The 57,671-nt window shown below is 55.1% G+C and carries 48 protein-coding genes (1 of these 48 running past the window's edge); 27 read left to right on the forward strand and 21 right to left on the reverse strand.

The genetic code is table 11. The features are described 5' to 3' along the window. Positions 1 to 603: 603 nt before the first annotated feature. Complete coding sequence (locus tag ACR0JB_RS17165; protein ID WP_058283452.1) at positions 604 to 1,128, reverse strand: flavodoxin domain-containing protein; 525 nt, start codon at positions 1,126 to 1,128, stop codon at positions 604 to 606. Positions 1,129 to 1,261: 133 nt separating this feature from the next. Further along, on the reverse strand, positions 1,262 to 1,642 hold the full coding sequence (locus ACR0JB_RS17170) for a hypothetical protein (RefSeq protein WP_170397487.1): 381 nt from the start codon (positions 1,640 to 1,642) through the stop codon (positions 1,262 to 1,264). 375 nt (positions 1,643 to 2,017) lie between these two features. On the opposite strand from ACR0JB_RS17170, the gene ACR0JB_RS17175 reads away from it, so the two are divergent. The 9 genes from ACR0JB_RS17175 to ACR0JB_RS17215 all read left to right on the forward strand — a co-directional run bounded on the left by ACR0JB_RS17175 (position 2,018) and on the right by ACR0JB_RS17215 (position 12,015). After that, a complete protein-coding gene (locus tag ACR0JB_RS17175) occupies positions 2,018 to 2,464 on the forward strand; it encodes a universal stress protein (protein WP_480790109.1) in 447 nt (148 codons plus the stop codon). A gap of 349 nt (positions 2,465 to 2,813) precedes the next feature. Next, positions 2,814 to 3,599 carry a formate/nitrite transporter family protein gene (locus ACR0JB_RS17180; protein ID WP_480790110.1) on the forward strand — a complete coding sequence of 262 codons (786 nt, stop codon included), beginning with the start codon at positions 2,814 to 2,816 and terminating at the stop codon, positions 3,597 to 3,599. A 288-nt stretch (positions 3,600 to 3,887) separates the two neighbouring features. Next, a complete protein-coding gene (locus ACR0JB_RS17185) occupies positions 3,888 to 4,028 on the forward strand; it encodes a hypothetical protein (protein ID WP_170377371.1) in 141 nt (46 codons plus the stop codon). Positions 4,029 to 4,057: 29 nt separating this feature from the next. Then, a complete protein-coding gene (locus ACR0JB_RS17190) occupies positions 4,058 to 4,435 on the forward strand; it encodes a SnoaL-like domain-containing protein (RefSeq protein ID WP_425081532.1) in 378 nt (125 codons plus the stop codon). Positions 4,436 to 4,782: 347 nt separating this feature from the next. Next, positions 4,783 to 5,778, forward strand: coding sequence for an HlyD family secretion protein (locus ACR0JB_RS17195; protein ID WP_170359684.1), 996 nt, complete (start codon positions 4,783 to 4,785; stop codon positions 5,776 to 5,778). After that, positions 5,775 to 8,471, forward strand: a complete 2,697-nt coding sequence (gene rbbA, locus ACR0JB_RS17200; RefSeq protein ID WP_226688891.1) for a ribosome-associated ATPase/putative transporter RbbA — start codon at positions 5,775 to 5,777, stop codon at positions 8,469 to 8,471. Before ACR0JB_RS17195 ends, rbbA begins: the two co-directional genes overlap by 4 nt. Beyond that, a complete protein-coding gene (locus ACR0JB_RS17205; protein ID WP_480790111.1) occupies positions 8,472 to 9,590 on the forward strand; it encodes an ABC transporter permease in 1,119 nt (372 codons plus the stop codon). 196 nt (positions 9,591 to 9,786) lie between these two features. Continuing rightward, positions 9,787 to 10,290: an Hsp20/alpha crystallin family protein gene (locus tag ACR0JB_RS17210; RefSeq protein WP_170397478.1), complete on the forward strand. Its 504-nt coding sequence runs from the start codon at positions 9,787 to 9,789 to the stop codon at positions 10,288 to 10,290. 150 nt (positions 10,291 to 10,440) lie between these two features. Then, the gene (locus ACR0JB_RS17215) at positions 10,441 to 12,015 is read left to right on the forward strand and encodes a trypsin-like peptidase domain-containing protein (protein WP_170397476.1); all 1,575 of its coding nucleotides are present in this window, start codon (positions 10,441 to 10,443) and stop codon (positions 12,013 to 12,015) included. Positions 12,016 to 12,024: 9 nt separating this feature from the next. Here the strand turns inward: ACR0JB_RS17215 and ACR0JB_RS17220 are convergent, their stop codons facing one another. Together ACR0JB_RS17220 and ACR0JB_RS17225 are read right to left on the reverse strand one after the other, a co-directional pair. Further along, entirely contained in the window at positions 12,025 to 13,641 is a 1,617-nt protein-coding gene (locus ACR0JB_RS17220; protein WP_480645288.1) for an MFS transporter, read from the reverse strand. A 48-nt stretch (positions 13,642 to 13,689) separates the two neighbouring features. Next, positions 13,690 to 14,910 carry an APC family permease gene (locus tag ACR0JB_RS17225; RefSeq protein WP_170507065.1) on the reverse strand — a complete coding sequence of 407 codons (1,221 nt, stop codon included), beginning with the start codon at positions 14,908 to 14,910 and terminating at the stop codon, positions 13,690 to 13,692. A 263-nt stretch (positions 14,911 to 15,173) separates the two neighbouring features. Here ACR0JB_RS17225 and ACR0JB_RS17230 point away from each other — a divergent pair, with 263 nt between their 5' ends. The 4 genes from ACR0JB_RS17230 (at position 15,174) to ACR0JB_RS17245 (ending at position 17,793) form a co-directional block, all read left to right on the forward strand. After that, on the forward strand, positions 15,174 to 15,644 hold the full coding sequence (locus ACR0JB_RS17230; RefSeq protein WP_082643718.1) for a c-type cytochrome: 471 nt from the start codon (positions 15,174 to 15,176) through the stop codon (positions 15,642 to 15,644). A gap of 131 nt (positions 15,645 to 15,775) precedes the next feature. After that, complete coding sequence (locus tag ACR0JB_RS17235; protein WP_170507068.1) at positions 15,776 to 16,225, forward strand: phasin family protein; 450 nt, start codon at positions 15,776 to 15,778, stop codon at positions 16,223 to 16,225. A 60-nt stretch (positions 16,226 to 16,285) separates the two neighbouring features. Further along, positions 16,286 to 16,693, forward strand: coding sequence for a universal stress protein (locus ACR0JB_RS17240; protein WP_170507071.1), 408 nt, complete (start codon positions 16,286 to 16,288; stop codon positions 16,691 to 16,693). A gap of 566 nt (positions 16,694 to 17,259) precedes the next feature. Then, positions 17,260 to 17,793 carry a hypothetical protein gene (locus ACR0JB_RS17245; protein WP_217355406.1) on the forward strand — a complete coding sequence of 178 codons (534 nt, stop codon included), beginning with the start codon at positions 17,260 to 17,262 and terminating at the stop codon, positions 17,791 to 17,793. Here ACR0JB_RS17245 and ACR0JB_RS17250 read toward each other — a convergent pair. Together ACR0JB_RS17250 and ACR0JB_RS17255 are read right to left on the reverse strand one after the other, a co-directional pair. Beyond that, a complete protein-coding gene (locus ACR0JB_RS17250) occupies positions 17,777 to 18,610 on the reverse strand; it encodes a hypothetical protein (RefSeq protein WP_170397576.1) in 834 nt (277 codons plus the stop codon). The genes ACR0JB_RS17245 and ACR0JB_RS17250 overlap by 17 nt on opposite strands. Before the next feature lie 333 nt (positions 18,611 to 18,943). Then, positions 18,944 to 19,597 (reverse strand): GntR family transcriptional regulator, encoded by a 654-nt coding sequence (locus ACR0JB_RS17255; RefSeq protein WP_480790112.1) that lies wholly within the window; start codon positions 19,595 to 19,597, stop codon positions 18,944 to 18,946. 209 nt (positions 19,598 to 19,806) lie between these two features. On the opposite strand from ACR0JB_RS17255, the gene ACR0JB_RS17260 reads away from it, so the two are divergent. The 12 genes from ACR0JB_RS17260 to ACR0JB_RS17315 all read left to right on the forward strand — a co-directional run bounded on the left by ACR0JB_RS17260 (position 19,807) and on the right by ACR0JB_RS17315 (position 33,884). Continuing rightward, positions 19,807 to 20,898 carry a Gfo/Idh/MocA family protein gene (locus tag ACR0JB_RS17260; protein WP_480790113.1) on the forward strand — a complete coding sequence of 364 codons (1,092 nt, stop codon included), beginning with the start codon at positions 19,807 to 19,809 and terminating at the stop codon, positions 20,896 to 20,898. Positions 20,899 to 20,986: 88 nt separating this feature from the next. Next, positions 20,987 to 21,997 (forward strand): sialic acid TRAP transporter substrate-binding protein SiaP, encoded by a 1,011-nt coding sequence (locus ACR0JB_RS17265; RefSeq protein WP_170397570.1) that lies wholly within the window; start codon positions 20,987 to 20,989, stop codon positions 21,995 to 21,997. Between the two features lie 30 nt (positions 21,998 to 22,027). Beyond that, positions 22,028 to 22,603, forward strand: a complete 576-nt coding sequence (locus ACR0JB_RS17270) for a TRAP transporter small permease (RefSeq protein ID WP_170397567.1) — start codon at positions 22,028 to 22,030, stop codon at positions 22,601 to 22,603. Next, the gene (locus ACR0JB_RS17275; RefSeq protein WP_058282995.1) at positions 22,600 to 23,895 is read left to right on the forward strand and encodes a TRAP transporter large permease; all 1,296 of its coding nucleotides are present in this window, start codon (positions 22,600 to 22,602) and stop codon (positions 23,893 to 23,895) included. The genes ACR0JB_RS17270 and ACR0JB_RS17275 overlap by 4 nt, the downstream gene beginning before the upstream one ends. Further along, complete coding sequence (locus ACR0JB_RS17280; protein ID WP_170397565.1) at positions 23,895 to 25,787, forward strand: bifunctional sugar phosphate isomerase/epimerase/4-hydroxyphenylpyruvate dioxygenase family protein; 1,893 nt, start codon at positions 23,895 to 23,897, stop codon at positions 25,785 to 25,787. Before ACR0JB_RS17275 ends, ACR0JB_RS17280 begins: the two co-directional genes overlap by 1 nt. A gap of 17 nt (positions 25,788 to 25,804) precedes the next feature. After that, entirely contained in the window at positions 25,805 to 26,620 is an 816-nt protein-coding gene (locus ACR0JB_RS17285) for a citryl-CoA lyase (RefSeq protein WP_170397745.1), read from the forward strand. Then, entirely contained in the window at positions 26,607 to 27,797 is a 1,191-nt protein-coding gene (locus ACR0JB_RS17290; RefSeq protein WP_480790114.1) for a Gfo/Idh/MocA family protein, read from the forward strand. The genes ACR0JB_RS17285 and ACR0JB_RS17290 overlap by 14 nt, the downstream gene beginning before the upstream one ends. Then, complete coding sequence (locus ACR0JB_RS17295) at positions 27,787 to 28,461, forward strand: hypothetical protein (RefSeq protein WP_480790115.1); 675 nt, start codon at positions 27,787 to 27,789, stop codon at positions 28,459 to 28,461. Before ACR0JB_RS17290 ends, ACR0JB_RS17295 begins: the two co-directional genes overlap by 11 nt. Continuing rightward, on the forward strand, positions 28,454 to 29,644 hold the full coding sequence (locus ACR0JB_RS17300) for a Gfo/Idh/MocA family protein (RefSeq protein WP_170397554.1): 1,191 nt from the start codon (positions 28,454 to 28,456) through the stop codon (positions 29,642 to 29,644). The genes ACR0JB_RS17295 and ACR0JB_RS17300 overlap by 8 nt, the downstream gene beginning before the upstream one ends. A gap of 154 nt (positions 29,645 to 29,798) precedes the next feature. Further along, the gene (locus ACR0JB_RS17305; protein WP_170397552.1) at positions 29,799 to 30,713 is read left to right on the forward strand and encodes a sugar phosphate isomerase/epimerase family protein; all 915 of its coding nucleotides are present in this window, start codon (positions 29,799 to 29,801) and stop codon (positions 30,711 to 30,713) included. Then, complete coding sequence (locus ACR0JB_RS17310) at positions 30,694 to 32,103, forward strand: aldehyde dehydrogenase family protein (protein WP_170397550.1); 1,410 nt, start codon at positions 30,694 to 30,696, stop codon at positions 32,101 to 32,103. Before ACR0JB_RS17305 ends, ACR0JB_RS17310 begins: the two co-directional genes overlap by 20 nt. Continuing rightward, positions 32,103 to 33,884: a thiamine pyrophosphate-binding protein gene (locus ACR0JB_RS17315; protein ID WP_170397548.1), complete on the forward strand. Its 1,782-nt coding sequence runs from the start codon at positions 32,103 to 32,105 to the stop codon at positions 33,882 to 33,884. The genes ACR0JB_RS17310 and ACR0JB_RS17315 overlap by 1 nt, the downstream gene beginning before the upstream one ends. 949 nt (positions 33,885 to 34,833) lie before the next feature. On the opposite strand, the gene ACR0JB_RS17320 is transcribed toward ACR0JB_RS17315, so the two are convergent. From ACR0JB_RS17320 to ACR0JB_RS17365, 10 genes are all read right to left on the reverse strand, one after another. Continuing rightward, the gene (locus tag ACR0JB_RS17320; RefSeq protein ID WP_170397546.1) at positions 34,834 to 37,494 is read right to left on the reverse strand and encodes a nitrate reductase; all 2,661 of its coding nucleotides are present in this window, start codon (positions 37,492 to 37,494) and stop codon (positions 34,834 to 34,836) included. After that, entirely contained in the window at positions 37,494 to 37,826 is a 333-nt protein-coding gene (gene nirD, locus ACR0JB_RS17325; RefSeq protein WP_170397544.1) for a nitrite reductase small subunit NirD, read from the reverse strand. Before nirD ends, ACR0JB_RS17320 begins: the two co-directional genes overlap by 1 nt. Next, positions 37,823 to 40,258 (reverse strand): nitrite reductase large subunit NirB, encoded by a 2,436-nt coding sequence (gene nirB / locus ACR0JB_RS17330; RefSeq protein ID WP_170397542.1) that lies wholly within the window; start codon positions 40,256 to 40,258, stop codon positions 37,823 to 37,825. Before nirB ends, nirD begins: the two co-directional genes overlap by 4 nt. Before the next feature lie 4 nt (positions 40,259 to 40,262). Then, on the reverse strand, positions 40,263 to 41,942 hold the full coding sequence (locus tag ACR0JB_RS17335; RefSeq protein ID WP_170397539.1) for an ABC transporter ATP-binding protein: 1,680 nt from the start codon (positions 41,940 to 41,942) through the stop codon (positions 40,263 to 40,265). A gap of 5 nt (positions 41,943 to 41,947) precedes the next feature. Continuing rightward, positions 41,948 to 43,030: an ABC transporter permease gene (locus tag ACR0JB_RS17340; RefSeq protein WP_170397536.1), complete on the reverse strand. Its 1,083-nt coding sequence runs from the start codon at positions 43,028 to 43,030 to the stop codon at positions 41,948 to 41,950. 72 nt (positions 43,031 to 43,102) lie between these two features. After that, on the reverse strand, positions 43,103 to 44,467 hold the full coding sequence (locus ACR0JB_RS17345; protein WP_170397533.1) for a CmpA/NrtA family ABC transporter substrate-binding protein: 1,365 nt from the start codon (positions 44,465 to 44,467) through the stop codon (positions 43,103 to 43,105). A 270-nt stretch (positions 44,468 to 44,737) separates the two neighbouring features. Continuing rightward, on the reverse strand, positions 44,738 to 45,907 hold the full coding sequence (locus ACR0JB_RS17350) for an ABC transporter substrate-binding protein (RefSeq protein WP_170397530.1): 1,170 nt from the start codon (positions 45,905 to 45,907) through the stop codon (positions 44,738 to 44,740). Then, positions 45,904 to 46,488: an ANTAR domain-containing response regulator gene (locus ACR0JB_RS17355; protein WP_170397527.1), complete on the reverse strand. Its 585-nt coding sequence runs from the start codon at positions 46,486 to 46,488 to the stop codon at positions 45,904 to 45,906. The genes ACR0JB_RS17350 and ACR0JB_RS17355 overlap by 4 nt, the downstream gene beginning before the upstream one ends. A gap of 731 nt (positions 46,489 to 47,219) precedes the next feature. After that, on the reverse strand, positions 47,220 to 48,107 hold the full coding sequence (gene yghX / locus ACR0JB_RS17360; protein WP_170397524.1) for a YghX family hydrolase: 888 nt from the start codon (positions 48,105 to 48,107) through the stop codon (positions 47,220 to 47,222). Positions 48,108 to 48,201: 94 nt separating this feature from the next. Continuing rightward, entirely contained in the window at positions 48,202 to 49,365 is a 1,164-nt protein-coding gene (locus ACR0JB_RS17365) for a pyridoxal-phosphate-dependent aminotransferase family protein (RefSeq protein ID WP_170397521.1), read from the reverse strand. 191 nt (positions 49,366 to 49,556) lie between these two features. Here ACR0JB_RS17365 and ACR0JB_RS17370 point away from each other — a divergent pair, with 191 nt between their 5' ends. Both ACR0JB_RS17370 and ACR0JB_RS17375 read left to right on the forward strand, forming a co-directional pair. Further along, positions 49,557 to 52,376, forward strand: a complete 2,820-nt coding sequence (locus tag ACR0JB_RS17370) for an FAD-binding and (Fe-S)-binding domain-containing protein (RefSeq protein WP_254437431.1) — start codon at positions 49,557 to 49,559, stop codon at positions 52,374 to 52,376. A 9-nt stretch (positions 52,377 to 52,385) separates the two neighbouring features. Further along, positions 52,386 to 53,063 carry a GntR family transcriptional regulator gene (locus ACR0JB_RS17375; protein ID WP_480790116.1) on the forward strand — a complete coding sequence of 226 codons (678 nt, stop codon included), beginning with the start codon at positions 52,386 to 52,388 and terminating at the stop codon, positions 53,061 to 53,063. 42 nt (positions 53,064 to 53,105) lie between these two features. On the opposite strand, the gene ACR0JB_RS17380 is transcribed toward ACR0JB_RS17375, so the two are convergent. The 5 genes from ACR0JB_RS17380 to ACR0JB_RS17400 all read right to left on the reverse strand — a co-directional run. Then, a complete protein-coding gene (locus ACR0JB_RS17380; RefSeq protein WP_480790117.1) occupies positions 53,106 to 54,182 on the reverse strand; it encodes an Ldh family oxidoreductase in 1,077 nt (358 codons plus the stop codon). Then, positions 54,172 to 55,044 carry an ABC transporter permease gene (locus tag ACR0JB_RS17385; protein ID WP_170512646.1) on the reverse strand — a complete coding sequence of 291 codons (873 nt, stop codon included), beginning with the start codon at positions 55,042 to 55,044 and terminating at the stop codon, positions 54,172 to 54,174. Before ACR0JB_RS17385 ends, ACR0JB_RS17380 begins: the two co-directional genes overlap by 11 nt. After that, positions 55,041 to 55,850: an ABC transporter ATP-binding protein gene (locus tag ACR0JB_RS17390; RefSeq protein ID WP_058275284.1), complete on the reverse strand. Its 810-nt coding sequence runs from the start codon at positions 55,848 to 55,850 to the stop codon at positions 55,041 to 55,043. The genes ACR0JB_RS17385 and ACR0JB_RS17390 overlap by 4 nt, the downstream gene beginning before the upstream one ends. Further along, positions 55,847 to 56,806 (reverse strand): ABC transporter substrate-binding protein, encoded by a 960-nt coding sequence (locus ACR0JB_RS17395; RefSeq protein ID WP_480790118.1) that lies wholly within the window; start codon positions 56,804 to 56,806, stop codon positions 55,847 to 55,849. The genes ACR0JB_RS17390 and ACR0JB_RS17395 overlap by 4 nt, the downstream gene beginning before the upstream one ends. Before the next feature lie 125 nt (positions 56,807 to 56,931). After that, positions 56,932 to 57,671: the 3' portion of a fumarylacetoacetate hydrolase family protein gene (locus ACR0JB_RS17400; protein WP_480790119.1), read on the reverse strand. It continues 181 nt past the right edge of the window; 740 of the gene's 921 nt are visible here — the last part of the coding sequence; the start codon falls outside the window, past its right edge; the stop codon is at positions 56,932 to 56,934.

A 57,671-nucleotide genomic window follows, 5' to 3' on the forward strand; every position in this document is an offset into this window, starting at 1 on the left:
GAGGGAACTGTGTGGTCCGGATGTTTTGATAAAGTTGTACGACCTGTTTGAAGCAACTTCGCTGCGTCTGCGTCAGGTAGCTTCGTCTCGCAGAGCCGTCATTCGTTGAAAGTTACTCGATGTCTCGTATGCGGACAAACCCGCCTTTCGCAGCCGCGGCTATTGCTCGTGCAGAAGGTCTTCGCTCCTGCGGCACGCCTATCCTTGCGATGCAGCACAACTCTCCGAAACAGTCATTCACTAAGAACAATTTTGCCGAATTCCAAACTGCCTTTTTTGCTGCAACCTGAACCGACCATTGAGGAGCGGACGAGGTGAGCACGCACTGCGGTTTCTCGAAGGGCTGGTTCGAGAATAACCTCAAGACACGATAGTCGAAGAAGTTAGATCCAATGACACGCATCACTAATTTAATATTTCAGGCCCCAATCATGGCCATCTTGTTCAATGTCATATCGTGCATCCTATAGCCTGGCTGGTGGCGGCATGCGAATGGAATTCAGTGAATTCGAACGCCTGTTAAAACTGGCGTAGGTGGAATGTGGCGGCGACATTTACAGGTAAGACAACTGAAGAAAGGCAGCAGTTAAGCCACGGGATGGATCAATTGTCCAAGAATGTTACCACGGTTTCCCTTAAAGCGTCCCAATCGGTGAACTCCCGAGCACCGTCCCTTGGATCGATCTTTTGATCCTTTAAGACAACATGCTGAACGATCTCTTCTTCAAAATACCCATAGTTGTCAGGCTGCACAGCGCCCGCAACCAAAGCCGTTAGGTCAGGTTCAAAATGCGTACGCATCAGCATTTCGGTGAGATAGTCCCAGGCGTCTTCCTGGCCTCTTGCAAAAGCCGCCTTTAGGCCTACCGAAAGCACTAGCGACTTCCGGGACGCAAGCGCGTCTCTGTGCGTTTCAACAAACGCTTCGAATAGCTTAGGGTGCCGGCGTTCATGGACAGGAGCCGCAAGAATGACCCTGTCCACACCTGTCAGGGACACGTGTCGTATCTGATCTCCGGTGTTGATCAGTATTGTATCGTAGCCGGCTTTTCTTGTGACATCGTTGATAAAACGAGCAATCTTTGCAGTCTGACCTTCAACGGTGCCGTAGGCAATCAGCACTGTCATTTCGATCCTCCCGTAAATCGATCCGAAAAGCGCACCAACTATGCCGAAACCTTTCGCTTCAGCCCTTGATCTCAATCAAAAGTGACTGTCTTGCCAAGTTATTTGGACGCGGGTGCGGCGTCGTTTGGTCGGCTCATGCGGTTCTGGAAAGCGCGACAGCTATCGCCAGCCAAAATCCAGTTCGTATGATCATTGCTCCGACGGTTCGCCATTCAAACGGCGTTCCAATAAGAGCCACAACTACAAGAACAGCGAACACCAATAGTGTAGATAATCCAATCACCCAGGCAATTCGATGAGCCCAGATTAAGGATTTATAGAGCGCGAATGCGCCCAGCAGATAGACGAACCCAGCCAGAAAATTGAACCAAAGCACGAGTGGAACTGCATCTCCAACTGCTGCTTTAGCGGCGGCACCCCCAAACAGGGCCGTTCCGCCGGAGAATATTGTCAGGAGACCGAAGAATGCCGCGGCTATTGCAGCTGGGCGAATCCAAGGCGGAGAGGGCTGCATAGTCGTTATCCTCAGGAATTAAATTGAATTTCGTGTCGTAGGAAAGCTGCCAACCTCGCCAAAGGGACTGAAAAGCACGTCCATAATAGCAATTCTTCTCGCCATTACTCTTGATCTTTATCATTGGACCCAAATTGACACCCTTTGAACAAAGCAGTGCCTGCGGGAGGCTTTTTGCAGTAAAAATACGCTGTCGCCCCTTTGGCGCGACTAGCTTGCAGCTCCAACGGTCATTAAATTTGTTCGGTTACCGTGAATCTTCTGGAAATGGACGGACGGCTACGCTCGAATTTGCAGCGAAAAGTGTTGATTTGAGTCAATGCTAGTTGCTGCAAGTTCACCCATACTGCCCCCTCACAAAGGAGGGAGTGCGACATGTTCAAAATAATTGTGGTTGGCTTGGATGGATCAGAGGCGTCAGAAGCAGCTCTACGCGTTGCCTGTGATATCTCAAGCAAATATGGCTCCCAAATTCACCTTGTCCATACACCTCAGCCGCAAACCGTGGCTTTCGCAATGGGCGCTGTTGCTGGCTATCACGCCGTCACGACAATGCCTTCAGACGAAGAGGTTCAGCAAGCAACAGATAAGATCATTTCCGCGGGCAAAGAGATTGCCAAAGAATACAATCAGACGGTTTCGCAAACGCATACCCAACGCGGTGATCCGGTCGACGAGATCATTGCATGCGCCGAGCAATGCAATGCTGACTTGATTGTGACGGGCCGCCGCGGATTGGGAAGCATTGGTAGCCTGATTCAAGGGAGCACGTCTCAAGGCATCAGTCGGAATGCCACTTGTGCGGTTTTGACCGTTGCCTAAAATTCAAACTTGGTCCCAATCGGCACAAAAACGATGACGATCAATAAGCTTTGCATTGAAGTCTCGTGGCAGAATTAAGTTTCGATGGCTACCCCGTGACGCTGAACTCCCGACTGTGAAAATGGAGTCAGATATCCACTGCTTCATGACGGTGGCACGAAAACGGAGGCTGAAACAGAGGTCATGGGTGCCTGTGGCGATGACCGGAGACCAAACTGTGTTAGGCGAAACTACCCGAACTGTGGCGGAACAGATGAACTTCCCCTTCTTATTTGTGCATTGGTTCAAGGTCAGAAGATAGACTGTACAATCCCTGATACGTAAATCCGTGCTAACTTTGGAGCCCGACATGAACACTCCGCGCCTGTTCGACGCTCATAAACCCTCTGAAATTGCGACATTAGTTGAGACTGCTGGGGTCACAAAGGCAAAGTTGCCATTGGCACCCATGTTCGTTCTTGCGATGCTGGCCGGGGCATTCATAGGGTTTGGCGCAGCGGCCTATACGATGGCGGTTACTGGCGCAGACAGCGCTGCGGGGCCGATCCGCGTTCTGGGTGGCGCGGTGTTTTCCCTGGGCCTTATCCTGGTGATCGCAGGTGGTGCAGAATTATTCACCGGCAATGTTTTGATGGTGATCGCAGCGGTCGACCGCAAGATACCACTGCGACTGCTGTTTCGAAGCTGGGGCATCGTCTACGCCGGAAACTTCGTGGGCGCCCTCGGGCTTGCATTGGCCTTCTCTCTGACCGGTTTGCTCGAGGGGCCGATGGGCAATACCGCCGTGGTGATAGCCGATGCCAAAGCGGGGTTGGAACCGATGGAGGCCTTCGCCCGTGGCGCACTGTGCAACGGGTTGGTATGCCTTGCTGTATGGCTGTCCTTTGCCGCCCGCAGCGTTGCCGGCAAAGTTCTCGCTGTTTTGTGGCCCGTCACTGCTTTTGTGTTGCTGGGACTCGAGCATTCGATTGCGAACATGTTTTTCTTCCCGCAGGGTTGGGCGGCGGGGGCAACTGTGCCGGTTTTCTCAGTGGCGACCAATTTATTGTGGGTTACTCTGGGCAACATTGTCGGCGGGGCGGGAGGAGTCGCCTTGGCCTACTGGTTTGCTTACCTTGGCGCTACTAAAGGGTAAGACCCACTTCTTCGATCACTGCGCCCGCCAGAACAAAACGATCGGTTTAAGTTGGTTTTGAAGGCGTTGTCTAATTGTGCAGCCCAAAACAAGCTTTTCCTGCACTTAATAGTCTAGATGCCAGGAGCATGGTTGTCTTCGTGGTCGATATCGGTTGTCGCATGATGGTGCAACACAAGGGGAAGCGACACAGGCTTGCCTAAGTCCGCTGATCGGGATGCGAGCCAGTTGATCAGTCAGATATGAGAGTTGGATGCGGAGGTAACTCACCGACCACGAGGCAGGAAGATGGCGCGTTGGCTGATGACGGTGCCGGGAATTGGGCCGTTCTTTGCCACTGCACTAGTTGCCCTCTCGTTCCCGAACTGGATTCTTCGCCAACATCTAAATTCATTGATCCTCGTCAAGATTGGAAAAGGCAAGATGTGATACAGTTGATGCCTAAAATGAGGGCTATCATGGAAGAATTAGTCGATATTGGAAGAACATTTGTTCAGGCGATGCGTAATCGCAGGGGCCTTGCAAATGTTGATGAAATGTATGCCGAGAACGCTCAATCCATAGAAGCGGTTGTGCCTCCGGTTCGGCAGTTTCGCATCACCAAAGGCCGTGATGCTATCAAAGGGAAAAGAGAGGATTGGCTGGCAGCTCATGAAATCATCGAATTTGACGTCGATGGCCCCTATGTTCATCCCCCAAACCGCTTCAGTGTGCAATATAAGGCTGTCGTAAAGCAGAAGGAAACTGGGCAACGTATCACCTTGAGTGAGATTGCAGTTTATTCAGTAGCAGACGGAAAGATTGTACTGGAAGAGTTCTTCATGTTGCCGAAGTAGCAGCGGCAACCCGCAATACTGACGCAGTGTTGATTTCATCCGCACGCTGGAAGTGTGACTTGTAAGTGCTTTGACACGATGGATGGACAATTGGGCATTTGTTTCGACCGCGTGATGCTTGCCCATGCGCAACAATTCCGTCAGTTCGGCGCAACCGAAATCTAAAGTCACGCCGTGAAATCCGCATTGAGCCATTGATGCGGGTTAACAATCAGACTGCTGCGCCGGTTTTCTACCCGAGTTTGGCCTGAACAACCCTCTAAAGGGCTCTGTTTGATCCAAAACAAAGCGTTTTGCGGGGTTTGAGATAACGTCACCTAGTAGCTTTAACCGCGGTACGCCAGATCATGAAAAAGAATGTGCGCGCAATACTGATCGTCGTAATGCTCCTTCTCGCAGGTGCGGCGTTGTACATATTCGTTTCAGAAGACAGCAGTGAATTGCCAGTTGGATTTGTACAGGGCAATGGACGGATAGAGGCCGAACAAGTGGAAATTGCCCCCACTTTCGCAGGGCGGGTTGCACAGGTTTTGGCGGCAGAAGGCAACTTGGTTGTTGTGGGTGAACTGTTGGTCGAGATGGACACCGATGAACTGTCTGCAGCGCTTGATCGCGCCAAAGCCGAAGTAGCATTGGCGCGTCAAGCCAAGGCCGAAGCCGAGGCTGTTGTTGTCCAACGAGAAAGCCAACAGCGTCGCGCGGCGCAGGAACTGGAACGGGCAAAGGCACTGTTGGCCGGTCAAAACATTTCGATGACAGTCTTTGAAGATCGCGAAACCGCATTTCAGGTTGCCGACGCCGTTCTGGGTGCCGCCAAGGCCCGGGTTGCAACCTCGGACAGCCAGATCGCGGCTGCCGAAGCCGAAGTGCGCCGGATCGTCGCCCAGATCGAGGATGCTTCGCTTGTTGCCCCTATGCCGGGGCGCATTCTTTACAGACTGGCTGAGCCCGGTGAAGTTGTTGGCGCGGGTGAGCCGATCCTTACGCTTCTCAGCTTAGAAAACGTCTATATGGACGTGTACCTGCCCGCACGCGAAGCGGGGTTGCTGCCCATCGGGGCTGAGGCGCGCATCGTACTTGATGCCTTGCCGGATTTTGCCGTTCCTGCAACCGTCACTTTTGTATCCCCCGAAGCCCAGTTCACTCCGAAGCAGGTAGAAACATTGAGCGAGCGTGAACAGTTGGTCTTTCGCGTTCGAGTTCGCATTCCTGAGGATCTGATCACAGAACGGATCGAACATGTGAAAACCGGCCTTCGCGGTATCGCTGTGATCAGGCTTTCTTCTGACAGTGTATGGCCGGAATATCTGGAAAGGCGGATTCCACCCGAACTGTTCGAATGAGTTCCCAGGCGGGCACATCTGATTTCTGCGTCAGTGGTGTCACGCATAAGTACCGCCAGCGCATTGCACTCGATAACCTGTCGCTTGATCTGCCGGTTGGTCAGCTTATTGGGTTGATCGGGCCTGACGGGGTTGGCAAATCAACGCTTTTGGGATTGATCACCGGCGCGAAGAAGCTTCAATCCGGCACAATCAATGTTCTCGGAGGCCCAATCGACGACCGTGCCCATCGTCACAAAATCTGCCCTGCGATCGCATTTATGCCGCAGGGGTTGGGCCGGAACCTCTATGCAGAATTGTCGGTGCGCGAGAACCTTGAGTTCTTTTCGCGTTTGTTCGGACAGGGGCAGCAGGAGCGTGACATCCGGATCGCAGCATTGCTATCGGCAACCGGGCTTGCGCCATTCTCTGATCGGCTGATGGGAAAACTCTCGGGCGGCATGAAGCAAAAGCTCGGGCTGTGTTGTGCACTGATCCATGACCCTAAGCTTTTGGTTCTGGATGAGCCGACCACCGGCATCGACCCACTGTCGCGGCGTCAGTTCTGGGCGCTGATCGACGCGGTCCGAGAGGCTACACCCGACCTCTCCATACTGGTTTCGACAGCTTATATGGAAGAAGCCGAACAATTCGACTTTATCGTCGCGATGGATGCCGGGCGCGTGCTTTTCCATGGTTCTCCGGCAGAATTGAAGGGGGAAGCCAGCGATCTTGAAACGTCCTACCGGCGGTTGCAGGCGCACGGAGATCCCCTGATCGCACCAAGGAAAGCGCCCACACATCACCTTGAGGCAGACCCAGTGATCACGGCACGCGGATTGACGCGGCGCTTTGGCGATTTCACGGCAGTCAATAACGTCGAATTCTCGATCAAACGTGGTGAGATTTTCGGCTTCCTCGGGTCGAACGGCTGCGGCAAGTCGACCACCATGAAAATGCTGACAGGTCTTCTGCCCGCAAGTGACGGTGAGGCGCTACTGTTCGGAAGACCGGTTGATGCACGCGACCTGAGGATGCGACGCGAGATTGGCTATATGAGTCAGGCATTCTCGCTTTATGGCGAGTTGACCGTTCGGCAGAACCTCCAGCTACATGCCCGCATCTTTGCGATCACGGACCGCGATAGGCGTATCGATGAACTGGCGGAACGCTTTGGCCTGATTGCACATATGGACATGCTGGCCACGGCGCTGCCACTTGGCATCAAGCAACGTCTCTCCCTGGCGGTCGCTGTGATCCACCGACCTCGCGTACTGATCCTGGATGAACCAACTTCAGGGGTGGATCCTGAGGCGCGCGACTCGTTTTGGGCATTGCTGATTGAGCTTTCGAGAGATGAAGAAGTGACGATTTTCGTCTCGACCCATTTCATGGCCGAAGCAGAGCGCTGTGATCGGGTGTCGTTCATGCACGCGGGCCGTGTTCTGGCTGAGGGAACACCGGATGAGTTGATCGCCGGGGCACAGGTAGACAGTCTGGAAGAAGCATTTGTCACGGTATTGAAGGCAGCTGACCCTCCGGCACCGGTGAAAGCTCCTGAGGCATCGGTTCATGCCCTTGATGACAGCGCTGGCGGGGGTATCAGGCGCACACTGGCATACACGAAGCGTGAAACCATCGAGATTTTGCGCGACCGCGTGCGTTTGGCGTTTGCGTTCCTGGGCTCGGTGATCCTGATGCTGGTCTTTTGCTATGGGATTACGCTGGACATCGAAGAACTGGATTTCGCGGTACTGGATTTGTCACAGGGGCCAGAAAGCCGCGCCTACATTGCAGAGATTTCAGGATCGCGCTACTTCAACCCAACGCAGCCACTGACGAGTATCGATGAGGGCCATGAACGGCTGGCCCGAGGAGATGCCTCGCTGGTTGTCGAACTCCCACCTGACTTTGGGCGCAAGATCCGCTCTGTTGAAGCAACGGACGTGCTCGCAATTGTGGACGGCGCAATTCCGTTCAAAGGCGAGACTGTAGAAGGCTATGTGGCGGGGCTCCACAATACCTTTTTGGCGGCAATGGCCCGCCAAAACGGTGTGCATCCGGTCGAGATCGCCCGTATCGAGCCACGCTTCAGGTACAATCAGAGTTTCGAGAGTATTGCCGCAATGGCCCCGGCCATGCCTGCGATCCTTTTGATAATGTTACCGGCAGTTCTGATGGCGGTCAGCGTCGCACGTGAAAAAGAGTTGGGAACAATCACCAATTTCTATGCGACGCCAACGACGCGGCTTGAGTTTCTGGTTGGCAAGCAAATCCCTTATATCGCAATCGCGTTCGCCAATTTCCTGCTCTTGGCCGGAATGACGGTCCTTGTTTTTGATGTACCGCTCAAAGGCAACCCGGCTCCCCTGGCAATCGGCGCGTTGCTGTATGTCTGGGCGACCACATCTTATGGGCTGCTCATTGCGACCATGACCTCAAGCCAGGTGGCCGCTACCTTCGCCACCGCCATCGCCTCGGTCGTACCTACGATTCAGTTCTCGGGCCTGCTGCAGCCGGTTTCAACGCTTGAAGGCGGCGCGCAAACAATCGGATCGCTCTGGCCGTCATCCTACTTCCTGCATCTGAATGTCGGTGCATTCACCAAAGGGCTGGGCTGGGATGCGCTTGCCCCTGATCTTCTGGCCCTGGCCTGTTTCGGACCGGTGCTGACGTTGATCGCTGCCCTTTTACTTCGAGCGCAGGAGAAATGAATGCAACGGTTGTCCTGCATCTTCTGGCTTGGCTTGAAAGAAATGATGAGCCTTCGGCGTGATTGGGTGATGATGGCGCTGCTGGTCTGGTCATTCACGCTGGCACCCGTGATGGAGGCGACGGGGGTTTCGAACTCGGTCAACAATGCCTCCATTGCATTTGCCGATGAGGATGGCTCGCCCCTTTCACGGTCTCTTGCCACGGCATTCTTCCCTCCGGAGTTTCAACCCGTTGTCCAGATCGCACCGGGTACCGGAGCCGAAAAGATGGATGCCGGGCATTTCCTGTTTGTGGTCGCGGTGCCACCAGGGTTCGAGAAAGATGTTCGCGCCGGGCGTTCACCTGAAATCCAGGTTCTGATTGATGCGACGGCGATGGAACAGGCCGGGATTGGCGCAAACTATATCGTCAATATCCTCAGCGCCGAGATCCGTCGCTTTGCCATTGGTGCGGACCTGGCTGAGTCATTGCCCGTCGATATCATCATGCGCAGTGCGTTCAATCCCAACCGTGATACTGTTCGTTTTGCCGGCATCGTGGCGCTCATCGGCCAGATCATGTGGCTGACCACAATCCTCACCGGTGCCGCAATGATCCGCGAGCGTGAACATGGCACAATTGAACACCTGCTTGCGATGCCGCTTACCCCGTTTGACATTGCGATGGCCAAGATTTGGGCAAACGCAGCGGTGGTTCTTGTCGCGGCCGCCTTATCGCTGACCTTTGTTATGCAAGGTTTCCTGGGGATCAACATCGCGGGGTCGAAGGTGTTGTTTCTTTTTGGCACCGCCCTGTTTCTCTTCACAGCAACCGCACTTGGGGTCTTTCTTGCAACGATTGCGCGCTCAATGGCACAGTTCGCGCTTTTGGTAATGCTGACTGTCCTTCCGATGCTGATGCTGTCAGGAGGAGAGACACCGATCGAGGGGCAGCCCGACTGGCTTCAGGTCGGAACATCGATCCTTCCGTCCCGCCATTACATGTCCGCCAGCCAATCCATCATCTTCAAGGGGGCGAGGTTTGAGACGGTCTGGCCAGAGTTCTTATGGATGGCGTTACTCGGCGCAATCCTTCTGGCGTCAAGCCTGATGCTTTTCAGACGCTCGGTGGCGCAATAGAGTCAGATCAGTTTACCCTTTGGCCTGGACGTATGACCGGTAATGCGCCTTGTTTCATTCGGAATACTGATACGGCCGGGTTGTCCTTTTGGCGCGATACCGAGGACGCTTGCTTGCGCAAGATCAAGGTAATTATACGCGTTTTTTGCAATAATACCGCCTCCCCCCAATCGCACCAAAGGAGGAGGATCAGAAAATGCTTGAAGACAAAAATACCCCGCAACTGTTTGCTGGAACACATCCGCTCTCTAATAATTTTCGACGCGAAATGGAATCCATGATGTCGCGTTTTTTCGGGGGCGCAGCGCCATTCCTTCCGCTGGAAACAGCCGCGCAACGCACGGGCTTCCCGTCGTTGGACATGACGGGTGCGATTTCGCCGGCGATTGACATCCACGAAACGGATACAGCGATCGTTCTCACGGCTGAATTGCCGGGTCTCAAAGAAGACGACGTCGAAGTCGAAATCAAAGACCGTAGATTGACGCTGCGGGGCCAGAAGAATGTTACGCATGATGACACAGGCGATCTGCGCGTTAGCGAGAGAAGCTATGGCAGTTTCACCCGGACAATGACGCTGCCTGATGCAGTCGATATCGAGGAGATTTCCGCTGCGTTCGACAAAGGTGTCCTGCACGTCACGATGCCGAAAACCGAACCTCAGGATCCCAGCCGGAAGATCAAGGTCTCATCGAAATAGGCGCAATGGAGGCGCACACGCAACCTTCATGGTCCGGGCAGCATGCGCGGACCCTTGGTGTTCTTAAAACGAGCACACTATTGCCCACCATAGCGGTTTCACTGCTGCGCATGATAATGTGCCAATAGGGCTAGAGTACTGAGATGGACAATGCGGACGCCGGACAAAAGCGATGTGGAAACTGAAACGGGCGATGTCCGTGCATTTCTGGAGAGCTTGACGGGGCCGTCCCGCGGAACCGTTACCTGGCTTGTCGGCAACGCTTTGGCTGCTTCGGTGGGTCCTGATCGTATCCTGAAGTTCAGGCGAAAAGAGGATTTGCCCCCGCATGACGAAGACGTGGCAACGATTCAGTGGTCGCAAGGCGGTTACGCGCTAAACGCTTTGCCTGGCCGGGATATCTGGGTCAATGGTCAAAAAACTGCTTCGGCAGTTCTTGGGCATGGCGACATGATTGAGTTCGGTGCAGAGGGGCCCATGTCGCGCTACAGGGTGTGTGACCACTCATTCCCGGCACATCACACGGTCGAAGACATAATAAGTGACGCTTATGTGTATGCGCGCTCCAGCCGACGACCCTTCGCCAGAAAAATGTCCGGTGCGCTGCGCGAAGGCGGGCGTCGGCTGACATCACAAACCACGGTTTTGTTCAGGGTTACCGTTATCGGTGTGCTTCTTCTGATCTTTGCCTTTGGCTATTTGCTTTTTCAGAACGATCGGAAGCTGGCGGACAGCCTTAAACAGGAGTCTCTCAAGATCGAGGCGGTTGCTGTCATGCTTACGCAGACGCGAGAAGATGCACTGACGGCGGATGATCTGGTCGCGCTCAGAGAAGCGTTTGACAACCAGGTGATTTCCACCGAGCAGCGCCTTGGCACTTTGGAAGAACGCGCTGGTGCGTCAAGGCGAGTTATCACAGCCTCGACGCGATCTATTGCCTTTATCCAGGGTGCTTACGGATTGCGACAGACCGAAAGCGGCAAATTGCTGCGGCATGTGCTTGGCCCGGACGGGGAGAAACTAAAAACTCCATTCGGAAAACCATGGATTGAGCCAGATGCGGAAGGCGCGCCGGCAGAATTTCAGTTCACCGGAACCGGGTTTCTATTGCAGGACACCTCTCTTTTGGTGACCAACCGTCATGTCGCCTTGCCCTGGACGACCGGGGATCGGGCGCAGGCCCTGAAGGCAGCAGGGCTTGAAGCCGAGATACTTAGCCTGCTGGCTTATCTTCCAGAACAATCCAAGCCAATGGAAGCGGTATTGCTTAGGGCAAGCAAAACGGCCGATCTGGCGCTTCTGTCCGTTGATGCGAACCGTGTTCAAGGGCTTGGACTCTCACTGGCACCTCACCCGACGCGAGCAGGTGAAGAAGTTTTCTTGCTTGGATTTCCGACTGGCCTTAAGGCCTTGATTGTGCAGGCTGGGCCGGATTTTCTGAAAACGCTTGAGAGAGACGGCGCCGTCGATTTCTGGACTATTGCAAAACACCTTTCAGAGCAGAACAAAATCAGGCCTCTGGCCAGCCGGGGGATCGTCGCCCAGACCAGCCCCGGTGCAGTCGTTTATGATGCTGAAACCACAACCGGCGGAAGCGGCGGACCTGCCCTTAACCGAAACGGCGAGGTGGTTGCTATCAATGCCGCGATCTTACCCGAATTTGGCGGCTCGAATATTGGCGTTCCGGTGTCACACCTCAAGATACTTCTCGATGAAAGCGATTGATCCGCATATTCAATCGCGCGTCTGATAAGGCGAGTTTTGCACCAGAAAAACCACAGCCAGTGGGATGATGACAGAGATCAAGCCCACGGTAATCAGCAAGTTCCCCAAATGGCTATAGTCAGCGACGGAGGCAACGGAACCCGTTCTGGGATCGGTAACCACGCGGGTAACGGTAAAGATCTGATTCAGGTATTTTGTACCGAGACTGCTTGCTGACAATGCCATGTTGGTGAACGAAGCCATGACCGCAAAAAAGGTAGCCTTCAGATGTGTTGGGGCGTTGCGCGCGATCCAAGCCAACATTGGGACCATCGCGATCTGACCCAGCGGTGACTCAACGGCTGTGTCAAGAATGGCGATAAACCTTGCATCCACGACCCCACCTGTGCGCGCGGCCGTCCATTCATGCACCCCGTAGTACAAGGCAAGGTTTGGCAGGGACAGCACTCCGGCGGCAATCGTGAGTAACACTACAACCTGCGCAATCGAACGACTTGCCATAAACGGCCTGAGGATAATAAGGCCAAGCAGAGCAAGTAGTGAGGTCAGAAGCGCTAGAATGGCCAGGAACTGTTCGTCAAACCCAAGCTCGTCGATCTCGAACCAGGTCAGGCCCGGTCCTGGCAAGGGAACTGCTCGAAAAACGAATATGATAGTTGCTGTCCCGATCAGAACTTTGGCCTGTTTCGACTCCAGCTCTCTCAGCAAACGCGACATGAGGTAGAGAATGACCGTGAGCGACACCGCAAAAACGGTCTCTTGCGCGAAGGCAAAATTTGCGGTTCCCAACACTATACTGAGAACAACAAACGCAAGTCCGCCCAGCAGTATCGGCCACCTGACTTCGGTGGTTTGATCTGGTCTGTGCAGAAGGTGTCCTCGACGAACGAGGCGACGCTGTATCAGAGCGTGAAGAACCACTCCACTGACAGACAACAGTGGGATAGCCAGGGCAATGAGATAGACCCGCCCGTAGAGAACCAAACGATCGGCTTGCTCCAGATTTTCCGCCCCCGAAAAAATCCAGATGTTAACCGCGGCGACCCCTGCAAACCCGGATATGATCGCAATCCTGCCGAGGGTCTGCATGGTGGTGTGCCGGGCACGAACTTCGTCCTGAATAAACGCGCGTCCGTCTCGGTCCGATTGCGGCACTGCTTCGACTGTCATGGCGTCAGCAACGACATCCTGAATGGCATAACCTGAAGGAGCCAACATCAAGGCAACGACGTACCAATCCTCAAGTGGCATAATGCCGGCCATTTGGTCAGGCGCAGCCACAAGCCTGTACATGATGAGCAATGACGCCGTGATAAAGGATGCGCCAACAACAATCAGCAGGGATTTCCAGCGCCAGAACAGATCAACTAGATGACCCAGCGGCATTTTTAGAATCCACGGCAACCCGGCCCAGAATGCCAATCCCGCAACAAAAGCGGCGGATAGATTCAGATAGTCCTTAAGAAAAAACGCACCGACGACGGATGTTAGCCCCGAAACCCCGGCCGCAAAGTAAACCATCAATGGTGGCAGGTAAGACCATTGCAATTGCGCGACCAGATCAACGAAAGTCCGGTGCCACCAGCCTGAAATCCGCCTTCCAAGTGTTGATCGGTCAGTGTTCATGCGTCAGTCGGACCCCGTTCTGATGACCCTGTACTGTCGGTTTTCCTCTCAGAGAAATCCGGCACCAAAAAGCAGAGCGCTGGTCAGCACCCCAAGGATTGGCACAACAAGAGGTACGCGGAAATGTTCCCGAGTTGACCCTGGCCGGGACTTCAGCAATATCAGCGAGATGTTGACCAAAACAAACACTCCCAAAACGATCTGGGATGTGCGTTCCGCCAGTATGCCGATTGGCAAAGTTTGCGTCAGCAGAAGAATTATCGCAACTACCAACAGGGTTGCGACGACCGGTGTTTGGGTAACCTGCGGGACAGTCGCCAGTATTTTCGGAAGATGATCCCGGTCGGCAAGACCATAGATCACCCGCGACGCCATAATCATCTGGATCAGGACGCCATTGATTGTTGCAACGACTGCGACTGCGGCGAACCCCTGTTTAATCACTTCGGGTGCGTCGAAGAAAACCAGCGTGAGTGGGGCGGCCGAGGTCGACAAGGTATCGATAGGAACAACGAGCAGGACCGTGATCGAGGTCGCTAGATACAAACCCGTCGCCAGAACGAGCGTCAAAAGGATAGCCTTTGGAATTGTGTGGGTTGGGTCTTTTACCTCTTCGGCGACGTTTGCCATGTCCTCAAAGCCGACAAAGGCAAAAAATGCCAGCAGAGATGCCGCCATAATACCGCGCCAGGTACTGAGCTCGAGTCCCGGAATCATCTCACTAATTTCATGGCCTTGCGGTTCCTGCACAGACATGCCCCAGCCAATCACAAAAAGAAGCCCCGCGATCTCGATGACCGTGATCACGGCTGCCACAAATACCGATTGTGTAATGCCCCAGGTTGCAATCAGCCCCATGACCGACACAACACCGATCGTAAGCAATGCGGTGCCAAGCCCCGTCAGGGTGTGAAGGTATGAGGCCGCCCCAATCGCAACAGCGGAGGCTGAAATAATCCCAGACGCAGCAACGGCAAGACCGATTAGAACCGCCATCCAGCCCCTTTGAAATCCCGCTTCAACGTATGCCGCTTCACCCGCGCTTACGGGATAGCGTGTCGCGAGTTCGGCGTACGACAAAGCCGTCAGCGAAACGACGAGCGCTGCAACAAGAAACGAAACTGCAGCATAAGGGCCCGCGGCCTCGGCGGTTGCGCCGACGAGCACATAAATTCCCGCACCGACGGTAACACCGAGCCCATATAATGTAAGCAACGGGGTGGTGAGAGAACGTCGGAGTTTAGGGGACGGTGGATCAACTGTATGCATTCACCTCACTCCTTGATGGGCAATTGCCGGGTTACCGAAGCTGTGCCGCAAACAAGCACCCCGATGATAAACCAAGGGCTCATCACCGCTCATGCCGAGCTTCTTCTGAAACATTCATACTTTGAAATGTAATTCTTTATTTGGCATTGATCTATATCATCAGGCGCTAAGACTGATCAGAGAGGCGGATCCGAATGCTGCGACCGTCGTTTCGTGATGGTTTTTCCCAGCTGGTACTCAAAGGTTGAATATGAGCGAGATCAATGAAGCATTCATTCGATATCGCGTATTTTCAACTCGAAATGCTGATCTCGGAGGAGGAACAGATGCTAGTTTGTCGCGGACTTCTTTTGTCAATATTTGCTGCAAGTGCTGCACTGGCGCAGGATATTGACCTTCAAAATGGGCACGATCTCTACAGAACTTATTGTTGGCAATGCCATGGTTTCGAGGCCACAGGAGATGGTCCAATGGCGGAGATGCTGGCGATAAGGACACCTGATCTGACGAGGCTCGCGGCCCAAAACGACGGTGTTTTTCCGATTGAGGCGGTGGCGCGTCAAATTGATGGTCGCGCACCATTGCTCGCGCATGGTGGAGAAATGCCCATTTTTGGACCAGCTTTGGATTCGGATCAAAAAGTTGCGCTGACGATGCCTGACGGCCAACCGATGTTCGCAGGTGTGCCGTTGGCGAATGTGATTGCGTATCTTGAGGCTATACAGACCGAATAGGTTGGCACAAAGTCCACCCTTGGATTGCAGGACACCACTACCACGTTTGCCGGCGGTGGTTGATTTACATTAAGGCAAGTTTCCACGATCTCAGTTAATATTCAGCATTTAGAGATGAGGAGGAATCTCCGATGCCTGAAGAGAAGCCAAAATCAAGTTACTCCAACGCACTTGTAGATATTTTCAAGCAGATGCAGCCGACTACTACAGCCAATCCGTTTCTGGGCGCTCAGCTTGAGCAATTTTGGGACACGCAGGAGAAGTCACTGAAAGAGGCAGAGGCCTTTGCTCAACATTGGTTTGAGAGGCGTCACGAGGCTGTGCGAACCGCGCTGGAAGCTGCGCGCTCGGCGTCTGCTGCAGACCCGACTGATCCGGCGAAAGCGCTGCAATCCATAGCAGAGTGGCAGAAGCATTCAGCCGAACGCCTTGTGGCTGACGCTCAGGAATGGTTCGAAACAGTTGCCCGATGTGCAGCATATGCAGCGGAAACCGAAGTCAAAGCTGTGGAAAAGACAATGGATGATGTTGCAAGCACAGCTAAGAAGGCGGGTAAATCTCCGAAATCCGATCCGGTATAGAGAGCCGTATCACCGCAGAGGTCGGAACGATCGCAGCTGGAGCAATGGAAGGTAGCTCATATGTATAAAAACATTCTGGTACCAGTCGCACTGGACAAAGATCACGATACACAGGCCTCATTTGAAGCTGCTCGTTTGCTGGCGAATGCCGATGCGGAATTCACAGTGCTTCATGTGCAGGAACCGATCCCTGCATATGTGGCATCTCAGATACCCGAGGAAGTTCTGGCAAATACGCGAAGAGAACTTCAGGAAAGCTTACATCGGAATGCTGCGGAGCTATCGGGTGCGAAACCGCGCCTTGTCTCGGGGAGCGCTGGCCGCGCGATCGTTGACTTCGCAAATGAAAATGACATCGATTGCATAGTGCTGGCCTCACACAAGCCGGGGATCGAGAACATTTTTATTGGGTCAACTGCAAACCGGGTCGTTCACCACGCCAATTGTTCTGTCCACGTGATCCGCTGAAACGGTTTCTGGTGAGTGCCGCACGTCGATTATGCGGCCGGTTACTCGATATTGCAGACCTTGGCGCAAACGCGGCGAATTTACCCTTTGTCCCGCGACTCGTTCCTTGCCTGACGAAATCTTGCTGCGCCCGACACGAATGGCGGCTGTTAACACAGCATTGCCGCGCTAAAGATGATGCCTTCGCGGCAAAATCCGTGCTGCGAGCGCTCGCAGCGAGAAAATCAAATTCACGGGTTGGGCTCCTTTGAGGCATTGGCTGCAATATTGACGAACGACCGTTATGCGTATTGGGTCAGAAATGCTTGACGTTTGGGTCAGAATTGAATGACGTGATTTGCCCATATGTTGAGGTTTTGAAAGTCGAATGAGTCAATAATCAGAGACGTTCCACATTTCCTGTTGGACGTCAGGCGAATAATCCGCTGGCAAATTTCAAAGCGGTCAACGTTCAGAACTATTATATTGGCGATATTTCCGGAACGGACCAAACTGGCAATCAGTTTTGGCTCAGGTATGCGCAACCTTTGAGCTTGGGGAACACAAATTGGGTTCTAAGGGCCTCTTTGCCTTTAAATTCATTCCCGGCACAAAGTGGGAAAACGACGGGCGTTGGTGACCTCAACGTTTTTGCCGCTTACCTTATAGATATTGGAAATCCGGCTGTTAGCTTTGGTGTTGGTCCTCAATTAACCGCGCCAACAGGTTCGACGGATGGGTCTGGATCTAAAAAATGGTCAGCCGGTATCGCGAACGTATTGTTCAATGCGTCGTCACCGATATTCCAATACGGTTACCTTCTGACTTGGCAAGCCAGTTTTGCCGGAGACAGTGATGCAAAGGATGTAAATATCGGAGCTTTTCAACCTTTTCTGTTCTACCAACTCGGTAGAGGGACATACCTAAGGTCAGCGCCAATAATGACCTACGATTTTGAATCGGACGGCTATAATGTGCCAATCGGCTTGGGTATCGGGCAAGTGTTCAAAAAGAAGGACATCACCTACAACGTTTTTGTCGAACCGCAGTACTCAGTTGCGAGCAAAGGGCCAGGGCAGGCAAAATGGCAGATCTTTGCTGGCTTCAATACTCAATTTTGACGCTGAACTTTGATTGCAAACAACCGTGTAGGTGCGTGAAATGCAATCGCATTGAGACTGATGTTTCAAGTGTCGACTGAACGACAAGAAGTATGACAATAGCGGTTTCACTTATTTTAGCTCCAGCCTGTCTCTTGGTTCTTTTGGCAGCACCTTTCACGAAAACGGCGCTTTGGCGGGCCACCGTCACACCATTAACAGTATTAGGAGCGCTATGGCGATTGAGGCGGCTCTCCCAAATTCTCGTGCCTACAACGATGCTGAAACTAGAAAACCGCTCCCCATGATCGACGCCAACTCGGCCAAGTCGAGTGCTTTGCAGCGATGGTGTCAAAAATACAAAGCCTGGCTGAGGCGGTTTGACGAACTTTGCATAGCCCGCTTTCTGCGCAATGCGGCCGTTTTTGAGCGACGCAGGATTCGCCACTAAGGGCTCGGAACGGCCTTGCGGCAGTGCGGCGGCATCGAACGTAATGGCATTCCGAAACCTGCCATTCGACTTCTTGCGTAGAATCAGCCGGTCAACACGATGTCGACGCATGGAGCGGGAGGGACGGATTGAGGAAAGCTCATGTCCAAAATCCAACTCCCCGCCTTCAAACCGAAGCGTACGCCCTGGAACAAGGGACGGCTGGTCGGCCAGAAACGACCCTTGCTTCCAAAACAGGTCTGGGCCATCCGCGCCCGCCTCGAACTCGCAGGCAATCTCCGGGATCTGGCGATCGACAGCAAGTTGCGGGGTTGCGACCTCGTCCGACTGAAGGTCGCCGATCTTGTAAGCGGAGATCGGGTGCGCGACCGGGTGACGACTGTACAAAGCAAGACAAACCGGCCAGTACAGTTCGAGGTGTCTGAAAACACACGCGACTCCATCTGGACCTGGGTATGTAGCTCCGAGATGCGCGGGTGTGCCTGTCTCTTTCCAAGCCGGCTCCACAACAGGCCGCATGTATCAACACGGCAATATGCACGTCTGGTGCGTGAATGGGTTAGCGTTCTCATCCTTGTTTAAACGGCTGCCTGATGAAGCGGGTTCGGATGTTGAATCATAAACTTACGGAATTCGTCTGGTAAGCACAGTAATTAAACTTGCCTTTCAGGTCCCGTGCCGCTGATTCAGGTGATGGAGATAGGCGGCAACAACAGCGAGCTACATAGCCTCCAGCGTATGTGAAAGACCGTTTCGGATGTGATCTACCAACAGCTTCTTAGCGGTGCCCGCGTCTCTGGCCAATGCGGCATCGAACATGCCCTTATGCTCCTTGACGGCCTCTTCGCCGCGATAGGTCAGCACGAGCATCTGATACCGCAGATACTTGTCGTAGATGATCGAGTGCAGAGACAGAAGGTTCTTGGAGTTGCAGGCCGCGATCATCGCTTGGTGAAACTCCCAATCATATCGTTTCCAGGTTTCTTTCTCGGACTCGTCGCCCTTGAGAAGCTGCTGTTCCATCAGGTGCAGTTTGTGGTGCGCGGCAACGAGGTTGCCTTCCCAGTCCGTGTCGCCATTCGCAATGGACATTTCCAACGCGTGGCATTCCAGCAGGACACGCAACTCTGATATCTCGGTCAGGTCTTCGCGGGAGACCGGCGTAACCAAGAAGCCTCTTTGTTCCGGAGCTTCGACAAATCCGTCGCTGGCAAGCCTGTTCAGGGTTTCACGAAGTGTCGAAAGGCTTGCCGAATAGCGTTCCTTCAAGGCGTCCAGCTTCAGTTTGGAGCCGGGCTGCAACTCCCCGAAGATGATATCCCGCTTGATGCGCTGATAGGTGCTTGCACCTATCGTAGACGACTGTTTCGCCATGCGTTTCACCCGATATTATTAGTTTCTTCGTTCATTTAGCATTTTTCGCAGACATCAGCAATCCAAACTGATGTATGGTAAAAATAAAAATACCATACATTATTGTGGAATCGGCAAAACCCCAATACGGTCGTGGCCAAGTTGGGCAATGCAGCCCGGTCGCAATCTTCGGTTTCGGGATTTTTCCGGACCCTCCGGAAGGAAGCAAAGTGTCTAAGAACTTTCGCATTGCCATTGTCGGCATTGGTCTTGTTGGACGCCGCCACGCAGACGCCATCCGAGCGTTACGTCATGTTGATCTTGTTGCGGTAGTCGATCCCAGCGACGAAGGCCGCGCGTACGCTGTTGAGCACGGGGTCGCATGTTACGAGACCCTCGAGGAAATGTTTGCAAATCAGACGCCGGACGGAGCTGTGCTTGCGACTCCCACGACGCTTCATGTCGAACAAGGCCTCACGTGTATTCGACATGGTTGTCCCGTTCTCGTCGAAAAACCGATCGCCGTGGAAGCCGCTGCAGCACTGGAGCTTGTCCTGGAAGCGGAGAGGGCCAATGTGCCACTGATGGTCGGACATCATCGCCGGCACAATCCCCTTATCAAGTCGGCCAAAGAAGCTATTGTAGATGGGAAGATCGGAGATGTTCGCGCTGTCCATGCGAATTGCTGGTTCTATAAGCCCGACGAATATTTTGATGCCGCGCCCTGGCGAAAGAAACCTGGTGCAGGACCCATCTCGGTCAACCTTGTCCATGATGTGGATCTTCTGCGGTATCTGGCTGGGGAGGTCGTGACCGTTCAGGCGCAGTCGGCTGCATCGCAACGCGGTTACGACAACGAAGATGTTGCCGGCGCGCTGTTGACGTTTGAAAGCGGGGCGATTGGGACCATAACTGTGTCCGACAGCATCGTTGCTCCGTGGAGCTGGGAGATGACGTCCCGGGAATATCCAATCTACCCGTCGACCACTGAGAGTAGCTACATGATTGGTGGATCTCATGGGTCATTGTCCGTCCCAGATCTTCGACTTTGGAGCTACCAGAATGAGCAAAGGGATTGGTGGATGCCAATCTCGTCAACTGCGCTAAAGAAGGGTTCCTCTGACCCGCTGGTCAATCAGCTCAGGCATTTTGTCGAGGTTGCTCGGCACGAAGCAGATCCGATTGTGTCCGGATGGGAAGGTTTCAGAACGCTTCAAGTCATTGAAGCTATTCAGAATTCCTGCAGGAATGGCGAGACTGTCAGGATAAGAAACCTTCAGGAAATGCAACAACAGAAATTGCAGGTAATGAAAAATATCTGATATTTTGCAAAAAATCTTGCAAAAAGTCCAAAATAGGTCAAAACTCAGAATCGGAAAAATGCATCATGATGTCTCAGGGAGGAGCAAAGTGATTACCAAACTTACCCGCCGGGCTGCTGTATCAGCCCTGGTCGCAACCGGTGTTCTGTTTAGTGCTACAAGTGGTGCGCTGGCGGAAGACAAAGTGCAACTACGTCTCGCAACGTCAGGGTCGGAGACCGACCAGCGCTCGGTCGCCATGGCCGAGGTTTTCGCGCCCATGGTCGCCGATTTCGCAAGTTATGAGCCAAGCTATAATGGCACCATCTTCGCTCAGGGCACCGAGCTTGATGCCATCAGCCGGGGCAACCTGGAAATGTCGATCACCTCGGCGCAGGAACTGGCACAGTTCTTCCCCGAGTTTTCGATCTTTACCGCTGGCTATGTCCACCAGGACGCGGCGCATCAGGTGGCTGTCTTCAACGATCCCTTGATGGATGCCTTCAAGCAAAAGGCCGAAGAAGAACTGGGCGTCAAACTGCTGTCGGTCATGTATCTGGGCCGTCGTCAGGTGAACCTGCGCCAACCCAAGGATGAACTGACCGTCAGCACTCCGGCTGATCTGGAGGGTGTGAACCTGCGGATGCCGGGCACCGATGCGTGGCAGTTCCTTGGCAAAGCGCTGGGTGCCGCACCGACACCAATGGCCTTCTCCGAGGTTTATACCGCGCTGTCGACCGGTGCCGTTGACGGTCAGGACAACCCATTGCCGACTGTGGTTGATGCCAAGTTCTACGAAGTAACCAATCAGATCGTCCTGACATCGCATCTGGTCGACCTGAACTATATCGCCATCGGCAAAGAGGTTTGGGACGGTTTGACCCCGGAACAACAGGCAAAAGTTCAGGAAGCGGCAGATGCTGCGGCTGAATCGGGACGCCAGAAACAGCTGCAGAAGGAAGAGGACCTCGTCAGCTTCCTCAAGGAGCAGGGCATGGAGGTCTACGAACCCGATCTCGCAGCGTTCCGTGATCAGGTACAGACCATGTATCTGGAAAGCGAATTTGCCGGGTCATGGCCGGATGGCGTTCTCGAGCAGATCAACGCTCTGGGCAACTAAGGCCACTTGGACAAGGGAGGGAGAACCACAATGAAAAAATTCATCAAGGGGTTCTCCCGATTGACCGAAGCGATTGCCGGCGGGATGCTGGCGGCAATCTTCCTGATCTTCCTTCTGCAAATTCTATTGCGCTATTTCTTCACCCCTGCCGGATGGACGCTAGAACTAATCGGCATCCTCTGGGTCTGGGTGATCTTCTTTAGCTGCGCTTTCATCGTGCGCGAGCGGGATCACGTAAAGTTCGACATCATCTACCTTTCGGTACCGATGCGGGTGCGCCAGGTATTTGCGATGCTGGCGGCCGCGGCAATCGTGGTCGGGATGCTCTACAGTTTCCTGCCGACGTGGGATTACATCGATTGGATGAAAATCCGCAAGACCGCGACGGTACGCAATCCCTTTTCGGGTGAGAAGATACCGCTGCGCACCGTGTTTTCGATCTATGCCATGTTCATGCTGGTCGTAGCCGCGCGGTATGCATGGCTGTTTTTTGACATCATGCGCAACGGCCCACCAAAAACCGAACTTGAAATGGTCGTGGGATACAACGTGGTCGACGAACATCCCCGTGTTGATGTGGAAGACGACGAGGACGCAAGCAAATGAGTTTTGAACTTCTTTCCTGCCTGCTCACACTCTTTGTTCTGGCAGGCATCGGGACTCCTATCGGGTATTCCATCCTGCTGGCGTCACTTATGTATCTGGGTGTCGCCGGGCTGGACGTTGCACTGGCGGGTGAAAAAATCCTGCAGGGTTTCTACAAAAGCACGATCCTGCTTGCCGTGCCTTTGTTCATCGTCGCCGCCAATATCATGAACGCGGGATCGATCACCGACCGGTTGCTGAACTTCTGTGTCGCTGCGGTCGGGCGCTTCAAGGGTGGTCTTGGGCACGTCAACGTTGTGGCGTCTCTGATCTTTTCCGGCATGTCCGGCTCAGCCGTCGCGGATGCTGCAGGGATCGGCAAGATAATCATTGAAATGATGACCAAGGATGGCCGCTACAGCCGAGGTTATGCAGCCGCAATCACGGCGGCTTCGGCGACGATCGGCCCGATCATTCCGCCGTCGATCCCGATGGTTCTGTATGCGCTGGTCTCAAAGGCGTCTATTGGGTCGCTGTTCCTTGCTGGCATTCTGCCGGGTCTGATCATGGGCATCGTCCTGATGGCGATGAACTATTATCTGGCCGGAAAGCGGAACTTTGCATTGGAAGAACCTGTTCCGCTGCGCGAGTTGCCGGCTAAAACCGCCAACGCGTTCCCGGCACTGCTCATGCCCGCAATTCTGCTGTACGGCATATATGGCGGCGTCACTACTCCGACAGAGGCCGCCGCAGTGGCTGCATTCTACGCCCTGCTACTGGCAGCGCTGTTCTACCGCGCACTGACCTTCCGTGGCCTTTATCAAGTGTTCGTCGACAGCGCGCGCTCTTCCGCCGCCGTCGGGGTGGTCATTGGTGGCGCGTTCATTCTGAACTTCATCGTCATTCAGGAACAGATTCCACAGTCGATCTCGGCACTGCTGGAGGGTTCAGATGTTAGTCCGATTGTGTTCCTGATCCTCGTCAACCTGCTAATCCTCGCACTAGGGTGCGTATTGGACGCAACGACGATCATTCTTGTGATTGTGCCCCTGTTCATTCCCACCTGCGAAGCGCTTGGGATTGATCTGGTGCATTTCGGAGTGCTGGTCGTCGTGAACTCGATGATCGGTCTGATCACGCCGCCCTATGGCATTCTACTCTTTGTGATCAACGCCGTGACGGATATTCCGCTGCGCGAAATCATCTCGGAAATCTGGGCCTTCCTGGCGGTTCTCATCTTCGCCTTGGTGATCATGATGCTGATGCCTGATCTGGTCCTGTGGTTGCCGCGTATGTTTGGATATCAGGGTTAATGTGCCTTTCGGTTTCGACAACGTCGATCCCCGGTGATCTGGCTGAAAAGCTGAGTGCTATCGCTGACGCGGGATTCGGGGGTGTCGAACTACACGAACCGGATTTGACCGCTTTTGATGGGCCGCCATCGCAAATCCGGAATATTGCATCAGACCTCGGCCTGAAGATTTGCCTGCTACAACCCTTCCATAACCTCGAAGGTCAATCCGGCAGCGGTCGGCAGCGCGCTTTTGATCGGCTAAAGCGCAAACTCGACCTGATGAGCGAGTTGGGAACAGAATTACTGCTAATCGGGTCTGCTTACGAGGTCGATGCTGCTGCAACCGAAGAACAGGTAATCGCGGACCTTGGCGAGGCGGCCAAGATCGCGAAAGAGATGGGGTTGCGTCTGGCCTATATGGGCTTGCCATGGTCGGATCTTGTTCACTCGGATGAGCAGGCGTTAGGCGTCGTTGAAGCCATCGACAGCCCTCATTTGGGGTTGGCCTTGAACTCATTCTTCTCGCTTGCCGACGGGTCCAAACCCGCCCGCCTTCGGGACATTCCCGGAGAGCGGCTGTTCCATGTGCAACTGTCAGATGCACCCCGACTTGAGATGGATATACGTCGGCTCAAACGGCACTTTGGGCTTCTTCCCGGGCTCGGATCACTGAACCTTGCAAGTTTCGTGCGGGTGTTGTCCCGCGCCGGGTACAAGGGGCCTTGGTCCATTGCGCGCGTCAACGAAGCAGCTCCTCAACCCGGTGGCCGAACACTGGCCCGAGACAGCTATAGGTCGCTGGTGAACCTCTTGGACGAGGTGTCGCGGACCGAGCCCGGAACGAACTTTGGTATCCCGAAGTTGCCTGAACGCGTTTACGCCTCAGGCTTCGAATTCGTTGAGTTTACAGCCGACGAAACGAGTGGGACCCAATTGGCAGACATGCTGTCAGCAATGTGTTTTCGAATGGAGCGAAAGCACGTCAGCAAGTCCGTCGAGCTGTGGCGGCAGGGGGCTATTAACATCGTAGTGAATACCGAAAAGGACGGATTTGCCCAGTCGGCGTTCCTGGGCCACGGCCCCTCGGTTTGTGACATGGGGTTGCGTGTCAAAGATGCGGATCAGACGGTCCAGCGTGCGACCGCGTTGGGCGCTCCGAATTTCTCGCAGCCGGTGGGAACAGGAGAGCTGGATATTCCGGCCATCCGTGGTGTCGGCGGCAATGTCGTCCATTTCATTGATGAGAAATCCGATCTGCATCGGGTTTGGGATATCGAATTTGAGCCGGTAGCGAAAACCAAAGCGACCCAGCCCGCCGGTTTGCGCCGTATCGACCATCTGGCACAGACGATGAGCCATGATGAAATGCAAAGCTGGCTACTGTATTACATCTCGACTTTTGAGATGGAGAAGTCGCCTATCGTGAATGTGGCCGACCCGTCCGGCGTCGTGCAAAGCCAGGCCATCGAAAGCCCCGAAGGCGAAGTGCGCCTGAACCTGAACGGGGCAGTTGGTCGCCGAACTCTGGCGGCTTCGTTCCTTGAAGATGGCTTTGGGGCTGGTATTCAGCACATCGCCTTCCAGTCTGACGATATATTTGAAACCTCAGCCCAGTTGCTCAAGTCCGGATTTCCCAGCCTATCCATTCCTGAAAACTATTACGTAGATCTGCAAGCGACATACGGATTGGATGACGATTTGGTTGCCCAACTGCGCCGGGGTAACATTCTCTACGACCGGGCAGCAGGTGCCGAGTATTTTCAGATATACAGCCGCCCCATCTTTAACGGCTTCTTCTTCGAAATTGTTGAACGCCGCATGGGCTATGCCGGTTATGGCGCGCGTAACGCACCCATTCGCCTCGCCGCGCAAAGCAAAATCCAGACCGTGAAAGAGGTGCAAACTCAATGATCGTGCTGGATGAAAACATGACAATGGATGAGCGCGCCGTTCGCCAATGGTGGCGCACATCCATCGTCGACATGAAACCCGGAAAGATCGCTTTTCGTGGCAATGCCATAGAGGACCTGATCGGGAACGTATCTTTCCCGCAAATGATCTGGCTAATGGTACGGGGCGGTTTGCCCAGCGACGCGCAAGCGCGCCTGTTCGAGGCTGCTTTGGTCGCAGGCGTGGATCACGGTCCACAGGCTCCCTCGATCGCGGCTGCGCGTATGGCCGCCACCTGCGGGGTGGGTCTCAATAATGCGATGGCGACTGCGGTGAACATGCTGGGCGACGTGCATGGTGGGGCAGGAGAGCAGTGTGCAGAGCTGTACTATGACATCGCGACCCGCATGGATTGCGGAGCATCGTTGAATGACGCTATGAAGGACGGTCTGGACCGCTGGCGCGAGACCTACGGCAAGATCGTATCGGGCTTTGGTCACAGGTTTCACAAGCCTGTTGACCCACGTGCACCACGATTGATGCAACTTGTTCGTGATGCGGCGGCAGAAGGCACAGTTTCTGGCCGGTTTGCCGATATCGGAGAAGAGGTTCAGGCCGAACTCGGCCGTCAACGCGGCGGTCGGCCTATTGCCATGAATATCGATGGCGCGACAGCTGTGATCTTCTGCGAGCTTGGCTTTCTTGCGCCCTTGTCGCGGGGGCTATTCTGCCTGTCCCGCTCGGTCGGAATACTCGCCCACGCCTGGGAGCAGATGGGGCAGGGCGGTCGAAACAAAGGGCCGATGCCCCCGAATTACTTACCCCTCTACGAAGACAGGAATGATGACACGTGAGACATCGAAATCCTTCCGGGTCGGCCTTATCGGCTGTGGTCGTATCAGCGATATTTATCTAAAAACACTATCCAAATATTCGAGCGTCGAGGTCGTGGCTTGTGCAAGCCTTGATCCTTTGGAAAGCCACGCCAAAGCGGATCAATACGGTGTCGCCAAGGCCTGCACGCCAGATGAAGTGTTTGATGATCCGACGATCGACTGCGTTCTGAATCTGACAATTCCGGCGGCGCATGCGGAAATCAGTTTGCGCGCGTTGGAGGCGGGCAAGCACGTCTATTCCGAAAAGCCGCTGGTTATGAATCGCACGGATGGCAAGGCGATCCTGCACATAGCCTCTGAAAAGGGGTTACTGGTCGGTTGCGCACCCGACACGTTTCTGGGCGGTCGTTGGCAGACCGTTCGGCGCTTGATCGACGAGGGTGCCATTGGCAAACCGACAGGGGTTTTTGCCCATGTCGGGACCCACGGGACGGAGCGCCACCATCCCAATCCGGATTTCTACTATCAGGCCGGTGGTGGGCCCTTGCTGGACCTTGGGCCGTACTACCTGACCGCGATGATCTGCTGTCTTGGACCAATCGACCGTGTCGCCGGAATGGCGCGGCGGACATTTGACCAGCGGATGATCGAAAACGGTCCGCGCAATGGCGAATGGATGGATGTCGAGGTCGACACGCACTCCCTAAGCCTGCTGCAGTTCTCATCCGGAGCTATAGGGTCGATGACCATGAGCTTCGACATTTGGGACAGCGAAACCCCACGGTTCGAAATCTATGGTGAAAACGGAACCATCAGCATCCCTGACCCTGACCCGGTTCATGGTGCCAATGTCTTTCAGGGGGATGTCTGGTTGAAGACGCGAGACACCTCGCGCTGGTCTCATCAGCCCCGTCCAGCCGGTCGCGAAGACTGGCAGGTTGTCGAAAACAAACATGGGTTCAATGAAGACAGCCGCGGGCTCGGCCTTTTGGATCTGGCCCTGGCGGCACAAGAAGGACGCCAACCCCGTGCAAGTGGAGCGCTTGCCTACCATGTTTTTGAGGTCATGAACGCGATTGAACGGGCACCAAAATTCGGCGCCTACCAGACGATAGAAAGCCGTTGCGCGGCACCTGCGCCTCTGCCGGTCGATTTCCTGAACGATGAGAGGAAGGAGTTGGTCCATGCCGATTGAGACACTCGACTTTGCCCAGCCATTCTTTTGCGTCCAGCACATCACCGATGAAGACAGATTTTCTGTCGAGGGCCGCGCCATTGTTCTGAGCCTTGGGGGGAGGGACTTCTCGGTCGAAGATCAGGCCGTTGCGCCGCTTTCGTCTGTGATCGTGCAAGACAGCGCGCTTAACGGCGTGGAACGCGCGGTAATTGTCCACGGTTTCGACGCCCATGCCAATGAGAACGAGTTGTTTGCATGGGTGAAAGATACATGGCCATCTGCTTTTGATGTTCGCCAAGAGGAGCGTCTGCGTGGCGTCGGCCACTACATGTCACCAAAGGTCTTCGTGGGTAACGTTGGACTGACCATGTACCACTCGGGCTCGGTGCCGCTGAATGTTGGATTGCACAAGGATCATCCGTTCTGCCCGGTACCGGGGTTTCGCGAAGTGCATACGCAAATCGTAGGCTTTGGCAAAATGCAGCAATGCCGCGAACGGGACGTTGAAACCCTTTACCTCGAAGAATTCATGGCCCCCGGCACGACGCACAAGCCGATGTATGACGCTGAAGGCAACTATCCCTGGCATCAATACGAGACGATTACCCCCAGCATCTTCATGGCGGTGGAAATGCTGCCAGAAGGCGTACGGGCCCCGGAAATGGAGGTTCAGAATGGCTGAGAGGCTTTTACCCGAAGACCTGAACTTTGACGGCCCTTTCCCCCGCTTTTCTCGCCGTTTGAGGCTTGGCGTCGTCGGCGGTGGACGTATCTCTGTCACGCAGGCAACGGCCGCGCGGATGACCGACCGGTGGGAGGTCGCCGCAGGCGCGCTCAGTTCAGATGCTGCTCACAGCAAGGCGCGCGGGGTCGAGTGGTTCTTGCCGACCGATCGGTGCTACGCTTCGTTCAAGGAGATGGCACAGGCCGAGGCGGCGCGCCCGGATGGCGTAGATGCCGTCATGATCACTACCCCGAACCACGTTCATTTCGAAGCGGCCAAAGCGTTTCTGGAGGCGGGCATTGACGTGCTGTGCGACAAGCCTTTGACCAATGAAGTCGCCGAGGCCGAGGGGCTTGAGAAGATCACCGCGCGAACGGGGCAGGTCTTTGCTGTCGGCTATGCGATGTCGTGTTTTCCAGTGATCCGGCAGGCCAAACAAATCGTGGCCGAAGGCGGCATCGGCAAAATCAATCAAATCCATGTTGAGTTCATGCAAGACTGGATGACGCCCGAAGATGTGGCTGATGCGCCTCATGTAAAGTGGCGGCTGGACCCCAAGATTTCAGGCCCGACCAGTTGTGTCGGCGATATAGGCACGCATGCCGCGCATCTTGCCAGTTTTGTCTCGGGCGTGCCGATGACCGACGTGAGGGCCGAGTTTCATGTCTGCGGTGCGCCAAAGCCTTTGGAAGACACAGTTTTCATGTTCACCCGTTACCAAAATGAAGTCCCCGGAACCTTGATGGCAACACGCCTTGCCCCCGGAAATCGGGGTGGGTTGCGGTTGCGGATATTCGGGAGCGAAGGCGGTCTTGAGTGGGGCTTGGAGAATTCGGAACAGCTGAAGTTCAATCGGTTCGGTGAGCCGGATCGTATCATCAGCCGAGGTCACGGGCACGGCATTGGCCCCGGCGCGGAACGTCTGGTCCGTACCGCGCGCGGCTTCCCTGAAGGGATTATCGAAGCTTGGGCCAACCTCTATACGGAATTTGCCATGGCCGTAGCTGCGCGTCGGGATGGCGTTACAGTTCCGGCCGATTGGCTTGCTTATCCCAGTGTCGAACAAGGCGCAGACGGTGTCCGATTCATTGATGCCTCTGTACGCTCTCACCAGTCCGGAGGCGACTGGGTCACTATCTAAAGCTTTGCCAAAACGAAGGTTAAACACGCCCGGGCCATTGCCCGGGCGTTTTCGTTTCCTGCTTAGTATTAAAAGTTGATATTTTAAAAAATATCTGATATTTTTTATTACGTGTGATGAAAATGAGATTCGCAGACGCTTGGAGCTGTCGTTCATGGTAAAACCCGAAGAGGCTGGCGCAAGCCCCTCTCTCTATTCCTTGGCGCATCTGACGCTGATCGGCTGCACGCCGCCCGAGTTGGTCTATATCGCCGCGCGGGCCGGTTACGATGCTGTCAGTCCTCGGTTCATTCCGATGCATGTGCCCGGTGAATTCACTCAATCTCCAATCGACAAGGCGCAGGTGCAGGCCACCAAAACTGCTCTCTCTACCACCGGCTTGAAGGTCCTTGATGTCGAGCTTGCGCGCATCACGGAAGATGTCGACCCGCGCGGTTTTGAGCCTTCGTTGGAGATCGGTGGGGAACTTGGCGCCAAGCGCATGATCATGAGCGCGTGGACCAATACCCGTGATGATCGTGATTTTCTAATCGACGTCTATTCAGAGACCTGCGCACTGGCCGCGCCCTATGGGCTGACGGTGGATCTGGAGTTCCCAAGTTTCTCTCGCTTACGCACTCTGGATGAGACTCTGGATATCGTCCGTGCCGCAGATCAGCCGAATGGTGGTATTCTGGTCGATACACTCTATCTGCACCTCAGCCGCGTGGATTTGGGGGAGCTCTTGCACGTCCCCTCGGACCTGTTTCACTTCCTGCATATCTCAGATTGCCTGCCAGGCATCGCTGATACGCGTGAGGGCATGATCCAACTGGCCCGTGACGCAAGGTTGTACCCCGGCGAAGGCTGGATCGATTTCACCGGCATCATCGAACGGATGCCACCCGTCGACTATTCCATCGAACTGCCCAACCAAAGCCGCGTCGCCGAGTTGGGATATGAAGAACACGCGCGTCGCTGTCTCAGCCACGCCAAGCGGACATTCGGCGCGGCGCGATCTCAGCGTCGTATGACCGATGCAGCAATTCCAAAACACCAAGAGGATCATCATGGGCAAAGAGCTCACTGAGAACGACCGCAACATGGCGGCCGATATGCTGGCGCGCGCCCGCGCTGCCATGGCCGAAATCGAGGATTGGGATCAGGACAGGCTGAACCGCCTGTCTCAGGCCATCGCGTGGTATGCGGGGAACGAGAAAACTTTCACGCGTCTGGCCCAGCAAGGGGTGGACGAAAGCGGTATCGGAGATCGCGAAGGGCGTCCTGCGAAGCGATTCAAGATTCACATGGTACTACGTGATGTCTTGCGTACGCCTTCGACGGGGATCGTCGAAGTCGACGAAGAAAAGGGGCTGGTGAAATATGCCAAACCTGCCGGTGTGATCGCGTCACTGATCCCCATGACTAACCCAGCGATGACACCACCGGTGACCGGCGTTTCCGCCGCCAACGCCCGGAATGCGGTCATCTTCAGCCCACATCCGCGAACCGCTCATACCACCTTTGAAATGGTCGAGGTCATGCGCGCAGCTTGTCGTGCTGCCGGTGCCCCCGAGGACTTGTTTCAATCCATTCGCAAACCGTTGATCCCATTAACGCAACATCTGATGGAGATTTGTGACCTGACGCTGGCGACGGGTGGCAAGCCCATGGTCAAAGCAGCCTACAGCTCGGGACGTCCGGCTTATGGCGTCGGCGCGGGCAATTCTTCCATCGTCATCGATGAGACAGCCGATCTGGATGTTGCCGCTCAAAACACACGTATTTCCAAGACCTCCGACTTTGGGTCAGGCTGTTCGGCGGACGGCAACATCATCATCCAGCGCTCGGTTTACGACGATATGGTCAAGGCACTTCAAGACGAAGGCGGTTACCTGTGTTCGGACGAAGAGAAGGCCATGCTCGAAGCGGCCATGTGGGATGAGAAGGGCAACCGTACCTTCCCGACTATCGCCTGTCCGCCTCAGCAAACGGCCAAGGTCGCCGGTTTCTCGATCCCCGAAGATCGCAAATTCCTGATGGTCGAAAATCAGGGGCAAATCGGGCCGCAGCACAAGTTCTCCAGGGAAAAACTGACCACGCTGATGGCGCTATATCACTTCGACACATTTGATGACGCGCTGGAAACGGTCAGCCAGATCTACAACACCGGAGGTAAGGGCCATTCCTGCGGGATTTATAGCCACAACGACGATCACATCGATCGACTCGCGCGTCTGGCTCCTGTCAGCCGCATGATGGTGCGACAGCCACAATCCAAGGCCAATGCGGGTGCATGGACCAATGGCATGCCCATGACCAGCAGTCTGGGTTGCGGCATCTGGGGCGGCAACATCACCAATGAAAACGTCACCATGAAACACATGATGAACTACACCTGGGTCAGCCGTCCGATCCCCGAGGATCGCCCCTCGGAGCCGGACCTGTTTGGTGAGTTCTTCGGGCAGGAGGTCGCGTGATGGACGGAGCGAAACTGGACGGAAAAACCGTAGCTGAACACATTGTCGACTTCCTTGAACGCCGTGAGGTAAAGCATGTGTTCGGCCTATGCGGCCATACTAATATCGCGGTTTTAGCTGCATTGGCGGAAAGCCCAATTGATTTTGTAACGGTGCGTCATGAACAAATTGCCAGCCACGCGGCGGACGCATATGCCCGCGTGACGGGCAAGGCCTCGGTGGTGTTGTCCCATCTCTCCCCGGGGCTGACCAATTGCGCCACCGGGGTCGCCAACGCCGCACTGGACTGTATCCCGATGGTTGTGATCGCAGGCGACATTCCCACGCATTACTACGGCAAGCATCCGCATCAGGAAGTGAACCTGCACGCGGATGCGGCCCAGTGGGAGATCTACCGCCCCTTTGTTAAACGTGCATGGCGAGTAGATCGGGCAGACCTGATGGCCGAGATATTGGAAAAGGCATTCCATCTGGCAGAAAGCGGCCAACCCGGACCGGTTCTGATCAATGTGCCCATGGACATTTTTTCAGAGGTGATCCCATCGGACAGCTTTGATCGTATCCGCGAAAACACCCGCGCGCTCAAGAAACCGTCTATAGACGATGAAACCGCGCGTGAAATCATTGAGGCTCTGGCACAGGCCGAAAACCCAGTCGCCTATGTCGGCGGGGGTATCCTTCTGGCACAGGCCAGCGAAGAGTTGCGCAGGTTCGTGGAACATATGGGGTTGCCCGTCGCACATTCCCTGATGGGTAAAGGCGCGCTTCGGGACGACCATCCGCTGGTACTGGGAATGACTGGGTTTTGGGGTACTGAATTGGTCAATCAGTCCTGCCTCAAGGCGGACTACATCTTTGCTGTGGGCACTCGGTTCAAAGAGGCCGATTGCTCCAGTTGGTATCCTGGTTATACGTTCAACATTCCCGGTTCCAAGGTCATTCACATCGACATTGAACCGCAAGAGATCGGCCGCAACTATCCCACCGAGATCGGCGTCGTTGCCGACGCCAAGGCCGTTTTGCGCGTCCTCAACCGGGTTGCCCGCGAGATGTATCCGGACGGTTTCAACCGCCCCGCGCTGGAACAGAAGATCGCTGAATTCCGGACGGATTTCGAAGCGCGCAACGTGGAAATGGCGACCTCATCGGCCTTTCCGATGATGCCCGAACGTATTCTGGCAGATACCCGCAAGGCACTGCCCGAGGATGCCATCATCACCACGGACGTTGGATGGAACAAGAACGGTGTCGGACAACAGTTCGATATCCTGACCCCTGGCTCAATCCTGACCCCGGGTGGTTTTGCCACGATGGGTTTTGGTCCTCCGGGCGCGATCGGCGCGAAACTGGCAGCACCTGATCGAGTTGTACTCAGTTTGGTTGGCGATGGTGGATTCGGTCAAAATCCGTCGATGCTGGCAACAGCAGTCGAACTTGATCTGGGCATCATCTGGCTGGTTATGAACAACAACGCTTTCGGAACTATCGCCGGCCTTCAAAAAGCGCATTACGGTCTGACCTATGGAACCACATTCCCCGGATCAGCCGCCGCACCCGCAAACGGACCGGGCTATGCCGACATTGCGCGAGCCTACGGCGCGGAAGGGCACAGACTCAGCGCTGCCGACGAACTGTTACCCGCACTGGAAGCGGCAATCGCCAGTGGCAAGCCAACCGTGCTCGATGTGCCAATGATCAACAACCCGACACCAACGACCGGACATTGGAACATCCTCGACATCTATTCGCCAGACAGGGATGTTTCGCACGTTGCAACCTAAAGCAATTTAGAGTGTGCGATCCGCCTATGCATACGGCTTTTGCCTGTATCGGTTAAACAGAAGGGCAATTGCCGCTGTGCGATGGTTCCAGCTTGATGGAAAACCTTTGAGTCGCAAATGGCAAGACTCGTGCGTCGTGCTTGTTAAGGGGAATTAAAAATTAAAGACTTAGATGTCGCCGAATGGCAAAACTTTGTGTCGCCTGACTTCCTGTTGAACGTCACACGAACCTGACCCAACCGTCATAATTGGACCAAAAACTAGGTGAACGTTCGACATTGGAAGGCACCTCCGATGTTGGACATCAGTTGAATTTGACCATTGCGTCATAAACTGACCCAAATACCCCATCTCAGACTCCCGCAGACAGTTTCGTTTGTTCTGACTTCCTCTTTGAAAAATCAGGGCTGATTTGCGGGTCAGACAGCGAAGCTACCTGTTTCTGCCGATCTGCCACGTGGCGAACGCGGGAGGGGGGCGAGGCAATGCTATTCGATTGGGGTGGTGCGTTCCGCAGGCACAGCCGAGGACACGGTCCTGTCTAACAGCGTTGCCCGAGGGGGAGGGCCGCGCCCTCACCCTGACGGCCAGAGGCGTTTGGCTTGTCCAAATCCCGCTGGTCCACGAAAGGAAAGCGGCGGGAAGGATGATAGCCACTATTGGCGATCATTAAATTACCTAATAACGAAAGCGACATTCGGCCCTAACCTGCCGTTCGGCTTCGGTCGCCTTAGCCGCTGTGCGGCGCGTCAGAGGAGATATTCGCCGCAAACGCGAAACTGGGACGCGAGTGTTGGTCTGGAGCACAGGGCGAAGCCATCGTCTGACCAACTTGTTCGAACCGGTTAGGAAGGCCTAATTTGATCTATTCTATAGATTGAATGGAACCTGCGCTGGCTTTGAAAACCAATCATAGCGGACCGCACTACCGTTCAAAAGTACCTTGAATCTACGCGGATTGTTCTTGCCGGCAGTTCTTCTGTTTGTTGCGGATTGATTTCGAATGCTCGGTGAGCAAGTCAGCCAACTCTGGCCGGCAAGACCCGCAATTCGTCCCAGCCTGAAGGGCATCTCCGATATCGTCCACACTGATCATATGCTGGTCATGAATGGCACGGATGATGGTTTTTAGCCCGACTTCGAAACAGGAACAGACAATTGGTCCGCAATCTTCTGAAGACGCAGAGGAACGGCCAGACAAAATCTGCTGAGGCGTCACCTTGGGAAAGCTTGCCAAATAATCTCGCATCAGTGTGATAGGTTGGCGCGAGACAAAGAGCGCTGCCAATACGCGCTGCTCGTCTGTCAGCGCTATTCTGTAAGAGCCCCTCTTTGGATCTTCTACTACGGTGGCCTCTGCATCCGGTAGCCCAAACCAATCGCGGGCAGTGCTTTCCCAATCGTCTATGATCTGCTTGCCTGCCAACTCCATCCTGTAGCCGTTGGGTGTTTTGGCTGTTGCCCAGTACTCTGAGCCAGGGGCCGCCGCGTCAACTGAAACGGCAAAGCCGTACCACGCGGCATGCATAGGTTTTACAGATACCGGTGTTGACTTACTTTCCGGCTGTCCTGAAATCGGATCAGTCACACTTGGCACAAGCGCATCCACACAGGCTGATGGGGCCGTTTCAGCCGTCCAGTGAATTGGCGCAAACACTTGACCTGGTGCCACAGACTCCGTGGTCCGAAGCCGAAATATACCGCTTCCAACTGAGCTGTTGAGTTCAACCAAATCTGCGGCACTAAGGCCCAATCGATCAACGTCGTTGGGGTTAACGTCAACATAAGGCTCGGCAAGATGGGCTGACAGGCGCGGCGACAACCCGGACCTTGTCATGGTGTGCCACTGGTCCCTGTTTCGCCCCGTGTTTAAAAGAAACGGAAATTGTTCTGAAGTCGTCGCCTTAGGTGGACGATGGGTAACAGGCACAAAACGTGCTTTACCATCAGGATGAAAAAACTGCCCATCGCCGAAAAAACGGCCATCTGATTTACGAGATGTCGTCGGCCACCGTGTTGCGCTCAGCGCTTCATAGCCTTCGTCATCAAGGTCCGAAAAATTTGTAATATCCAGATCCTTGCCAAATGATACGGCGAGCGAAGTCATCTTAGCGTATTCTCGAAAAACCTGTGCTGGGGTTTTATAGCTGAATGCTTCTGTCCAGCCCATGCGACGGCCCACTTCGGCCAAAATATCCCAATCCGCTCGCGCTTGTCCCGGAGGCGCCAAAACGGCGCGTTGTCTGCTGATCGTGCGGTCTGAATTGGTCACTGTACCGCTTTTTTCGCCCCAACCCGCTGCTGGCAGCAATATGTCTGCGACACGCGCGGTATCTGTTCTGGCGGTCAGGTCGCTGACAACTGTGAATGGACAGTTTTCGATGGCCGCCTTCACGCGGTCTGCATCTGGCATAGTGGCCGCCGGATTAGTGTGGATGACCCACAGTGCTTTGATCTGGCCGCTTTCGACAGTGCGAAACAAGTCGACCGCTTTGAGCCCCTGCTTCTGTGGCATATTGGGCGCCTTCCAGAATTTCCGGACGGCTGCATTGTGGGCTTTATTCTCGATATCCAAATGGCACGCGAGCATATTGGCCAAGCCGCCCACCTCTCGACCACCCATGGCGTTTGGCTGACCGGTGACTGAAAACGGACCCATTCCCGCACGACCGATCCGTCCGGTGGCTAAATGGCAGTTCAGGATCGCGTTTACTTTGTCGGTTCCGCTGGAAGACTGGTTCACACCCTGACTAAAGATCGTCACAACGCGCTCAGTCCCGATCCACGTATCGCAGAAAGCTTCAATCTCATCAGGGCTCAGCCCCGTCTCATCAGGATCGTCAAGCTGTGCCAGCTCAACCGCCTCATTGAACCCAACACTGCGATCCAGAAAATCCGCTGACACATGCCCCGTTTGGTGAATTCTAGCCAACAAGCGGTTGAACAATGCGACGTCGCTGCCCGGTTGAAGCGCCAGATGGAGGTCTGCTTGATCGCAGCTCGCTGTTCGACGCGGGTCAACAACCACAATCTTCGCGCCGCGCGCCTTACGCGCAGCTATGACCCGTTGATAGAGAACGGGATGGCACCAAGCGAGGTTCGAGCCGACCAGCACAACCAGGTCAGCCTGATCCAGATCCTCATAGGTTCCAGGCACCGTATCAGTACCAAAAGCGCGTTTGTGTCCGGCCACGGTCGAGGCCATACAAAGCCGAGAGTTGGTGTCGATATTCGCCGAGCCCATAAAGCCCTTCATTAGCTTGTTGGCGACATAGTAATCCTCGGTCAGCAACTGCCCCGAGACGTAAAACGCGACGCTGTCCGGCCCGTGTTCAGCTATCGCGGCAGAGAACCGGTCTGCGACCAGTTGCAACGCGTTATCCCAGCTGGTGTCCTGACCAAAGGCGCGAGGAGCCAGCAACCGGTGTTCCAACCCCACGGTTTCACCCAACGCCAACCCTTTCGAGCACAAACGACCATGGTTCGCTGGATGATCCGGGTCGCCCCGGACGGTCAGCCCTCCAACTCCATCAGGTCGTAGAAGCACACCGCAGCCAACGCCGCAATACGCGCAGGTCGAGCGAACTTCGGGCAGACCACTTCCGTCCATCAGGCCGCGCTCCGCCGGGAAACCGCGCTGTCGTCCAGTAGGATACGACCGCCTTCAAGACGCACCGGATAGGTGGTGATGCGGCCATCATCCGCCCCTTTAGCTTCTCCCGTGTTCAGGTCAAAGACCCAGTTGTGCAGCGGACAGGTGACCGACTGGCCGTGGACGATGCCCTCGGACAATGGGCCGCCTTTATGCGGACAGCTGTTGGTCGCTGCGAATACTTCCGCCTCGGCGGTGCGGAAGACGGCGATACAGCCGATATGGGTTTTCACCAGACGCGCTCCGCGCACCGGCACCTCATTAATATGTCCGATGTCGATCCAGCTCATTCCGCGGCCTCCAATGTAAAATCTGCAATCGGCGCGTAGGTCTGCGCTTTTTCTTTGACGTGTTCGGCCCATGGGTCTTTGCGGTAGATGCTTTGCGACAGTTCGAACCGGGCGACCAAAGCAGCACGGTTTTCAAGATCGTCCACGACCTGAGCTTTGACCCAGTCCATGCCAACCTTGCCCAACCATTTATACAGGCGATCCAGATACTTGCCGCCCTCGCGGTAGGCTTGGGTCACGGCCATCACGACCTCGATCGCGTCGCCTTCGGTGGGAACCTGGCACAACAGTTGGGTCTCTTTTACGTCCATGCCTGCGGCACCGCCGATGCTGATCTGAAAGCCCGAATCCACGCAGACGACGCCAATATCCTTGCACGTCGCCTCGGCGCAGTTGCGCGGGCACCCGGATACGGCCAGCTTAAGCTTATGGGGCGTCCACGACCCCCACAGGATTTTCTCCAGCTTGATACCCAGGCCTGTACTGTCCTGTGTGCCAAACCGGCAATGATCCGTGCCGACGCAGGTTTTGACCGTGCGCAGACCCTTGGAATAGGCATGGCCCGAGACCAGACCGGCCTTGTTCAGATCCGACCAGATCGCAGGCAGGTCCTCACCCTTTACGCCCAGCAGGTCGATGCGCTGACCGCCCGTGACTTTGACGGTTGGCACGTCGTACTTATCGGCAGCATTGGCAATCGCGCGCAACTCTTCCGGTGTCGTGATCCCTCCCCACATGCGGGGCACGACACTGAATGTGCCGTCTTTCTGAATGTTGGCGTGTTTACGTTCGTTGACGAAGCGGCTTTGCGGGTCATCTTGGTATTCCAGCGGCCAATCCGCCAGTAGATAATAGTTAATCGGCGGGCGGCACACATGGCAGCCGTTGGGCGTGGTCCAGCTGAGTTCCTGCCAGACAGCGGCCTGGCTTTTCAGTTCCTGCCCCTTGATCAGGCGACGTACATCCTCATGCGTCAGATCGGTGCAACCGCAGATCGGTTGCGCGGCAGGCATTTGGAAGTCGTCGCCCAAAGTGACCTGCAATACCTGTTCCACAAGCCCGGTGCATGTCCCGCAGGAAGCACTGGCCTTGGTGCTTACACGCACCGCGCCCAAATCATTGGCCCCTGCGTTGATCGCCTCAATGATATCTCCCTTGCATACGCCGTTGCAGCCGCAAATCTCCGCCTTAGGCGGCAATGCTGCAACGGCTGAGAGAGGGTCCGCGGTGTCGTCCCCCTGATAGGCCGGGCCGAAGATCAGCGTCTCTCGCATCTCGTCGATGCTGGTGCCGTCCTTGATCAACCCGAAGAACCAGCTGCCATCGGCGGTATCGCCATACATGACAGCACCAACCAGCCGATCCTCTTCGATAACGAGGCGCTTGTAGACGCCGCGTGAAGGGTCGCGAAACACGATGTCTTCACGCCCCGGCCCGTCAGCGAAATCGCCGGCACTGAACAGATCGCAGCCCGTGACTTTCAGCTTGGTCGAGAGGGTTTTCTGCGCGAATGCGGCGTCTTCTTCCAACAGAGCACGCGCCGCCACTTTCGCTTGATCGTAGAGCGGGGCGACAAGACCAAAGATCTCTCCGCCATGTTCGACGCATTCACCCACGGCATAGACATCCGGGTCCGAGGTCAGCATTTGATCATCCACATGGATGCCGCGACCGGTGGCCAGCCCGGCCTCTTGCGCCAGCGCCGTGTTGGGACGGATACCCACCGCCATAACCAGCAGGTCACAGGGCAGTTCGGTCCCGTCATCCAGCAGCAGTGCGCGAACCTTGCCATCTTGCCCCAGAACTTCCTTGGAATTCGCCTGCAGGCAGATCTTGATGCCTTTGTCTTCCAGCGATTTCTTCAGCAGGTAGCCTGCGGCCTCGTCCAACTGACGCTCCATCAGGTGGCCCATGATATGCACGACGGTGACGTCAACACCATGCGCGGCCATCCCCGCAGCGGCCTCGAGCCCCAGCAAACCGCCGCCAATTACGACGACCCGGTTTCCCGAACCCATGCCCATCATCTGCTGTGTGTCTTCCAGGTCGCGATAGGCGATCACGCCCTCTAGATCATGCCCTGGTAGAGGGATCATGAACGGGTTCGACCCGGTTGCGATTACCAGCTTGTCGTAGGGTACATGCCCATTTGCGCCTTCGACTACCTTCATCTCGCGGTCAATCTTCTCGACCTTTTCGCCAAAGCGGCAGGCGATGCCACGTTCGGCATACCAGGCGTCGTCATGGGTGACGATCTCGTCATAGGTCTTCTCACCCGACAAAACCGGGCTGAGCATGATGCGATTGTAGTTTCCGCGCGGTTCGGCGTTGAACAGAGTGATGTCGAACGCATCGAGCGCGGCATCCGTCAAGTGCTCCAACACCCGGCCCGAAGCCATCCCTGCGCCTATAAAAACTAGTCTTTGCTTCATGGTTTCACTCCGCTGCAATCGCTTTGGGGGCGGACGATTTAGGCTTGGCGCCGTGTTCGTATTCTTCGAGGAAATCGAGAACCTCTTGCCGGTAAGCGTAGTAATCCGGATGTTCGAGCAACGCCTTGCGTGTTCGTGGCCGCGGCAGATCAACCTTGGTGATCTTACCGATGGTCGCTTGCGGGCCGTTGGTCATCATCACCACGCGGTCGGCCAGCAGGATCGCCTCATCCACGTCATGGGTGACGCAGATTGCGGTCACTTTAGTGCGGGACCAGACCTCCATCAGCACTTCCTGCAATTCCCAGCGCGTCAGGCTGTCGAGCATGCCAAACGGTTCATCCAGTAGCAGCAGCTTGGGGGATAGGGCAAAGGCACGGGCGATGCCGACTCGTTGCTTCATACCGTTCGAAAGATCGCTGGCAGATTTGTCCATCGCGTCAGCCAGACCGACGCGTTCCAGATAATATTCAACGACATCTTGCCGCTCGGCGACGCTGGCCTTGGGATAGACCTTATCGACCCCGATCGCGACGTTTTCCTTGGCACTGAGCCATGGGAACAAGTTGGGCGATTGGAACACCACGGCACGTTCAGGATCAGCGCCTTCGACGTGGCGGCCATCCAACTTGATCGCACCTTTAGATATCTCATTCAGCCCCGCCGCCATGGTCAGAACCGTGGATTTGCCGCAACCGGAATGGCCGATCAGCGAGATAAACTCACCTTTGTCGATCTTCAGATCAAAGTCCTCTACTACGGTCAGCGGCCCCTTGGGGGTCGGATAGATCTTGTGCAATTGCGAGAAGTTGAGGAAGCGGTTCTGAATCATCCCCTTCTGAGCCTTGGCAACCGCTGTTGGCACGCCGTGCATTGGCGTTACGTTGGGCAGGATGCGTGAACCTTCGACCTTGGCCTCGATCCCCACATCCATCAGGTATTTGGTGACGTCCGCGCGCAAGCGTTTGAAGGTTTCATCATTATTCATTGCCCCTCGATCACGCGGTCGAGGGATCGAAACGCGGAACTCCTGCCCCAACGTGCCATCCGGGTTCAGGGCAATGATGCGGTCGGCCAGAATGATCGCCTCATCCACATCATTGGTGATCAGCACGCAAGTCTTTTTGTCGGCTTCCCAGATATGTTCGATCTCATCCGCCAGATTGGCGCGGGTCAATGCGTCTAGCGCAGAGAGTGGTTCATCCAGCAACAAAACCTCTGGGTTCATCGACAACGCACGGGCCACATTGACCCGCTGGCGCATACCGCCGGACAGTTCAGCCGGGCGACGCGTTGCAGCGTGGCTGAGGCCAACCATCTTGATGTAATGTGCAACCTTCTCGGCTTTCTCGGCCTTGCTGAGACCGGGAAAGACCGTATCAACCGCCAGCCCCACATTGCCGCTAACTGTCAACCACGGCATCAGAGAATAGTTCTGGAAGATCACGCCTCGTTCCGGACCCGGGCCCTTGATCGGGGCGCCTTTAAACGTGACTTCTCCGCTGGTTGGACTGTCGAGCCCGGCCATTAGGTTGATCAGGGTGGTTTTACCGGTACCCGAGAAGCCGAGGATCACCAGAAATTCACCCTCTTGCACGTCCAGATCGATGTCTTTCAGCACTTCGGTGCGCGCGGTGCCTTCGCCAAAGGACTTCGAGGCGTTATTGAAACTTAGTATGCTCATCACGCTCACCGGTTGTTTGTGAAGGTAAACAGGGATTGCAGCGCGTACATCACCCGGTCCAGCAGGAAGCCGATAATGCCGATGGTGAAGACCGCAACCATGATCTTGGCGAGTGAACTGGATGAGCCGTTCTGGAATTCATCCCAGACAAACTTGCCCAGACCAGGGTTTTGCGCCAGCATTTCAGCCGCAATCAGAACCATCCAGCCAACGCCTAGAGAAAGGCGCAAACCGGTGAAGATCAGCGGTAAAGCCGAGGGGAGCACCAGCTTGGTGATCTTTGTATAGGTGTTCATCTTCAGAACTTTGGAGACGTTCACCAGATCTTTGTCGATGGACGCCACACCAAGCGCGGTATTGATCAGGGTCGGCCAGAGCGAACACAGAGTCACGGTGATGGCAGAGATCAGGAAAGACTTTGCAAACCAGCCGTCATTTGTGACGTAGACCGCCGAGACGATCATGGTCACGATCGGCAACCATGCCAGAGGCGAGACCGGTTTGAAAATCTGGATCAGCGGGTTCAGTGCGGCATTTGCGGTCGGAGACAGGCCAGCGGCAATGCCAAGCGGAACCGCGATGACAGTGGCGATCAAAAACCCGAAGAAGACAGTTTTTATCGAGGTCCAGATTTGCTGGTAGTATGTTGGCGCCCCGGTGAAGGCTACGTCTTTCACTTTCTCGGGCTGTCCGGCATCAATGAATTTCTGATTGCGCTTCTCGACCATGGCCTCGAATTTCGCTCGTTTGGCGGATTTGGCCTTTGCGTCCTCGTTCAGACTGACCATTTCTTCCCAAACCTGAGCCGGTCCGGGCACCGCGCCCAACGAGGTCTGAACCTTGGGGGCCAGTGTGGCCCAGAGCAGCAGGAAGGCACAGATCGACAGCAGGGGTACGATCAGCAACCGCCAGATTTCGGTTATCTGCGCGCGTGGGTTGTCTCCGGCGGCGGCCTTTAGGACGGGCGTGGCCCAGCTGAGGCCCAGCACCTGAAACCACTTGTCGGCTGCGTTGATGCGGGTGAAAAGGCGGGCGCGACGTTCCTCTCGGGCGGCGTCTGCATTGAATTCTGGATCGACCGTTGTCATCTGATGCGTCCTTGCGATGGCGGGGCACTGTTTGGGCCACGCCCAGCAGATGCTGGGCGCGGATTTTTGGGATTAGCCTTGCACGTCCGAGCCGACGATCGTCTGACCGTCTTTCAGACCGATGGAGAGGCTTTCGAGATAGGCGTTGGGGGTGCGGCCGTTGTAGGCGATGCCGTCAATGATATCCTCGGCCGGGGTCGGGGCTTTGTAGCCGTCGCTGTCCCAAGGGAAGTCGGCCTCATTCGCCAGCCCTTCGTCGACCAGCAGGCGTGCGGCCTCCAGATAGATTTCAGGCTTGTAGATGGATTTAGCGACTTCGTCGTACCAGCTGTCAGGCTTGGATTCGTTGATCTGACCCCAGCGGCGCATCTGCGTCAGGTACCAGACGGCGTCAGAGTAGAACGGATAGGTCGCATTGTAGCGGAAGAACACGTTGAAATCGGGAACCTCGCGCTTGTCACCTTTTTCGTATTCGAACGTGCCGGTCATCGAGTTGGCGATGACGTCATAGTCCGCGCCCACATATTCTGGACGGCTCAGGATCTCGACCGCCTCGGGGCGGTTAGCATTGTCGTTCTCATCCAGCCACATCGCCGCACGGATCAAAGCCTTGGTCACCGCCAGAGTAGTGTTCGGATATTCCTCAGCGAACTCAGCCGTGATGCCGAAAACCTTCTCGGGGTTGTTCTTCCACAGCTCGTAATCGGTAATAACCGGAACTCCGATGCCCTTGAACACCGCTTGCTGATTCCAGGGCTCACCCACGCAGTAGCCATAAATTGTACCGGCCTCCAACGTGGCTGGCATCTGTGGTGGAGGTGTTACCGACAGGAACACATCCGCACCGATCTGACCGGTCACATTGTCTGGGCTGTAATACCCTGGATGCAGCCCACCCGCGGCCAGCCAATAGCGCAGTTCGTAATTGTGGGTCGAGACCGGGAACACCATGCCCATGTTAAAGGGCTTGCCTTCGGATCTGTATTTCTCAACGACCGGAGCAAGCGCCTCGGCACTGATAGGGTGTTGGGGACGACCATCCTCCATCACCGGGATGTTCGGTTTCATCTCTTCCCAGATTTCGTTGGACACGGTGATGCCGTTGCCGTTCAGGTCCATCGAAAACGGTGTGATGATATGCGCCTCGGTCCCGTATCCGATAGTCGCGGCCAAAGGCTGTCCGGCCAGCATGTGTGCACCGTCAAGCTGCCCGTCGATCACACCATCCAATAGAACTTTCCAATTGGCTTGTGCTTCCAGCGTCACGAACAGGCCTTCGTCCAGAAAGTACCCATTCTCGTAAGCGACAGCCAGCGGCGCCATATCGGTAAGTTTGATAAAGCCAAACGTCAGTTCGTCTTTTTCCAGTTCCAGTTCGGCCAGTGCCGGAGACACAAGTGCCGTCGTTGCGGCCAGGCCTAAAAGTAGCTTTTTCATCTCGATCCCTTTCGGTTCAGCCCAACCTCTTGGGCAAACAAAAAAGCCGCCGACACAGTCCGCCGGGAGGAGGTGGCGGATGGTCGAGCGGCTTTGCTCTTGTAAGGTGCCCTGGATTGTGGGCGAATTCCGTCGGTGGGCGTCGTTGCCTTCCGATGTTCCGATTAAGACATCCTTGATCCGGGCCGTCACCCGGTTTTGAGCGTCAAAGTGTGATTTTTCTGCGATGCAGCGTAATTTGATGCTGCGCTGCAAAATTTTTGGGCACAATTACCCCGTTGGCTCGAAAATGCGACGGTCGAAGAAGACGTTCGGTGCCAGAACCAAGCTTCCGTTTGTCGAGGCTACGGTGGTCGACTCAGGAAGCGCCCCCTCCAGCTTCTCTGACGCTCCGGGAGTTTCGACACCCAGCCCGAACAACTCGCGCCGATAGAGGTCGCTGCGAAAGACGCAGGCAGCCTGACGTTCGGCTGTGCTGACATCGAGCCCGTTCCGTTGTGCTAGCTGATGCGCGATCCACTTGGCCTGACTGCGCCATGGGAAGGTGGCAGCGCCATCAAAGAACTCAACAAACCCATCCACATGGCGTTGCTCGCCGCGCGCCGAGATTGTGAATTCGCCCATTATTGCACGATCGATTAGTTCGGGTGAGACATTGAGGTAGGTTTTGCGCGATAGCATCTCGGACGCGGTTGTTCGGCTGTCCGTGTTTGAGAGCCAACGTCCCGCGCGCCAAACGGCCCGCATGAGGCTACGCAGCAAATGCGGCTCGGTTTCGGCCCAGTCGTTTCTAACTGCCAACACCTTTTCAGGTGCGCAGGTCCAAATCGCCTTACCGGGCAGCAGCAACGCGCCAACACTATCATCCACGGCGAATGAGCCCCAAGGCTCGCCCACGCAGAAGGCATCGATCTCACCACCTGCAAGCGCCTGCGCCATCAGAGGGGGCGGGACAGTGCGGATTTCGACCTGCTTCGAAGCCAGTTCGGTTCCCGCAACCCAATAGCGCAGCAGTTCGACATGCATCGAAAACGGAAAAGGCACTCCGAACACCAAAACGTCACCGGCAGCCTTTGCCAACGCAGCCCCAGCTGCAGCTGCATCAGTAAAATCGAAGCCATAGCCCTGATCGGTCAGACGCCCTGCCAATTGAGTTCCAACACCTATGATGTTGCCGTTCAGGGATAGGACAGACACGGCGGACAGCGGCGTCGCAATACCGCCCAAACCCAAGGCCATCGCAACAGGTACAGGTGACAACAGATGCGCCGCGTCCACGTGCCCAAAGGCCAGCATATCGCGCAATGAAGACCACGACGGGGCTGGTCGCAGGTCCAGCGACACGCCTTCGGCATGGTCAAACCCCATCTCGCGCGCGACAATCAACGGAGCCGCGTCAACCAAAGGCATATAGGCGACAGGCAAGGTTACAGTTCTCATGACAACAACCCCGAAGCCGTGACCAAGGCTTCGGCCACATCTGCAACCCGGCGGTTCTGATTCATCGCAGTTTTGCGCATCAGGGCATAGGCCTCGTCTTCAGACACACCCCTGGCTTTCATCAACAACCCTTTGGCGCGGTCAATCACTTTGCGTTCTTCCAAAGCACGGCGGGTCTCGGCCAGTTCGGTCCTCATCTGGCGTAGTACCTGAAACCGGGCGATGGCGGTGTCGATCACAGGTTTGATGCGCTCGGCTTGCAGGCCATCGACTACATAAGCTGATACCCCTGCCTCAACGGCGGCTTTCGCTAATCCGCCCGCAGCGCCCGAGACGAACATAGCCACCGGTCGCTCCATCGGACCGGAGGCAACGGTCAACTCTTCCAGCATATCGCGTGAGGGGTTGTCGATATCGATCAGAACTATGTCCGGGCTATGCATTGCGATTTTACGTGCCAGGCCAGAGACATTGCCGATTACAGAAACGTCTACGTCTCCAGACTCTTTCAAAGCATCCACAATTGCGAAAGCACGTTCTTGATTCTGCTCGACGACAACGACGGTGAGGTGTTGTTTCATAGGCACCCAAGTGAGCCCAAGCTTCATCGATCGCAATTCCAAGGCCACTAAGCGTTTCATCAAGCTGCCAGTTTGCCTATTTTATCAGCATATTTTTACATGCAACGGAATGCCTGCACAGTTTTTCTACATGCCATCAAAGAAATCTGGCATTAGCGCTGGCGCGGCGCAATTGATCGGCCCTTTGGATTTTCATTTGAGCCAATCTCTGGATCTGGGTGGTTGAAATGCAATTTCATCGACGACACGCAGCACTACCGTTGCTACATCACTGAAGAGAGCATTCAGGCGTTTGCGGAGGTGTATGTGACGCTTGGCCAAATAGCAGAGCACATTGAGCTCGCAGCGATCCATTTGGCTCGGGTGTTGGACCGAAGAGAAATCGAGACGATCCCCTGTGAGGCTGGGCTTGTTCGCGCTTATCCCAAAGAGACACAGGGAGTTGTTCGTGAACTGGCGAACAGAGTAATCAGTTAATCTGATCCGAGGGTATCAATAACCACAGCGCTGAGGTTGCACACCTAGGTCTTGTTGATAAAACCATGATGTGCCGTTCCAGATAACCGTCTTGACACTGCGAGATACACGCTAACCTACCCAACTCTCACTTCCGGCATTTCGGTGAGATCGAGCAGGCCAAATTTCTAAGGCCATTGAGGGCTTGGCCAAGATGAACCTTGGGTTGGGACGAAGCGATATCAACGCATGACTTACTTCGTAGCTAGCACCAATTACCTCAGATAGGTGTTGAACCAATCAATGGTGCGGTCCCAGGCCAGGTTTGCCATTTCTTCGTCATAACGAGGCGTGCTGTCGTTATGAAAGCCGTGGTTAGCATTTTCGTATATAAATGCCTCGTAAACCTTATCGTTGGATTGAAGAGCAGCCTCAAAATCTGGCCAACCTGCGTTGATGCGCTCATCAAGCTCTCCCATCTGAATCAGCAACGGTGCCTGAATTTTGGCCACATCCTCAACTGCTGGCTGGCGACCATAGAATGGCACGCCCGCGGCCAGTTCCGGGTAGGCCACCGCAATCGCGCTGACCACACCACCGCCATAGCAGAAACCCACAGCGCCGACTTTCCCAGTGCAGTCTTCTCTGTTCAAAAGGTATTCAAATCCATTGAAGAAATCATTCATCAGCTCGACCCGATCGACCGTCTTTTGCAGCTCGCGCCCATCAGCATCGTTGCCTGGGTATCCGCCAACCGACGTCAGACCGTCTGGAGCCAGAGCCATAAAGCCTGCTTTCGCCAAGCGTCGCGCCACGTCTTCGATGTAAGGATTCAAGCCACGGTTTTCGTGGATTACCAGCACCGCGGGCAATGGCTCTTCAACGCCGGCAGGCCGAACAACGTACCCCCTGACATCACCGGTTCCGTTTGGTGAAGGGTAGGTGATGTAGTCTGCATGAATATCGGGATCGTTGAAGGATACCTGCTCGGCCAAAGCATAATTCGGGCTAAGCATGTTCAGCAGCGCGACCGCTGATAAACCACCAACCGTGAACTTGCCGGCACGGTCCAGAAACTGGCGCTTGGTGATTTTGCCGTGCGCGTAAAAGTCGTACAGGTCCAGAAGTTCCTGGTCGAAGTCTTTTGCCGTCAAGCGAGTCATGGTGAATCTCCTGATGAGTTGGCAGTTGAAAGTGAGAAGTCGTCAGATCATAGGGTCGTGGTTGGTTTGAGTTTTTTAAAAATTCTGTCCAACGTCACGCAGCCTTTAGATGCTCCAAGGCAGTCTGAGTGCCGCCTCCGTTATGAGGCATACCGTTCTTGGCTAGCCCCATTTCTACGCCAGAAAGGGTGGCCATCAACATTAGGTCGTTGAAGTCGCCCAAATGACCAATGCGGAACACCTTGTCGGCTACCTTGGACAGACCATTTCCTAGTGAGATGTCATAGTGCTCCAGCGCCGTAGCACGAAACGCATCGGCAGAGTGACCTTCTGGGACCTTAACCGCAGTCAAGACGCCCGATTCCTGACCTTGATGTGTGCACAAAACCTCAAGACCCCAGGCGCGCACGGCAGCCCGTGTCGCGGCTCCGTGTCGGGCATGACGGGCAAAAACGTTGTCCAACCCTTCCTCGTGCAACATGTCGATGGCCTCATTTAATCCATAGAGAAGATTGGTGCCGGGGGTGTAAGGAAAGAACCCCTTCTGATTTGGTCCGACCATATCTTGCCAATCCCAGTAACTTCGCGGCGTGGTCACGGATTTTGAGTGTTTCAGAGCCCGATCGCTCACGGCGTTGAAGCTCAGACCAGGCGGTAACATTAATCCCTTTTGCGAGCCGGAGACACACACATCGACCCCCCAGTCATCGAACCGAAAATCAATCGACGCAAGGCCGGAGATGGAGTCCACGATTAGAAGTGCAGGGTGCTTGGCTGCGTCTATGGCCCTCCGCACTTCCTCAATTGGTGAGACTGAACCGGTTGACGTTTCGTTGTGGACGACGCAAACCGCCTTGATGTCGTGCTGCTCGTCCGCACTTAGACGGTCTTCAATCTGATTGGGGTCCGCACCGCCACGCCAATCTCCTTCAATCAGCTCTGGTTGCAACCCTAGTTTTCCAGCCAAGTTGCACCACATGAAGGCGAAATGCCCTGTTTCGAACATCAGAACTTTTTCGCTAGGCGAAACCGTGTTCACAAGTGCGGCTTCCCATGCACCGGTGCCGGATGAAGGATAGATAAAGACGTTCTGTTTTGTCCTGAAAATCGTCTTCATGCCATTGAGGGCCTTATTCCCCACTTCAGCAAAATCCGGTCCTCGGTGATCAATGGTCTGCGTGCTTATGGCTTTCAGGATGCGCTCTGGCACAGCACTCGGCCCTGGAATCTGCAAAAAATGTCTGCCTGCCTGACGCATTTGAACTGATCCTTACGCTGGTGCCGAAAAAGCGGCGCTATTGCCTATTGCAAAAGTTAATTATGAATTCATTATTCAGTCAACGGTGAAGTGAAGCGTCAAACTGGGCTTACACGGAAGGGAAGGCGTACCTAATGGTAGAGAATGGATCGTTGTACCGCCGACTGTTGTCTGATGTGCGGGGGGAAGTGATGTCAGATCCGGCATCGCTTGCTCGATACTCGACCGATGCCTCAATCTATCAGATGATACCGGACGCTGTGGTGATCCCTCGGTCCACAGAAGATGTCCAAGCTGTAATGTCCATTGTGCGGGACGAAGGAAGTTCGGTTCTGCCTCGCGGCGGCGGCACGTCGCAGTGCGGGCAAACGGTCAATCAGGGTGTTGTGCTGGACAACACGAAACACTTGAATCGAATTCTAGATGTAGACTTTGAGAAGCGTATTGCTCGCGTTCAGCCCGGTGTTGTTCTGGATCAATTGAACCAAGCGTTGAAGCAGCATGGCCTGTGGTTTCCCGTGGATCCCTCAACAGCGTCTCGTTGCACTCTTGGGGGGATGGCGGCAAACAATTCTTCAGGCGGAAAATCTCTGCGATACGGAATCATGCGAGACAACGTCCGTGCGATAAACGCAATCATGGTTGACGGCACGGAAGCGCGGTTCAGCGCTGATACGGCCGCATCAGGCGATTATGCGGATCTTGTTGGTGATATGCGCGCTCTTGGGCGTCGCGAGGCTGCTGAAATTGACGCTCGTTTTCCTAAAGTCCAGCGCCGTGTGGGCGGGTACAATATCGACGCGCTCGTAGGTAACGACATCAACATGTCCCATTTATTGGTGGGGTCAGAAGGCACATTGGCCTATTTTACAGAACTGGAACTAAGCCTAGCTCATCTGCCGGGCGCGAAAGTTACAGGTGTGTGCCATTTCCCGACATTCCGTGCTGCAATGGAGGCCACCCAGCACATCGTGACACTCAACCCTCAGGCGGTAGAGTTGGTCGACGACACCATGATTGCATTGGGGCGTGAAATCCCATTGTTTCGCGAAACGATTGATGCATTTGTTGAAGGCAATCCCGAAGCCCTGCTGCTGGTGGAATTCGCCGAGGGCAGCGGCGAAGCCAATGCCGCAAAACTGGTTGAGCTTTCGCAACTGATGGGAGATCTCGGGTTTGCTTTCAGCGGTACGGGAAATCGGTGGGGCGGCGTTGTCTCTGTTACGGACAACTCTTTGCAGAATGCTATCGCCGAGTACCGAAAATCCGGGTTGAATGTCATGATGTCGATGAAAGAGGCGGGAAAACCAATCTCTTTTGTCGAAGATTGCGCTGTCCCGTTGCCCGACCTCGCCGAATACACCGCTGGCCTGACCGAAATCTTTGCAAAACATGGCACAAAGGGAACATGGTACGCGCATGCCTCGGTGGGGTGTTTACACGTGCGACCTGTGCTGAACATGCGGCAAGACAAAGACGTCCGGACAATGAGGGCGATCGCTGAAGAAACATTTGATCTGGTCAAAAAATATAAAGGATCTCATTCAGGTGAACATGGTGACGGGATCGTAAGATCAGAATTTCATGAGAAGATGTACGGTCAACGTATCGTTTCTGCGTTTGAGCAGGTTAAGAACCGGTTTGATCCCGACGGGGTGATGAATCCCGGCAAGATCGTGAACGCGCCTGCCATGGATGACCGCCGACTGTTCCGCTTCGGCCAGGACTATTCGGTTCCTGAATTCGAAACCGCGCTGGACTGGTCTGCTTGGCCGGGTGCCGGAGGAGGGTTTCAGGGCGCCGTCGAGATGTGCAACAATAACGGTGCATGCCGCAAGCTCAAGGGCGGCGTTATGTGCCCTTCTTTCCGAGCGACCCGAGACGAGCGAGACGCTACACGTGGGCGGGCAAATTCGTTGCGGTTTGCCATCAGCGGGCAGATGCCGGGCGGTTTGTCGTCCGATGCCATGTTAGACACAATGAAGTACTGCGTGTCCTGCAAAGCTTGCGCTCGGGAATGTCCGACTGGCGTTGATATGGCGCGAATGAAAATCGAAGTATTGTCAGCAAAACGTAAAAAAGATGGGCTGAGGTTGGCAGACAAATTGATAGCTTACCTGCCCCGATATGCGCCAAAAGCCGCGAAAGTCGCGTGGCTTGTGAATTTACGAAACAAAATTGGACTCTCGCGTAAGCTATTGGAGGGACCGACTGGCATTTCAGCGCGACGCGATCTGCCAGTGTGGTCTTCTGCTCCGTTCCGTGATGTCGAGGCTCAGGACAATGATCCGCAGGTGTTGCTGTTTGCCGATGTGTTCAACCGGTATTTCGAGCCAGAAATTTTACGCGCTGCAGTTCGGGTATTGCGGGCAACGGGACTTCGAGTGGCCGTGGCGCGAGACGATCGATCTGACAGGGCCTTGGATTGCGGACGTACTCTCTTGGCTATGGGGTGCGTGGACGAAGCGCGACACGAGGCACAACGCGTGATTGACGCGACGCGAGAGGCGGTTGCAAAAGGTGTTCCAGTAGTCGGGCTCGAACCTTCCTCTATCCTCACGTTCCGGGATGAATTTTTGGCGCTTTGCCCGGGGCCGGAAACTGAGATGTTGTCGAACGCAACGTGTACCTTTGAGGAATTTCTGGCCGATCAGCCGGACTTGCCCCTAAAGCCGTTGGATCGTCCGATCTATTTGCATGGGCATTGCCACCAGAAAGCACACGATGCCGTCACACCGATGCTTGACCTTTTGAAGCGTATTCCAGGGGCACAAGTTCACATGATTGAAAGCAGTTGTTGTGGCATGGCAGGAGCATTTGGATATTCGCCCGACACTATCGATGTTTCGATAAAGATGGCACAACTCGACTTGTTCCCGGCATTGGAAGAAGCGCCCGGAGATGCAGTTATCGTGGCAGACGGGACATCTTGCCGCCATCAAATCGCGGAAGGTACGCAGCGTCAAGCTGTGCACGTCGCGCGCCTCTTGGATATGGTTCTTGATGTTTAGGAAATGGAAATGAACCTGACGGACAGCATTAATCGCCCGACCCTTCACGAAGAATTGGTCGAAAGGCTGCGTAACCTGGTTGTCGAAGATGTTTTAAAGCCAGGTGAAAAAGTGCCTGAGAAACAGCTTTGCGACTCGTTGGGGGTCTCACGGACACCTTTGCGAGAAGCTTTAAAGGTGCTTGCATCAGAAGGCTTTGTGGTACTTCAAGCCAACCGGGGGGCCCGCGTCGCAAGTGTCACGCGAGAGGAATTGGAGAATACGTTTCCAGTGCTTGCGACGCTTGAGCAACTGGCGGGAGAGTTGGCATGTCAGCACATGGATTCCGCTGAAATTGAACTAATCGAAAGTCGCCACGCCGATATGCTGGAAGCCTATAATTCACATGACCGACAGGCATATTTTAAGGCCAATCAGGACATTCATCAGGCACTGATACGTGGAGCGCGAAACGATATCCTTGAAAGCCACCACAAGCTGTTGGCCGCACGGGTCCGCCGCGCACGTTTTATGGCCAACTTGTCGGACGAGCGCTGGGCGCAGGCCATTGACGAACATGAAGCCATGATGGAGTTGCTCCGGGACCGAGATGCAGATGGGCTTGGAAAGTCCATGAAACTTCACATGATGAACAAACTTTCGGCCCATGTGAAAGCGCTGGAGGCTGAGGATGAGACGCTTAATTAAAGACTGGTCGAATGCGCCTATCAGCTACCCTCGGATACGCCGCTAGTCAGTCTTTAGATCAAGAAACGGGGGCGTCAGCCCACAGTCCAAGGCAAGTTTGTTGAGGTCCTGGCATAGGGCCGGGTTGAGCCTAACGCCGTCTTTGCGGCGAGCCTCAGCGGCAGCCGTTTTGCCTTCGCCCGGCAGGCGCACGGGATCATGACCGGGCAGGGGGGGAGATGCACGCATTTCAGAAAACACGCGGGCTGCGTTAGAAGCAAAGTCTTTGTCCAATCCAAAAGCTGCCGGATCAAGCGCCATTACAAATTGCCCTGTGTTCGTGGACGACGTTGTGTCTGAGGTGAAGTTAACCACATCAGAGCCGAAGGCCGCGCCGTTCAAGACCCCGGCCATCAACCCGATAGCCACCGAAAGACCGAACCCTTTCGGACCGCCGATCGGCAAAAGAAACCCTTCTGACTTGAGGGCGGGGTCCGTCAATGGGTTTCCATCACGCCCAACCATCCAGCCTTCGGGCATAGGCTTGCCTTGCTGCAACAGGGTTTTGATCTTACCCATCGCGGCTACGGTCGTCGCCATATCAAACACAAACGGGTCGGGGCCATCGACGGGGGCGGAAAAAGCAATGGGATTGGTGCCAAGAAGCAAATCGCTTCCGCCATAGGGCGGGACATGGTTCGCGCTGCCCACTGCGGCTGCCATACCAAGCAACCCAGCCTCAGCTTGTGGACGCACATAAAGTGCGAGTGGTCCTGCATGGTTGCCGCGCCGAACACCGACCCACCCGATACCGGCCGCTTTTGCCTTTTCTATTGCAAGATCCCGCGCCGCCGACATAGCCAGATGGCCGAGGCCGTCATCTCCGTCGATCAAAGCGGTTGCAACAGTCTCATGTATTACTGTGACTTTTGGCGTAGGATTAGAGCCGCCTCCCGCCAGCCGGGCTAGGTACTGTCGCAGGCGAAAGACACCGTGCGTGCCATAGCCATAAATGTCGGCCTCAACCATCGTCGATGCCACTTTGTCCGCATCTGATTTTGGCACACCACGAGTTTCGAGTGCGGCCGCCACAAAATCACGCAGGGTGTGGCAGTCTATGTTCACAGGCTCAGAAGTCATCTCTTCCTACCTGTTCCTTGTGCCAGAACACCAATTTACGCTGTGTCCAAACCACCGACGCAAATACGACCAGACCGACAAGGCTGAGATACAGGATTAACGAGAAGACGCGCGGCGTGTTGAGTTGCGAGGCCGCAACCCGGATAAGTTCGCCAAATCCCTTGCCACCGCCTAGGAATTCTCCTGTGATCGCACCGGCCATAACGCCGACTGCTCCGATCTTAAGGCCGGTAAAAATCTGCGGCAGGCCAGTCGGCAGTTTCATCTTGAACAATGTCTGCATCCGACTTGCGCCCATCGTCTTGAAAAGCATACGCGCGTTTTCATCGGCGGCGTGAAGCCCAGCCGCAGTACCGACCACGATTGGAAATGTCGCGATAAAGGCAGCAAGTGCGACCTTTGATTCAATACCAAAGCCCAACCACGCTACAAAGAGTGGGGCAAATGCCACTTTTGGCATGGTATCTATCGCCACCAGATAAGGCATCACTGCCTTTTCACCAAATGCCGTTTCCCCCACCAACACGCCCAGCGAAAAACCGATCGCGATTGCCAGTGCAAAACCATAGATAACTTCTTTGATTGTGATCCACAGCGCCCCAAGCATGTAGCCGCCAGTCAATAGATTTTGTCCCACGAAGATCATATCTTTCAGGGTTTCCAACGGTGTAGGCAGAATGATTGGGGAAACCAGCTTAAGGCTCGTAACAATTTGCCAAGTGCCGACGAAAACCACGAAGACAAAGGTCATCGCCAGCCAGCGTGGGACCGAGTCGATAAAGTGAACTTTTTGTTCCCATACCGTGTCTTCTGCGGTGTCGGCGTCTTTTAGGGCAGGTGAGTAGTTATGAACGTCGCTCACATTTCTTCTCCCTTATCCAGGAGGCTGCGAATGTAGTCTACAATAGCGCCAAACTTGGGTGTGGTCATCATATCCAACGTGCGTGGGCGTGGCAGGTCGACCTTCACAATTTCGGCAATCCTGCCCGGGCGTGGTTTCAACACGACGATTTCGTCGGACAAAATCACGGCTTCCTGAATAGAGTGCGTAACAAGAAAAGCAGTCGCATCCTGTTCATGGCAAATCCGCTGCAATTCCATATTCATCATGTCGCGTGACAGCTCGTCCAGCGCGCTGAATGGTTCGTCTAACAAAAGTACAGCTGGTTCTGTGATCAGCATACGGCAGATTGAGGCGCGCTGAGCCATGCCGCCCGACAATTCGTTCGGGTATACGTTTTCGAATCCCTTCAGGCCCACGATGTCCAATAGTTCGTGAGCCTTGCCCATTGCTTGCTTGGCGGCTGCCTTTCCGTCGCGGATCTCGATTGGCAACACGATGTTTTCCACTGCTGTTTTCCAGGGAAATAGTGTCGCTTGTTGAAACATCATACCAATGTCTCGACGGGGACCGGTCACTGGCAAGCCCTGTAGGATCACACGCCCTTTGGTGGGAGGGATCAGACCCGCCATGATCTTGAGCAGAGTGGATTTCCCGCACCCGCTGGACCCAATGACAGAAGTGAAGCTTCCTTTCCGTAGCGTCAGATTAATGTCCTCAAGCGCAACAACAAGGTTGCGCGCATAGGTCTTGCTTAAATGGGTCAATTCGTAGACCGGCGTGCCCAAGGGCGCGCCGGAAAACTCTTGTGCGGCTGCAGCGTTCATTTGCTGGCGGCCTCGTTGCCAATGGCGGCAAATTCGTTGGTCCAGGCGGCGTTCAAGTCATCCAGCGGCCCTGGGATTTCGCCCCCTGCAACAAGTGCGTCTTGCCATTCCTGCCAAACTTCGGCGGGGTACCATCCCAAACCGTTGCTTGGATCCGCTGCTATGGTTTTCGAACGTACGGCATCGAACAGCGCTGACTGGAACTCCTTGTCCTCGCCTTCCTGCGGATTGCCGTCCGCCAGATGCTTCAGCACAGCTTCACGGTTAGCATCATCGAGAGCAAAGGCATGGCCACGTGCGAACGCGCGGCTCCAGGCCTCGACCAATTCGCGATCGTTGGCGATTGTGTCAGCCATTGTGGCGATACCGTTTCCGAAGAAACGCCCAAATTCCGCAGGCGTGATGTCACGCACCTTCATTCCGCGCTGGTTCAGGATTGCTGTATCAGCCGTCGAAGCAGAATATGCGTCGATTTCGCCGTTCAAGAAAGCTGCTGTCGCCGGGCCGCCGTCGCCAACGGTAAGAAATGTGAAATCCTCACCTTCTTTCATACCTGCACCGGTCAAGACGTTTCGTGCAAAACCCACTTCGGCACCGTCTGCGGTGCCGGTTCCGATGACCTTTCCGCGCAGTTCCTCAACGCTTTGGACTTCAGAGTCTTCCGGCACCGCGATGCCGAAGTTGCTGCGTGCCGCAACGTTGTAGATATGTACGGCATCCACATCGCGCGAGCGCGCGGCAATCAGCGGGCCGGGGCCGGGGCGACCGAAGTGTGCTTGTCCTGCAGACAATGCCTGAAGCACGGCGCCTGAGCCGTTGATAGCCTCGACGGTCACGTTCAATCCTTCATCTGCGAAGTACCCTTCTCCAATGGCGACAAACACAGGAAATGAGTTGATTGCCGAAGGGCTGGGTTGCACGAAGGTGATTTCACGCAAGTCTTGCGCAAAACCCATTGTTCCTAGTGCTCCTGCTACCGGAACAGCAGTAAGCAAGGACGCTGTGAAAGTCCTTCTGTTCATCATTGTAGTCTTCCTCCCTTGAATGTTGACGCCTCACAGCGATTGCTGCGTAGGAGTCATTACACGGCACGCACTTTGTTCCTTAGCGTGCCGATTTCGGAAACCTCGCAAACTACGACGTCCCCGTTTTTTAAAAACTGCGGCGGTTCCATTGCGTATCCGACGCCTGATGGCGTACCTGTCGCAATGATGTCTCCCGGTTCTAGTGTCAGGCCTTCTGACAAAGATGCGATCAACGTTGGAATGTCGAATATCATGTCCGACGTCATCCCCTTTTGGCGCTGCTCACCGTTAACTGTAAGTCCGATCGACAGAGCTTGCGGATCGCTGATGGCATCGGCGGTCACGATGCAGGGACCAATTGGGCAAGATCCATCCAACCCTTTGCCTTTGAAGTACTGGCCGCCATGGCGGCGCTGTATGTCTCGGGCGGTTATGTCGTTCAGAATAGAATACCCAAAGACATGATTAAACGCATCTGCCTTGGTGATGTTACGCCCGCGCTCCCCTATTACGACTGCCAACTCGACTTCGTAGTCGATGGACTGCGACACCGAGGGAAAGAGTAGGATGTCAGCGTCTGGCGCAACGACCGAGGTCGGCGGCTTGGTAAAGAAAACCGGATGCTCGGTGATGCCGATTTTCTCTTTTTGCGCCCGCTCGCCTTCTGCGATGTGCTCAGCGTAGTTTCGCCCCACGCAGAAAACGTTCTTGCGTGGCGTGGGAATGGGCGACAGAAGAGGCGCGTCTTCGGGGACGAGCAGGTCCTTGAGTTCGCCTGCCTCACCCGCGGCAACAA

The organism is Ruegeria sp. BI7 (assembly GCF_056537925.1).

What these genes read in the sequence shown, in the direction of transcription:
- ACR0JB_RS17305 (WP_170397552.1), top strand. Translation starts at nt 29,799, where the DNA reads ATGGTAAAACCCGAAGAGGCTGGCGCAAGCCCCTCTCTCTATTCCTTG.
- yghX (WP_170397524.1), bottom strand. Translation starts at nt 48,107, where the DNA reads ATGACTCGCTTGACGGCAAAAGACTTCGACCAGGAACTTCTGGACCTG.
- ACR0JB_RS17205 (WP_480790111.1), top strand. Translation starts at nt 8,472, where the DNA reads ATGCAACGGTTGTCCTGCATCTTCTGGCTTGGCTTGAAAGAAATGATG.
- ACR0JB_RS17180 (WP_480790110.1), top strand. Translation starts at nt 2,814, where the DNA reads ATGAACACTCCGCGCCTGTTCGACGCTCATAAACCCTCTGAAATTGCG.
- ACR0JB_RS17300 (WP_170397554.1), top strand. Translation starts at nt 28,454, where the DNA reads ATGGCTGAGAGGCTTTTACCCGAAGACCTGAACTTTGACGGCCCTTTC.
- ACR0JB_RS17225 (WP_170507065.1), bottom strand. Translation starts at nt 14,910, where the DNA reads ATGCATACAGTTGATCCACCGTCCCCTAAACTCCGACGTTCTCTCACC.
- ACR0JB_RS17190 (WP_425081532.1), top strand. Translation starts at nt 4,058, where the DNA reads ATGGAAGAATTAGTCGATATTGGAAGAACATTTGTTCAGGCGATGCGT.
- ACR0JB_RS17275 (WP_058282995.1), top strand. Translation starts at nt 22,600, where the DNA reads ATGAGTTTTGAACTTCTTTCCTGCCTGCTCACACTCTTTGTTCTGGCA.
- ACR0JB_RS17215 (WP_170397476.1), top strand. Translation starts at nt 10,441, where the DNA reads ATGCGGACGCCGGACAAAAGCGATGTGGAAACTGAAACGGGCGATGTC.
- ACR0JB_RS17220 (WP_480645288.1), bottom strand. Translation starts at nt 13,641, where the DNA reads ATGAACACTGACCGATCAACACTTGGAAGGCGGATTTCAGGCTGGTGG.
- nirB (WP_170397542.1), bottom strand. Translation starts at nt 40,258, where the DNA reads ATGAAGCAAAGACTAGTTTTTATAGGCGCAGGGATGGCTTCGGGCCGG.
- ACR0JB_RS17165 (WP_058283452.1), bottom strand. Translation starts at nt 1,128, where the DNA reads ATGACAGTGCTGATTGCCTACGGCACCGTTGAAGGTCAGACTGCAAAG.
- ACR0JB_RS17395 (WP_480790118.1), bottom strand. Translation starts at nt 56,806, where the DNA reads ATGGGTTTTGCGCAAGACTTGCGTGAAATCACCTTCGTGCAACCCAGC.
- ACR0JB_RS17340 (WP_170397536.1), bottom strand. Translation starts at nt 43,030, where the DNA reads ATGACAACGGTCGATCCAGAATTCAATGCAGACGCCGCCCGAGAGGAA.
- ACR0JB_RS17280 (WP_170397565.1), top strand. Translation starts at nt 23,895, where the DNA reads ATGTGCCTTTCGGTTTCGACAACGTCGATCCCCGGTGATCTGGCTGAA.
- ACR0JB_RS17185 (WP_170377371.1), top strand. Translation starts at nt 3,888, where the DNA reads ATGGCGCGTTGGCTGATGACGGTGCCGGGAATTGGGCCGTTCTTTGCC.
- ACR0JB_RS17240 (WP_170507071.1), top strand. Translation starts at nt 16,286, where the DNA reads ATGTATAAAAACATTCTGGTACCAGTCGCACTGGACAAAGATCACGAT.
- ACR0JB_RS17255 (WP_480790112.1), bottom strand. Translation starts at nt 19,597, where the DNA reads ATGGCGAAACAGTCGTCTACGATAGGTGCAAGCACCTATCAGCGCATC.
- ACR0JB_RS17290 (WP_480790114.1), top strand. Translation starts at nt 26,607, where the DNA reads ATGATGACACGTGAGACATCGAAATCCTTCCGGGTCGGCCTTATCGGC.
- ACR0JB_RS17365 (WP_170397521.1), bottom strand. Translation starts at nt 49,365, where the DNA reads ATGCGTCAGGCAGGCAGACATTTTTTGCAGATTCCAGGGCCGAGTGCT.
- ACR0JB_RS17335 (WP_170397539.1), bottom strand. Translation starts at nt 41,942, where the DNA reads ATGAGCATACTAAGTTTCAATAACGCCTCGAAGTCCTTTGGCGAAGGC.
- ACR0JB_RS17230 (WP_082643718.1), top strand. Translation starts at nt 15,174, where the DNA reads ATGAAGCATTCATTCGATATCGCGTATTTTCAACTCGAAATGCTGATC.
- ACR0JB_RS17320 (WP_170397546.1), bottom strand. Translation starts at nt 37,494, where the DNA reads ATGGACGGAAGTGGTCTGCCCGAAGTTCGCTCGACCTGCGCGTATTGC.
- ACR0JB_RS17310 (WP_170397550.1), top strand. Translation starts at nt 30,694, where the DNA reads ATGGGCAAAGAGCTCACTGAGAACGACCGCAACATGGCGGCCGATATG.
- ACR0JB_RS17295 (WP_480790115.1), top strand. Translation starts at nt 27,787, where the DNA reads ATGCCGATTGAGACACTCGACTTTGCCCAGCCATTCTTTTGCGTCCAG.
- ACR0JB_RS17375 (WP_480790116.1), top strand. Translation starts at nt 52,386, where the DNA reads ATGAACCTGACGGACAGCATTAATCGCCCGACCCTTCACGAAGAATTG.
- ACR0JB_RS17380 (WP_480790117.1), bottom strand. Translation starts at nt 54,182, where the DNA reads ATGACTTCTGAGCCTGTGAACATAGACTGCCACACCCTGCGTGATTTT.
- nirD (WP_170397544.1), bottom strand. Translation starts at nt 37,826, where the DNA reads ATGAGCTGGATCGACATCGGACATATTAATGAGGTGCCGGTGCGCGGA.
- ACR0JB_RS17370 (WP_254437431.1), top strand. Translation starts at nt 49,557, where the DNA reads ATGTCAGATCCGGCATCGCTTGCTCGATACTCGACCGATGCCTCAATC.
- ACR0JB_RS17345 (WP_170397533.1), bottom strand. Translation starts at nt 44,467, where the DNA reads ATGAAAAAGCTACTTTTAGGCCTGGCCGCAACGACGGCACTTGTGTCT.
- ACR0JB_RS17175 (WP_480790109.1), top strand. Translation starts at nt 2,018, where the DNA reads ATGTTCAAAATAATTGTGGTTGGCTTGGATGGATCAGAGGCGTCAGAA.
- ACR0JB_RS17195 (WP_170359684.1), top strand. Translation starts at nt 4,783, where the DNA reads ATGAAAAAGAATGTGCGCGCAATACTGATCGTCGTAATGCTCCTTCTC.
- ACR0JB_RS17390 (WP_058275284.1), bottom strand. Translation starts at nt 55,850, where the DNA reads ATGAACGCTGCAGCCGCACAAGAGTTTTCCGGCGCGCCCTTGGGCACG.
- ACR0JB_RS17355 (WP_170397527.1), bottom strand. Translation starts at nt 46,488, where the DNA reads ATGAAACAACACCTCACCGTCGTTGTCGTCGAGCAGAATCAAGAACGT.
- rbbA (WP_226688891.1), top strand. Translation starts at nt 5,775, where the DNA reads ATGAGTTCCCAGGCGGGCACATCTGATTTCTGCGTCAGTGGTGTCACG.
- ACR0JB_RS17210 (WP_170397478.1), top strand. Translation starts at nt 9,787, where the DNA reads ATGCTTGAAGACAAAAATACCCCGCAACTGTTTGCTGGAACACATCCG.
- ACR0JB_RS17285 (WP_170397745.1), top strand. Translation starts at nt 25,805, where the DNA reads ATGACAATGGATGAGCGCGCCGTTCGCCAATGGTGGCGCACATCCATC.
- ACR0JB_RS17315 (WP_170397548.1), top strand. Translation starts at nt 32,103, where the DNA reads ATGGACGGAGCGAAACTGGACGGAAAAACCGTAGCTGAACACATTGTC.
- ACR0JB_RS17170 (WP_170397487.1), bottom strand. Translation starts at nt 1,642, where the DNA reads ATGCAGCCCTCTCCGCCTTGGATTCGCCCAGCTGCAATAGCCGCGGCA.
- ACR0JB_RS17270 (WP_170397567.1), top strand. Translation starts at nt 22,028, where the DNA reads ATGAAAAAATTCATCAAGGGGTTCTCCCGATTGACCGAAGCGATTGCC.
- ACR0JB_RS17350 (WP_170397530.1), bottom strand. Translation starts at nt 45,907, where the DNA reads ATGAGAACTGTAACCTTGCCTGTCGCCTATATGCCTTTGGTTGACGCG.
- ACR0JB_RS17235 (WP_170507068.1), top strand. Translation starts at nt 15,776, where the DNA reads ATGCCTGAAGAGAAGCCAAAATCAAGTTACTCCAACGCACTTGTAGAT.